General features: G+C 74.2%; 44 protein-coding genes and 1 pseudogene. 20 read left to right on the plus strand and 25 right to left on the minus strand.

Annotated elements, in window-relative coordinates:
* Positions 1-73 precede the first annotated feature (73 nt).
* A complete protein-coding gene (locus tag ABZ805_RS20925; protein ID WP_358442754.1) occupies positions 74-649 on the minus strand; it encodes a M15 family metallopeptidase in 576 nt (191 codons plus the stop codon).
* Between the two features lie 85 nt (positions 650-734).
* On the opposite strand from ABZ805_RS20925, the gene ABZ805_RS20930 reads away from it, so the two are divergent.
* Both ABZ805_RS20930 and ABZ805_RS20935 read left to right on the plus strand, forming a co-directional pair.
* Positions 735-1,412: a response regulator transcription factor gene (locus tag ABZ805_RS20930; protein ID WP_358442757.1), complete on the plus strand. Its 678-nt coding sequence runs from the start codon at positions 735-737 to the stop codon at positions 1,410-1,412.
* A gap of 10 nt (positions 1,413-1,422) precedes the next feature.
* Positions 1,423-2,478: a HAMP domain-containing sensor histidine kinase gene (locus ABZ805_RS20935; RefSeq protein WP_358442760.1), complete on the plus strand. Its 1,056-nt coding sequence runs from the start codon at positions 1,423-1,425 to the stop codon at positions 2,476-2,478.
* A gap of 212 nt (positions 2,479-2,690) precedes the next feature.
* Here the strand turns inward: ABZ805_RS20935 and ABZ805_RS20940 are convergent, their stop codons facing one another.
* From ABZ805_RS20940 to ABZ805_RS20960, 5 genes are all read right to left on the minus strand, one after another.
* On the minus strand, positions 2,691-3,560 hold the full coding sequence (locus ABZ805_RS20940) for a sucrase ferredoxin (protein ID WP_358442762.1): 870 nt from the start codon (positions 3,558-3,560) through the stop codon (positions 2,691-2,693).
* Positions 3,557-4,813 (minus strand): cupin domain-containing protein, encoded by a 1,257-nt coding sequence (locus tag ABZ805_RS20945; protein WP_358442765.1) that lies wholly within the window; start codon positions 4,811-4,813, stop codon positions 3,557-3,559. Before ABZ805_RS20945 ends, ABZ805_RS20940 begins: the two co-directional genes overlap by 4 nt.
* The gene (locus ABZ805_RS20950; RefSeq protein WP_358442768.1) at positions 4,803-5,096 is read right to left on the minus strand and encodes a hypothetical protein; all 294 of its coding nucleotides are present in this window, start codon (positions 5,094-5,096) and stop codon (positions 4,803-4,805) included. Before ABZ805_RS20950 ends, ABZ805_RS20945 begins: the two co-directional genes overlap by 11 nt.
* 86 nt (positions 5,097-5,182) lie before the next feature.
* Positions 5,183-5,860: a GNAT family N-acetyltransferase gene (locus tag ABZ805_RS20955; RefSeq protein ID WP_358442771.1), complete on the minus strand. Its 678-nt coding sequence runs from the start codon at positions 5,858-5,860 to the stop codon at positions 5,183-5,185.
* Positions 5,861-5,889: 29 nt separating this feature from the next.
* Positions 5,890-6,591, minus strand: a complete 702-nt coding sequence (locus tag ABZ805_RS20960) for an FCD domain-containing protein (RefSeq protein ID WP_358442774.1) — start codon at positions 6,589-6,591, stop codon at positions 5,890-5,892.
* A gap of 153 nt (positions 6,592-6,744) precedes the next feature.
* Between ABZ805_RS20960 and ABZ805_RS20965 the strand changes: the two genes are divergently transcribed.
* The 5 genes from ABZ805_RS20965 (at position 6,745) to ABZ805_RS20985 (ending at position 12,049) form a co-directional block, all read left to right on the plus strand.
* Positions 6,745-7,167 (plus strand): VOC family protein, encoded by a 423-nt coding sequence (locus ABZ805_RS20965; protein ID WP_358442776.1) that lies wholly within the window; start codon positions 6,745-6,747, stop codon positions 7,165-7,167.
* A gap of 81 nt (positions 7,168-7,248) precedes the next feature.
* The gene (locus tag ABZ805_RS20970) at positions 7,249-8,634 is read left to right on the plus strand and encodes a gluconate:H+ symporter (RefSeq protein WP_358442779.1); all 1,386 of its coding nucleotides are present in this window, start codon (positions 7,249-7,251) and stop codon (positions 8,632-8,634) included.
* 34 nt (positions 8,635-8,668) lie between these two features.
* Positions 8,669-9,766: an isocitrate/isopropylmalate dehydrogenase family protein gene (locus ABZ805_RS20975; protein WP_358442782.1), complete on the plus strand. Its 1,098-nt coding sequence runs from the start codon at positions 8,669-8,671 to the stop codon at positions 9,764-9,766.
* 1 nt (position 9,767) lies between these two features.
* Complete coding sequence (locus ABZ805_RS20980) at positions 9,768-11,222, plus strand: four-carbon acid sugar kinase family protein (RefSeq protein WP_358442785.1); 1,455 nt, start codon at positions 9,768-9,770, stop codon at positions 11,220-11,222.
* Positions 11,216-12,049 carry a class II fructose-bisphosphate aldolase gene (locus ABZ805_RS20985; RefSeq protein ID WP_358442788.1) on the plus strand — a complete coding sequence of 278 codons (834 nt, stop codon included), beginning with the start codon at positions 11,216-11,218 and terminating at the stop codon, positions 12,047-12,049. Before ABZ805_RS20980 ends, ABZ805_RS20985 begins: the two co-directional genes overlap by 7 nt.
* 51 nt (positions 12,050-12,100) lie before the next feature.
* On the opposite strand, the gene ABZ805_RS20990 is transcribed toward ABZ805_RS20985, so the two are convergent.
* Positions 12,101-13,147, minus strand: coding sequence for an Lrp/AsnC family transcriptional regulator (locus ABZ805_RS20990; RefSeq protein ID WP_358442790.1), 1,047 nt, complete (start codon positions 13,145-13,147; stop codon positions 12,101-12,103).
* Positions 13,148-13,214: 67 nt separating this feature from the next.
* Between ABZ805_RS20990 and ABZ805_RS20995 the strand changes: the two genes are divergently transcribed.
* Both ABZ805_RS20995 and ABZ805_RS21000 read left to right on the plus strand, forming a co-directional pair.
* Positions 13,215-13,925: an SDR family NAD(P)-dependent oxidoreductase gene (locus ABZ805_RS20995; protein WP_358442793.1), complete on the plus strand. Its 711-nt coding sequence runs from the start codon at positions 13,215-13,217 to the stop codon at positions 13,923-13,925.
* Positions 13,922-14,962 (plus strand): amidohydrolase family protein, encoded by a 1,041-nt coding sequence (locus ABZ805_RS21000; protein ID WP_358442796.1) that lies wholly within the window; start codon positions 13,922-13,924, stop codon positions 14,960-14,962. Before ABZ805_RS20995 ends, ABZ805_RS21000 begins: the two co-directional genes overlap by 4 nt.
* Positions 14,963-15,611: 649 nt before the next feature.
* On the opposite strand, the gene ABZ805_RS21005 is transcribed toward ABZ805_RS21000, so the two are convergent.
* A complete protein-coding gene (locus ABZ805_RS21005; protein WP_358442799.1) occupies positions 15,612-16,346 on the minus strand; it encodes a helix-turn-helix domain-containing protein in 735 nt (244 codons plus the stop codon).
* 86 nt (positions 16,347-16,432) lie between these two features.
* On the opposite strand from ABZ805_RS21005, the gene ABZ805_RS21010 reads away from it, so the two are divergent.
* Complete coding sequence (locus ABZ805_RS21010; protein WP_358442802.1) at positions 16,433-17,875, plus strand: CoA transferase; 1,443 nt, start codon at positions 16,433-16,435, stop codon at positions 17,873-17,875.
* Positions 17,876-17,884: 9 nt separating this feature from the next.
* Here the strand turns inward: ABZ805_RS21010 and ABZ805_RS21015 are convergent, their stop codons facing one another.
* On the minus strand, positions 17,885-18,568 hold the full coding sequence (locus ABZ805_RS21015) for a TetR/AcrR family transcriptional regulator (protein ID WP_358442804.1): 684 nt from the start codon (positions 18,566-18,568) through the stop codon (positions 17,885-17,887).
* Between the two features lie 80 nt (positions 18,569-18,648).
* Here ABZ805_RS21015 and ABZ805_RS21020 point away from each other — a divergent pair, with 80 nt between their 5' ends.
* Together ABZ805_RS21020 and ABZ805_RS21025 are read left to right on the plus strand one after the other, a co-directional pair.
* Positions 18,649-19,779 (plus strand): NAD(P)/FAD-dependent oxidoreductase, encoded by a 1,131-nt coding sequence (locus ABZ805_RS21020; RefSeq protein ID WP_358442807.1) that lies wholly within the window; start codon positions 18,649-18,651, stop codon positions 19,777-19,779.
* A 57-nt stretch (positions 19,780-19,836) separates the two neighbouring features.
* Positions 19,837-20,421, plus strand: a complete 585-nt coding sequence (locus tag ABZ805_RS21025) for a TetR family transcriptional regulator (RefSeq protein ID WP_358442809.1) — start codon at positions 19,837-19,839, stop codon at positions 20,419-20,421.
* 272 nt (positions 20,422-20,693) lie between these two features.
* Here ABZ805_RS21025 and ABZ805_RS21030 read toward each other — a convergent pair whose 3' ends face one another.
* Positions 20,694-21,455 (minus strand): IclR family transcriptional regulator, encoded by a 762-nt coding sequence (locus ABZ805_RS21030; protein WP_358442812.1) that lies wholly within the window; start codon positions 21,453-21,455, stop codon positions 20,694-20,696.
* Positions 21,456-21,641: 186 nt separating this feature from the next.
* Here ABZ805_RS21030 and ABZ805_RS21035 point away from each other — a divergent pair, with 186 nt between their 5' ends.
* A complete protein-coding gene (locus ABZ805_RS21035; protein ID WP_358442815.1) occupies positions 21,642-22,904 on the plus strand; it encodes a lyase family protein in 1,263 nt (420 codons plus the stop codon).
* Positions 22,905-23,027: 123 nt separating this feature from the next.
* Positions 23,028-24,194: pseudogene (locus ABZ805_RS21040) on the plus strand (MFS transporter); the annotation flags it as partial.
* A 7-nt stretch (positions 24,195-24,201) separates the two neighbouring features.
* On the opposite strand, the gene ABZ805_RS21045 reads toward ABZ805_RS21040, so the two are convergent.
* Entirely contained in the window at positions 24,202-25,101 is a 900-nt protein-coding gene (locus ABZ805_RS21045) for an alpha/beta hydrolase (protein ID WP_358442818.1), read from the minus strand.
* A gap of 247 nt (positions 25,102-25,348) precedes the next feature.
* On the opposite strand from ABZ805_RS21045, the gene ABZ805_RS21050 reads away from it, so the two are divergent.
* Positions 25,349-26,263: a VTT domain-containing protein gene (locus ABZ805_RS21050; RefSeq protein ID WP_358442821.1), complete on the plus strand. Its 915-nt coding sequence runs from the start codon at positions 25,349-25,351 to the stop codon at positions 26,261-26,263.
* 289 nt (positions 26,264-26,552) lie between these two features.
* Here the strand turns inward: ABZ805_RS21050 and ABZ805_RS21055 are convergent, their stop codons facing one another.
* Positions 26,553-27,305 (minus strand): HAD family acid phosphatase, encoded by a 753-nt coding sequence (locus ABZ805_RS21055; RefSeq protein ID WP_358442824.1) that lies wholly within the window; start codon positions 27,303-27,305, stop codon positions 26,553-26,555.
* 360 nt (positions 27,306-27,665) lie between these two features.
* On the opposite strand from ABZ805_RS21055, the gene ABZ805_RS21060 reads away from it, so the two are divergent.
* The gene (locus ABZ805_RS21060) at positions 27,666-27,896 is read left to right on the plus strand and encodes a hypothetical protein (protein WP_358442827.1); all 231 of its coding nucleotides are present in this window, start codon (positions 27,666-27,668) and stop codon (positions 27,894-27,896) included.
* Positions 27,897-27,966: 70 nt separating this feature from the next.
* Here the strand turns inward: ABZ805_RS21060 and ABZ805_RS21065 are convergent, their stop codons facing one another.
* The 8 genes from ABZ805_RS21065 to ABZ805_RS21100 all read right to left on the minus strand — a co-directional run bounded on the left by ABZ805_RS21065 (position 27,967) and on the right by ABZ805_RS21100 (position 36,500).
* Complete coding sequence (locus ABZ805_RS21065) at positions 27,967-29,094, minus strand: M20 family metallopeptidase (RefSeq protein ID WP_358442830.1); 1,128 nt, start codon at positions 29,092-29,094, stop codon at positions 27,967-27,969.
* Positions 29,094-29,762, minus strand: coding sequence for a DUF1028 domain-containing protein (locus ABZ805_RS21070; protein ID WP_358442832.1), 669 nt, complete (start codon positions 29,760-29,762; stop codon positions 29,094-29,096). The genes ABZ805_RS21065 and ABZ805_RS21070 overlap by 1 nt, the downstream gene beginning before the upstream one ends.
* Positions 29,759-30,205 carry a RidA family protein gene (locus ABZ805_RS21075; RefSeq protein ID WP_358442834.1) on the minus strand — a complete coding sequence of 149 codons (447 nt, stop codon included), beginning with the start codon at positions 30,203-30,205 and terminating at the stop codon, positions 29,759-29,761. The genes ABZ805_RS21070 and ABZ805_RS21075 overlap by 4 nt, the downstream gene beginning before the upstream one ends.
* The gene (locus ABZ805_RS21080) at positions 30,205-31,485 is read right to left on the minus strand and encodes an NAD(P)/FAD-dependent oxidoreductase (RefSeq protein ID WP_358442837.1); all 1,281 of its coding nucleotides are present in this window, start codon (positions 31,483-31,485) and stop codon (positions 30,205-30,207) included. Before ABZ805_RS21080 ends, ABZ805_RS21075 begins: the two co-directional genes overlap by 1 nt.
* Before the next feature lie 111 nt (positions 31,486-31,596).
* Complete coding sequence (locus ABZ805_RS21085) at positions 31,597-32,955, minus strand: MFS transporter (RefSeq protein ID WP_358442840.1); 1,359 nt, start codon at positions 32,953-32,955, stop codon at positions 31,597-31,599.
* Between the two features lie 177 nt (positions 32,956-33,132).
* Positions 33,133-34,041 carry a LysR family transcriptional regulator gene (locus ABZ805_RS21090; RefSeq protein WP_358442843.1) on the minus strand — a complete coding sequence of 303 codons (909 nt, stop codon included), beginning with the start codon at positions 34,039-34,041 and terminating at the stop codon, positions 33,133-33,135.
* Positions 34,042-34,292: 251 nt separating this feature from the next.
* Positions 34,293-36,089 carry a Na+/H+ antiporter NhaA gene (gene nhaA, locus ABZ805_RS21095; protein ID WP_358442845.1) on the minus strand — a complete coding sequence of 599 codons (1,797 nt, stop codon included), beginning with the start codon at positions 36,087-36,089 and terminating at the stop codon, positions 34,293-34,295.
* Positions 36,090-36,230: 141 nt separating this feature from the next.
* Positions 36,231-36,500 carry a helix-turn-helix transcriptional regulator gene (locus tag ABZ805_RS21100; RefSeq protein ID WP_358442848.1) on the minus strand — a complete coding sequence of 90 codons (270 nt, stop codon included), beginning with the start codon at positions 36,498-36,500 and terminating at the stop codon, positions 36,231-36,233.
* An 85-nt stretch (positions 36,501-36,585) separates the two neighbouring features.
* On the opposite strand from ABZ805_RS21100, the gene map reads away from it, so the two are divergent.
* Positions 36,586-37,371 carry a type I methionyl aminopeptidase gene (map, locus tag ABZ805_RS21105; protein WP_358442851.1) on the plus strand — a complete coding sequence of 262 codons (786 nt, stop codon included), beginning with the start codon at positions 36,586-36,588 and terminating at the stop codon, positions 37,369-37,371.
* A gap of 34 nt (positions 37,372-37,405) precedes the next feature.
* On the opposite strand, the gene ABZ805_RS21110 is transcribed toward map, so the two are convergent.
* On the minus strand, positions 37,406-38,590 hold the full coding sequence (locus ABZ805_RS21110) for a YbfB/YjiJ family MFS transporter (RefSeq protein ID WP_358442853.1): 1,185 nt from the start codon (positions 38,588-38,590) through the stop codon (positions 37,406-37,408).
* A 59-nt stretch (positions 38,591-38,649) separates the two neighbouring features.
* Here ABZ805_RS21110 and ABZ805_RS21115 point away from each other — a divergent pair, with 59 nt between their 5' ends.
* Positions 38,650-39,543, plus strand: a complete 894-nt coding sequence (locus tag ABZ805_RS21115; RefSeq protein WP_358442855.1) for a LysR family transcriptional regulator — start codon at positions 38,650-38,652, stop codon at positions 39,541-39,543.
* A 205-nt stretch (positions 39,544-39,748) separates the two neighbouring features.
* On the opposite strand, the gene ABZ805_RS21120 is transcribed toward ABZ805_RS21115, so the two are convergent.
* The 3 genes from ABZ805_RS21120 to ABZ805_RS21130 form a co-directional block, all read right to left on the minus strand.
* Complete coding sequence (locus ABZ805_RS21120; protein ID WP_358442858.1) at positions 39,749-40,756, minus strand: 1-aminocyclopropane-1-carboxylate deaminase; 1,008 nt, start codon at positions 40,754-40,756, stop codon at positions 39,749-39,751.
* Positions 40,757-40,932: 176 nt separating this feature from the next.
* On the minus strand, positions 40,933-41,493 hold the full coding sequence (locus tag ABZ805_RS21125; RefSeq protein ID WP_358442861.1) for a GNAT family protein: 561 nt from the start codon (positions 41,491-41,493) through the stop codon (positions 40,933-40,935).
* 232 nt (positions 41,494-41,725) lie between these two features.
* Complete coding sequence (locus ABZ805_RS21130) at positions 41,726-42,604, minus strand: alpha/beta hydrolase (protein ID WP_358442863.1); 879 nt, start codon at positions 42,602-42,604, stop codon at positions 41,726-41,728.
* Positions 42,605-42,700: 96 nt separating this feature from the next.
* On the opposite strand from ABZ805_RS21130, the gene ABZ805_RS21135 reads away from it, so the two are divergent.
* Positions 42,701-43,207 carry a CGNR zinc finger domain-containing protein gene (locus ABZ805_RS21135; RefSeq protein ID WP_358442866.1) on the plus strand — a complete coding sequence of 169 codons (507 nt, stop codon included), beginning with the start codon at positions 42,701-42,703 and terminating at the stop codon, positions 43,205-43,207.
* Between the two features lie 3 nt (positions 43,208-43,210).
* Here the strand turns inward: ABZ805_RS21135 and ABZ805_RS21140 are convergent, their stop codons facing one another.
* Positions 43,211-44,638: an MFS transporter gene (locus ABZ805_RS21140; RefSeq protein WP_358442869.1), complete on the minus strand. Its 1,428-nt coding sequence runs from the start codon at positions 44,636-44,638 to the stop codon at positions 43,211-43,213.
* Between the two features lie 751 nt (positions 44,639-45,389).
* Between ABZ805_RS21140 and ABZ805_RS21145 the strand changes: the two genes are divergently transcribed.
* Complete coding sequence (locus ABZ805_RS21145) at positions 45,390-46,865, plus strand: aldehyde dehydrogenase (NADP(+)) (protein WP_358442871.1); 1,476 nt, start codon at positions 45,390-45,392, stop codon at positions 46,863-46,865.
* The last annotated feature ends 11 nt before the right edge of the window (positions 46,866-46,876 follow it).

The raw sequence follows: 46,876 nt of genomic DNA on the forward strand, positions 1-46,876 counted from the left end.
GTCGCCGAGGCGATCACCGAGGTGCTGGCGGAGGCGGCGCGCTCCCCGCTCGGCCCGCTGCTCGCGGCGGCCGTCACGGCTGGGTGCGCGGGTCCTCGGTGGGGTCGGCGTAGGGCTGCGGGCAGCCTTCGCTCGTCGCCAGCGGGCGGAGTTCGAAGTGCCACGGCTCGTTCGCGTAGATCTGGCAGAGCCCGTGCTCGTCGCCGTGCCGGATCAACCAGTCGGCCGCGTCGTACGGCCCGATGTCCACCGCGTCCCCCGACACGTGCGCGGAGGACTCGGCGGTGGCGACCCAGCGGGCCGCCTCCTGCCGGGAACCGTGGGCGGTGATGGCCTCGCTCAGCAGCCGGTCCTGGTAGGCGGGGGACCGCCAGCCGCTGGTGACGTGGAACGGCAGCCCGTCGGCGGCGGCTTCGGCCGCTGCGGCGCGCAGCGCGTCCCGCAGGTCCTCGTCGAGCTTCGCGATCGCGGGCTCGGCGTCGTCGAACACCGACACCTCCCGGTCGTCGGCGATCGCACCGTCCGCGGCGGTGTATTCGCCGCGCAGCGCGGGGGAGGCGGCGACGGCCGCCGCGGTGCCGAGGACGCCGAGCAGCGCGACGGCGGAGACGGCGGTGATCCGGTTCCGGAACTGCGGTGTCGTGGTCATGCCTCCAGCGAAGACCTCGCGCTGTTGCCGCCGCGTATCCGTTTTCGCATACGCCCGCGATATGCCGGCCGAATAGGATCACCGCATGCGAGTGCTGATCGTCGAGGACGAGCGCTACCTGGCCGAGGCGATCCGGGACGGCCTGCGCTTGGAAGCGATCGCCGCCGACGTCGCCGGGGACGGCGACACCGCGCTGGAGCTGCTGCAGGTCAACTCCTACGACCTGGCGGTGCTCGACCGGGACGTCCCCGGCCCGTCCGGGGACGACGTGGCGCGGTGGATCGTCGACTCCGGCAGCGGGGTGCCGATCCTGATGCTCACGGCCGCGGATCGGTTGCACGACAAGGAATCCGGCTTCGAGCTCGGCGCCGACGACTACCTGACGAAACCGTTCGCGCTGCGCGAGCTGGTGCTGCGGCTGCGCGCGCTGGACCGCAGGCGGGTGCGGTCCCGGCCACCGGTGCGGGAGATCGCCGGGCTGCGGCTGGACCCGTTCCGGCGCGAGGTGTTCCGCGACGGCAGGCACGTCGCGCTCACCCGCAAGCAGTTCGCGGTGCTGGAGGTCCTCGTCGCCGCGGAGGGCGGCGTGGTCAGTGCGGAGGAACTGCTGGAGCGGGCGTGGGACGAGAACGCCGACCCGTTCACCAACGCGGTCCGCATCACCGTTTCCGCGCTGCGCAAACGACTCGGCGAACCGTGGCTGATCGCGACCGTCCCCGGGGTGGGCTACCGGATCGAGGCCGTGGCGGACGACCGTGGCTAGGCGCCCCGGGATGAGCGCCCGGCTCAAGTTGGCCCTGAGCTACGCCGGGTTCCTCGTGGTCGCGAACGCCCTGCTGCTCACCGTGGTGTGGGCGTTCCTGCTGCGGTACGTGCCGGAGCAGGTGAACACGGCCGGGGGTTTCGTGCCGGGGCGCGGGGACCTGGTGCGCGCGTTCGTCCCGAAGGCGGTGCTGGTGCTGCTGGCGGTGCTGGTGCTCGGGCTGGTCGGCGGCTGGTTCCTCGCCGGGCGGATGCTCGCGCCGCTGCACCGGATCGGCGCGGCGGCGCGGCTGGCGGCGGACGGGTCGCTGGCACACCGCATCGAACTGCCGGGCCCGCGGGACGAGTTCCGGGACCTCGCCGACGTCTTCGACACCATGCTGGCGCAGCTCGAAGCGCACACCGCGGAGCAGCGGCGGTTCGCCGCGAACGCCTCGCACGAGCTGCGCACCCCGCTGGCGATCTCGCGGACGCTGCTCGAAGTGGCGCGCCACGACCCGGAACCCGATGTGGACGCCCTCGTCACCCGGCTGCAGCAGGTCAACGGGCGCGCGGTGGAGCTGACCGAGGCGCTGCTGCTGCTCGGCCGCGCCGACCGGGGGTCGTTCACCCGCGAACCCGTCGACCTGTCGCTGCTGGTGGACGAGGCGGTCGAAACCCTGCTGCCGCTGGCCGAACGGCGCGGCGTCGAACTCGACGCGGGCGGGGACGCGGCGTGGGCGTCCGGTTCGGCGGCGCTGCTGCTGCGGATGGTGACGAACCTGGTGCAGAACGCGATCGTGCACAACCTGCCCGCGGGCGGGGTGGTGCGGGTGCGCACCGAAGCACGGCCGGAATCCGCGGTGCTGCTCGTCGAGAACACCGGGCCGGTGCTCGCGCCGGAGATGGTGGCGACGGTGACCGAGCCGTTCCAGCGCGGTGCGGAACGGGTGCGCGACGACGAGCACGCGGGCGTCGGGCTCGGCTTGGCGATCGTGCGCAGCGTCGTGCACGCGCACGGCGGCACCCTCGACCTGGAACCCCGCCCGGACGGAGGTCTCCGCGTCATCGCTGAACTTCCCGGGTGATCGCGGCCCGACCCCGCCACTCTTCAGCGGCGAAGCCGCTGAGTAGCCGACCACTCCAGCAACCGGCACCGCCGCGGGTTCTCAGCGCTTTCCTCGCGAGGACGGCGTTTTCTCCTGTGGCGGAGCCACCGGTGAAAACGATCCCGCAGCGAGGACAGCGCTGAGGTTCCGCCACCCCACCCTTCGCACGACGCCCCCCGGCGGGACCGGCATCACTCGTGGAGTTCCAGGAGGTCGAAGAGGCGCATCCGCCCCGGGGCGGTCGCCGCGCAGGTGAGGGGGCGGCCGGTGGGGACCCAGCGTTCGCGGAGCCGGACCGCGATGGCCGGGTCGGCGAGCGACACCCGCCAGCCGCCGTCGCCGTCGGGTTCGACGCCGACCGGGCGCAGCGCGTCCACGCCGGTGGCCCCGGTGGCGGCCCGCGCGTGGTGCTGCGCGGCCTGCACGGCGGGCGGCAGCGACGTGCGGCCGCGTACCCAGCGCGGGTCCAGCTCCCCGGCCGCGTAGTCGCGCACCACCCCGACCGCGTCCGGGCCGGGCAGGCCGCCGAGCGCGAAACCGTGCGGGAGCAGCACCACCGCGGGCGCGAACCGGCAGCCGCCGAGGTGGGTGCACTCCCAGGTGCTCCCCGGCGCGGACGCCGCGAGCGCCGCGGCCACCGGCCGGCCGCGCACCGCGCAGCAGGTGTCGTGCCTGCCGTGCGCGCACACCAGCGTGAGCGGTCCCGCCACGGGTTCGCCGGGCGCGTGCACGGCGGCGGGCAGCTCGGCGTCGGTGGTGAACTCGCCGCCCCGGACGGATTCCCGGCCCGGCCGGGAATCCACCCGGAACCAGCGGTGCCCGCGCCGCGGTCTCCGGCCCGGCCTGCGCACCAGCAGCACCCGCGCGCCGACCGCACCGGCCCAGGTGGTGAGCGCGTCCACGACGGCCGGGTCGATCCCGGACCCGGCGGGCGCGTGCCGCCCCCACGGCCCGGGGTGCTCGACGAGGAACCACTGCTGCGCGGGCGGGGCCGACCCCTCCAGCGGATCGCCCGCCGCTTCGGCGACGAAGGAGCAGCGCGGCCAGGGATGCCCGGTCACGTCAGGGCCGCGGGGACGAGCACGCCCTCCCGCAGCAGCCTGCGGACCAGCACCACCTGGTCGGATTCGTCCAGTCCGGGGAGTTCGCCGACCCGGAACGCGCCGCCGCCGAGCAGCGCGCGCAGCGCGTCGGCGGTGACCGAGGGCAGCGCGAGCCGCCGGTCCGGCAGTTCCAGCACCACCTCGTCGGCGCCGTCGACGATCTCGTGCCGCAGCCCGCCGCGCCGCCGCACCACGTCCCCGGCGGCCAGCCCGGCGGCGAACTCGGCGGTGGCGACCGGCCGCACCGGCTCGGGGCGCCCGCCGTTCCAGACCTTGCCGCGGACGCGGCGCGCGACGTCGTCGGCGGACACGTCCCGCAGCGCGCGGGTGAGCGCGTCGCGCACCGCGTCGAGGTGCGGGGCGAGCTCGCCGGGATCGGCGGCGTCGATGCCCAGCGGCAGCGAAGCGCGCAGCTCCGGGTCCCGCGCGCACAGCGCGGTCAGCGCCTCCACCAGCGCGAACCGGGTGAGCACGTGCACCCCGATCGTCAGGTGCGCGGACACGTCCCCCAGCGCGGTCGCCGCGTGCAGCCAGCCGCGCGGCAGGTACATCGCGTCGCCCGGTTCCAGCACCGCGTCGATGTCCGGTGCGTCGTCGCGGGCGCGGGCGGCGACGGCGCTGGCGTGCCCGTTCCACGGCTGGTCGCGCAGCGGGTCCGGGTGCACCGGCGCGTGCACCGTCCAGTGCTTGCGACCGGCGAGCTGCAGCACGAACACGTCGTGCACGTCGTAGTGCGCGGCGAACCCGCGGGAGGACGGCGGCGTCACGTACGCGTTGGCCTGCACCGGGTGCCCGAGTTCCGCGGCGAGCGCGGTGGTGAGGTCGACGACCCCGGACCAGGTGCGGTGCAACGCTTGCAGCACCACCGTGGCGCCCTCGGCGAACAGCGCGGCGACCCGGTCGTCGCGCACCTGGTCGCCGATCTCCGCGCCCACGCCGCCGGGCCCGGTGAACGAGCCGGAGTCGACGACCTCGCCCTGCTGGGCGAGGCGCAGGAACGGGGTGCGCAGCCCGCGCCGCGACAGCAGTTCGTCGACGCCGTCGAGGTCGAGCACGTCGCGGAACGAGTCCGGGTCGGCGCCGCGCCGCAGCAGCGGTTCGCGGCCCCAGTGCCGCCGGGCGAACGCGGCCACGTCCGGCCCGACGACGCGGGAGAGCGCCGCCGCGGGTGCGGCGGCGTCCTCCACGGGGCTGCTGACCTCAGCGGGCACCGCTGTCGGCTCCGCCGTCGGCGCCCCCGTCGTGCTGCCCGGGCGTGCCGCGGCCCGCCCCCGAATCGGCGGGTCCTTCGGCGGAACCGTCGGCGCCGCCGTCGTGCTGGCCCGGGGTGCCCCGCCCGGCACCGGAGTCGGCGGGTCCTTCGGCGCCCCCGTCGGCTCCGCCGTCCGCGCCGCCGTCGTGCTGGCCGGGCGTGCCGCGCCCGGCGCCCGAATCGGCCGGTCCTTCCGGTCCGCCGCTGCTCGAACTCCTGATGTCATCGTCGTCGAGAGCCACCTGAGCCTCCTCGGTCGTGCGCGGTCACCGCCAGTGCCCCTCCCGCTTACCCGGCGCGGGCGCGAAGTATGCGGTGCCGTCGCGGATCAGGGGACGCGGTGGCCGCGGAAGGTCACCGGCCTGCGGGTCCGGAAGCCGAGCCGCTCGTAGAGCGCGAGCGCCGCGGTGTTGCTGTCGGTGACGTGCAGGAAGGGCCGTTCGCCGCGCGCCCCGATGCGCCCGGTCAGCGCGCCGACCAGCCGGGCCGCGTGCCCGCGCCCGCGTGCTTCGGGAGCGGTGCACACGGCGCTGAGCTCCGTCCAGCCCGGCGGCCGGAGCCGTTCGCCCGCCATCGCGACCAGCACCCCGCCCTCGCGGACGCCCAGGTAGGTGCCGAGCTCGCGGGTGCGCGGCCAGAACGGCCCCGGCTCGGTGCGCGCGACCAGGTCGAGCATCGCGGGCACGTCCGCGGCGCCCAGCTCGACGATCTCGGGGCCGGGTTCGGCGCGCGGTGGCGTGGCCGGGCCGACCAGCTGCCGGGCTTCGAGCGCGAACACCGGTTCCCAGCCGGGCGGCGGCTCCGCTTCGGAGCTGAACATGTCGGCGAGCGCCCCGGAACCGAGCAGCCGCGCCAGGTCGTCCCACGCGGCGGGCCCGGGTTCGGTGAGCGCCGCGAACGTCGTCACCTCCGGCAGGTACGTCGCGGCCGCCCCGCACCACCGAGCCAGGTGCGCGTGCCGCCCGCCCAGCGAGGCCAGCACCGGCTCGTCCAGCACGTCATCCACCGCTCGCACCTCCCTCGTCGTCCTCCGGCTCAGCGCTGTTCCGCGGTGTGCCAGTAGCCGAACACGGCGCTCAGGTGGCTCGCCATGGCGGCGCGCGCCGCGTCGGCGTCGTGGGCGGTGATGGCGTCGACGATGGCCTGGTGCGAGTCGCAGGCCTCCCGGTGGGCGGCGCGCAGGACGAGGTTGTGCTCGCGCACCCGGATCAGCCCGCCGCGCAGCGAGGACAGCAGCAGGCTGAAGATCTCGTTGCCCGCCATGACGCTGACCAGCCGGTGGAACTCGAAGTCGGCGGCGACGGCGCGGGCCACGTCCTCGCCGCTGGCGCGCAGCTCGTCGTTGGCGGCGCTGAGCAGGCGGGCGGTCTCCGCGTCGCCGCGTTCGGCGGCGGCGCCCGCGGCGTGCACCTCGATGACCTCGCGGACCTCGTGGATGGAGCGGTAGTCGAGGTCGTTGTCCCGCAGGTACAGGAACAGCGTTTCCTGCGCGCGTTCCGGCGCGACCGCGGTGACGCGCAGCCCGCTGCCGCCGCGGGAGGCGATCAGGCCGCGGCCGGTCAGGTTGCTCATGGCCTCGCGCAGCGCGGTGCGGGAGACGCCGTACTCGGCGGCGAGGTCGCGTTCGGCGGGCAGCCGGTCGCCGGGCCGCAGCCGGCCGTCCAGGATGCGCCGCAGCAGCCCCGCCACCACCTCGTCCGAGCGGCGGATCTCGCCGGGTGCGGTGTCCTCGGCCACTGGTCGTGCTCCTTCCCGCGGATGTCGCGTGCTCGCCGATCCTAGAGATCGACGGGGGTATGGACATCGGGCACACCGGCTTGCTACAAAGCGGTCATACCAATTGGTCGACCAAGGAGGTTCCGGTGTTCGCCACCGCGCACGAGGCCACCCGTGGCTGAGCCGCCCACCCCCGCGGGTCCGATCGATCACGTCGCCCTGATCACCGGCGACGCCGACCGCACCGCCCGCTGGTACGTCGAGCACCTCGGCCTGCGCGTCGTCCACGACGAGTTCGTGGCCGCGGTCGGGGTCCGGCTCGTCTGGCTCTACCCGCAGGGCTGCGCGCCCGGAGGCACCGCCGCCGGGCTGCAGCTGCTCGAACCGCACCGCCCCGGACCGCCGCTGACCCACCTGCGGGAACGCGGCGAAGGACTGCACCACGTCTGCTTCGCCGTCGCCGACCTCGGCGCGGCGCTGCGCTCGGCGGGGCAGCCGGCGGAGGACGAGTTCACCGGGGGATACGGGCTGCCGTGCGCCTTCCTCGCCGAATCCGCGGGCGGGGAACTCGTCGAACTCGTCCAACGGCCGGCCTGACCCGCACGACCTTTCGCAACGTCGCAAAGGAATGGACAGCAGCATGGAACCGGACAACGCGCGCTCCCGCGCAGGTGCGCCGTGATCGGCGCGCAGGCCGCGGCGGCGGCACCGCTCACCGGGCACGACATCCGCCTCATGGTCGTGCTGCTCGGCGGCATCGTCTTCGTCGCGGTCGCCGTCAGCGCGCTCAAACTGCACCCGGTGCTGGCGCTGCTCAGCGGTGGGGTGCTGGTGGGCCTGGCCGCCGGGCTCGGCGTCACCGGCACCGTCGAAGGGCTCACCACCGGCATCGGCAAGACCCTCGGCGAGACGGGCGTGCTGATCGCGCTCGGCGCCATGTTCGGCGCGGTGCTGTCCGAATCCGGCGCCGCCGCGCGCATCGTGCAGACCCTGACCGGCGGGGTGGGCGTGCGGCGGCTGCCGTGGGTGGTGCTCGCCGCGTCCGTCCTCATCGGACTCCCGATGTTCTTCGAAGTCGGGTTCGTGACGCTGATCCCGGTGGTGCTGCTGCTCGCCCGGCGCACCGGCATCGAGCTCACGCTGCTCGCGTTCCCGCTGCTGGCCGGGCTGGACGCGGCGCAGTGCCTGCTGCCGCCGCACCCCGGCCCGGTCGGCGCGGCCGGGGCGCTCGGGTCGAGCATCGGACTGGTGCTGGTGCTCGGGCTGGTCGTCGCCGCACCCGCGGTGCTGCTCACCGGGCCGTGGCTCGGGCGGTTGATGCGGCGCTGGGTGCAGGCGCGCCCGCCCGCCGGACTGGAGCGGTTGTTCGCCGCCGACGGCGCCGACGTGCCGCGCCCGCCGGGACGCGCCCGCAGCTTCGCGGTGATCCTGCTGCCGGTGGTGCTCATGCTCGGCAAGGCCGCCACCGACCTGTTCTGGACCGACGGCACCGGGGCGCTGCACGCCGTGGTCGAGCTCGCCGGGGAACCCGCGGTCGCCCTGCTGATCTCGGTGCTGGTCGCGATCGTCGTGCTGGGTGGGCTGTCCGGCACCCCGCGCGAGGTGCGCGAGCGGTGGGTCGGCTCGTCGCTGGCGCCGATCGCCGGGATCACGTTCATCGTCGGCGCGGCGGGCGGGTTCAGCCGCGTCATCGTCGATTCCGGCACCGCGGACGCGGTGCTGGACCTGGCCGCCGGGGCCGGGGTGCCGACGCTGCTGCTGACCTTCGGGATCGCCGCGATCCTCGTCGCCGCGCTGGGTTCCGCCACGGTGGCGGGCGTGACGGCGGCGACGCTGGTGGCGCCGAGCGTCGGCGCGCTCGACCCGGTGCACCTCGCGCTGCTGGTGCTGGCCGCGGGTGCGGGATCCTCGTTCCTGCTGCACGTCAACAGCGCCGGTTTCTGGCTCAGCAAGGAGTACTTCGGCCTGACCGTCGGCCAGAACCTGCGGGTGTGGACGCTGAGCCACACCGTGCTGTCGGTGACCTCGATGGCCGGGGTGAGCCTGCTGTGGGTCCTGCTGTGAAGCACCGAATTCGCTGCTACCGAAGGGGAATCGCATGACCACCTACCGGATCGCCGTGCTCGGCGGCGACGGGATCGGACCCGAGACCACCGCCGAGGCGCTCAAGGTCGCCGAGGCCGCCGCCGAACTCGGCGGGCTGGGGCTGGACTTCGAGGAGCTCGACGCGAGCGCCGCGCGCTGGCAGCGCACCGGGGTCGTTATGCCCGACGAGCAGTACGCGGCCTGCGCCGCCGCGGACGCCATCTACATGGGCGCCATCGGCCTGCCCGAGGCGCGCCACCCGGACGGCCGCGAGGTCAACGGCGACGTCATCTTCCGGCTGCGCTTCGGCCTCGACCTGTACGCCGGCATCCGCCCGGTGCACTCGATCCCGGCGCTGCCGCAGCCGTTGACCCGCGGTGACGGCATCGACTACGTGGTGGTGCGGGAGAACGTCGAAGGCCTCTACGCCTCCCGCGAAGGCGGGACGAACGTGCGCGGCGAGGTCGCCACCGACACCATCGTGATCACCCGGCGGGGCACCCAGAAGGTGGTGCGCCAGGCCTTCGAGCTCGCCCGCTCCCGGCACGCCGCGAACCCGGCGCGCCCGGCGAAGGTGACCTGCGTGGACAAGGCGAACGTGCTGTCCAGCTACGCGTTCTTCCGCGAGGTCTTCGACTCGGTCGCCGACGGGTACCCGGACGTGCAGCGCGATTACGCCTACGTGGACGCGATGACGGCCTACCAGGTGCAGCGCCCGCAGTCGCTGGACGTGCTGGTCGCCGAGAACATGTTCGGCGACATCATCTCCGACCTCGCCGCCGCCACCGTCGGCGGTCTCGGGCTCTCCGGCAGCGGGGACGTCGGCGACGAGCACGGCCTGTTCCAGTCCTCGCACGGTTCCGCGCCGGACATCGCCGGGCAGGGGATCGCGAACCCGGTCGCCGCGGTGCTCTCGGCCGGGCTGATGCTCGACTGGCTGGGGCGCCGCCGCGAGGACCAGGGCGCCGTGCGGGCCGGTGCGCTGATCGAACGCGCCGTGGACGCGGCGCTGCAGAACCCGGCCGGGCGCACCCCCGACCTCGGCGGCACGGCCTCCACCGCGCAGGTCGGGGACGCGATCGTGCGGGAGCTGACGGGGTTGGAGTCCTGAAATGGCGATCTCGCAGGATCGGTTGCTCGCCGACGCCCCCGAACCGCGGGACGTCCCGGCCGCCGAGCTGACCGCGGCCGTCGCGGCCGGCCGCCGGGTGGTGGTGCTCGACGACGACCCGACCGGCACGCAGAGCATCCGGGACCTGCCGGTGCTCACCGGCTGGACCCGCGAGGACCTGGAGTGGGCGTTCGCGCAGGACACCCCGGGCTTCTTCGTGCTCACCAACACGCGCAGCCTCGCCCCGCCGGACGCGGCCCGGACCAACCGGGAGATCGCGCGCGCCGCCCTCGACGTCGCCCGGGAGCTCGGCGTCGACTGCGCCTTCGCCAGTCGCGGGGATTCGACGCTGCGCGGGCACTTCCCGCTGGAGACCGACGTCCTCGCCGCCGAGAGCGCGGCCGCCGGGGCGGACGTGGACGGTGTGCTGCTGGTGCCCGCCCTGATCGAACCCGGGCGGATCACGGTGGACGCGGTGCACTGGATGCGCACCGCGGACGGGATGGTGCCGGTCGGCGAGACGGAGTTCGCCCGCGACCGCACCTTCGGCTACCGCAGCTCCGACCTGCGGGACTGGGTCGAGGAGAAGACCGGCGGCCGGGTCCCGCGGGACTCGGTGGTGACCGTGCCGCTGGCCGAGCTGCGCACCGGCGGCCCGGAGGCCGTCGCCCGGATCCTCGGCGGCAGCACCGGGGGCCTGCCGGTCGTCGCCGACGCCGCCGCCGACGAGGACCTGCGGGTGCTCGTCGCCGGGCTGCTGCGCGCCGAAGCGGACGGCAAGCGGTTCGTCTACCGCACCGGGCCGTCGTTCGTGCGGGCGCGCACCGGCCAGCGCGCGCACCCGCCCGCGGACCCGGCGGACCTGCGCGCCACCGAGCCGGGCCCGGACGATCCGCGGGAGCGGTCGAGCCGCGGGCTGGTGGTCGTCGGTTCGCACGTCGGCCTCACCACTCGCCAGCTCGCCGCGCTGCACGCCGACGGCCGCACCACCGAGGCCGAGCTCGACGTCGCCCGGGTGCTCGACCCGGTGGCCTGCGCCGAGCACATCGCGCAGCTGACGGCCCGCGTCGTCGCGCTGCTGCGCGCCGGGGCCGCCGAGGACGTCGTGCTGCGCACCAGCCGCGAGCTGGTCGGCGGGCGCGATGCCGAGCACAGCCTGGAGATCGCCCGCACCGTCAGCGCCGCCCTGGTCGCGGTGGTGCGGTCGGTTCTTGCCGAGGTCCGGCCCGCGTTCGTGCTGGCGAAGGGCGGCATCACCTCCTCGGACGTGGCCACCGGTGGTCTCGGCATCCGCCGGGCGTGGTCCCGCGGCACGCTGTTGCCCGGCACCGCCTCGATCTGGGAACCGGTGTCCGGCCCGGCGACCGGCGTGCCCTACGGCGTGTTCGCCGGGAACGTCGGCGACGAGCACGGGCTGCGCGACGCGGTTCGCAGGCTCCGGGAAGCCGCGTGCTGAGCCGCGGGACCGGTGCGCTGCGCGCCGCCGCCGACGGCGGGTGGGCGCTCGGCGCGTTCGCCACCTACAACCTGGAGCAGGTGCAGGCCGTGGTGCGAGCGGGGGAGCGGACCGGGTCGCCGGTGCTGCTGCTGGCGGGAGCGAGCCACTTCCGGCACGCGGGCCGGTTGCTGGCGACCGTCGCGCTGACGGCCGCCGCGGACACCGGCGCGGAGGTCGGCGTCCACCTCGACCACGGGCGGGACCTGGCCGAACTGCGCTGGTGCGCCGAACTCGGCTACTCCTCGCTGATGTACGACGGTTCGCACGACCCGTACGAGGACAACGTGGCGGCGACCGCCGAAGCCGTCCGCATCGCCCACGACCACGGCGCCTGGCTGGAAGGGGAGCTGGGTGCGCTCGCCGGGGACGAGGACGTCTCCACCGGCGCGCGGTCCGCGGCGATGACCTCGCCGGAGCAGGCCGCGGACTTCGTCGGCCGCACCGGGGTGGACGCGCTGGCGGTCGCCGTCGGCAACGTGCACGGGTTCTCCCCGGACGCGCGGCTGGACCTGGACCGGCTGCGCGCCATCCGGTCCGCGGTGCCGGTGCCGCTGGTGCTGCACGGCGCGAGCGGGCTGCCCGCCGAGCAGATCCGGGGCGCCATCGACGCCGGCGTCGCGAAGATCAACGTGAACGCGGAGCTGCGCCGCGCCCACCTGGAAGCCGTCGCCGCGGCGTTGCCCGCGGCACTGCCCGGATCGGACGCGGTCGCCGTCTGGCGGGCCGGTCGGGACGCGGTGGAGGAACGGGCGGTGGCCGCGATCCGCTCCTTCGGGCCGCGGTGACCGGAACTCGCCGGGCGGGCGGGTGATCGGCCGTCGACGGCCGACACCCGTTCAGCCGCGCGGGGCTCCCGGGACGGCGAGCCGGTCGCCGTCGACGAGCGTGCCCGCCTGCTTGACGTGCCGGAGGAACGGCGAGACCTCCAGGTCCTGCACGCCCGGCAGCGCGCCGATGCGGTCGGTGGTGAACTCGAAGAGGTCGTCGAAGGTCCGGCAGTGCGCCACCGCGTGCAGGTTGTGCGGCCCGGACACGGCCGCGGCGAACCCGACCTCCGGTTCCCGCGCCAGCGCCCGCCCCACGTCCCTGACCGCCGACGGGTGCACCCGCAGCCACAGGTTCGCCCGCGCGTGCAGGCCCAGCGCGGCCGCCGCGATCTCCACGTCGACGTGCACGACCCGCCGCTCCACCAGCGCGTGCAGCCGGCGGGCCGCGCGTCCCGGGGTGAGGTCCGCGGCCGCCGCCAGCTCCACGAAACCGGCCCGGCCGTCCGCCGCCAGCGCGGCCAGCAGCCGTTCGTCCGAAGTGGACAACTCGACCGGATCCGCCGCACCGGCGCGGGTTTCCGCGAACGGGTTCCCCGTGGAGCCGAGCGCCGCCTCCTCCCGCCCGGTCAGCACCCCGCGCAGCGCCGCCCAGTAGTGCCCGCGGCCGCCGACGAACTGCCGCAGCATCGCCGCCGGGCGGATGTCGAGCACCGCCGCCGTGCTCGGGAGCCGGCGGCCCAGCAGGTCCTCGCGCTGTTCCCGGGTCCGGGACCGCACCGCGCAGGTCACCTCGGCACCGGCGGCGCCCAGCGCCACCCAGCTCACGTCGTCCCGCTTCGCGAGCGCCTCGGCGATCGCCGCCGCGCTGCCCGGGCGGCAGCGCAACCGCACCAGCCACCGGGTCTGCCCCAGCGCACCCGGATCGACGATGCCCGCCACGCGCAGCACGCCCTCGCTGCGCAGCCGGTGGTAGCGGCGGCGCACCGCCCCCTCCGAGGCGCCGAGCGCCGCCGCGATCGACGCGAACGAGGCGCGCGGGCCGATCTGCAGCGCGCGCAGCAGACGCACGTCTTCGGGGCTCATGTCGGCGGATTCGCTCACCACGGGTGCCGTCATGAGCGGAATCCTACGAATCCGGCCGTGGCGCGTGCCTGCGGGCCGAGCCGGGCGCAGGCTCGGCGGCATGGATTCACCACGAGACGGAGGACCGACCGCGCTCATCGCAGGCGCCTCCCGCGGCCTCGGATGCGCGCTGGCCGCCGAACTGCTCGACCGGGGGTGGCACGTCATCGGCACCGTCCGGGACACCACCGCCCGCACCCCGCTGCACGAACTCGCCGAGCGCTCCGACGGGCGGGTGCGGGTGGAACGGCTCGACGTCACCGAACCCGAGCGGCTGCCCGACCTGCACGACCGGCTCGCCGGGACCCGGCTCGACGTGCTGTTCGTCAACGCGGGCACCACCGACGACGGGCGCACCCCGATCGGCCGGGTCCGCACCGCCGACTTCGTCGACGTGATGGTGACGAACGCGCTCGGCCCCGCCCGGGTGCTCGACGCGCTCGCCGACCTCGTCGCCCCGGACGGGCTCGTCGGTGCGATGTCCTCCGGGCAGGGCAGCATCGCGAACGCCACCACCGGATCCCGCGAGCTGTACCGGGGCAGCAAGGCCGCCCTGAACATGTTCGTGCGCGGTCTCGCCGCCAGGGACCCGGCATCGCGGCGGGCGTTCCTGCTGCTCGCGCCCGGCTGGATCAGCACCGCGCTCGGCGGGCCCGACGCGCCCTACACCGTCGAGGAGAGCGCGCCGCTGCTGGTGGACGTGCTCCTGTCCAGATTGGGCGAACCGGGTATCGCCTACCTGGACCGCTTCGGGAAGACCGTGCCGTGGTGACCGGCGGGGGAACCGTGATCGCGGTCGAGGAGCACTGGGACCTGCCCGCCGCGACCGCCGCGCTGCGGGCGCGGCCCGCGGGCCTGCGCGACGACGCGCTGGCGCTGAGCGAGCACGGCGACCTCGCGGCGCGCCTGGAAGACCTCGGCGAGGCGCGGATCGCGGACATGGACGCGCGGGGCATCGACGTGCAGGTGCTGTCCCCGGCGAACCCGCCCGGCACCGGCGCGCTGCCCGCGGCGGCGGCCGTTCCGCTGTGCCGCGACGCGAACGACGTCGCCGCCGACGCGGTGCGCAGGCATCCCACCCGGTTCCGCGCCTTCGCGACGCTGCCCGTGGTCGCCCCCGCGGCCGCCGCCGCGGAACTGCGTCGCGCCGCGGGATCGGGTCTCGTCGGCGCGGTGGTGCACGGCCGTGCCGGGGACGTGCCGCTCGACGACCCGCGGCACGACGAGCTGTTCGCCACCGCCGAAGAACTGGGGCTGCCGCTGTTCCTGCACCCCGGGCCGCCCCCGCGCGACGTGCGCGCAGTCGCGTGCGCCGGGCTCGGGGACGCCGTCGGGCTCGGCCTGGCCACCTACGGGTGGGGTTGGCACGTGGACGCGGGGACCGCGGCGCTGCGGCTGGTGCTGCGCGGCACCTTCGACCGGTTCCCCGGGCTGCGGATCGTGCTCGGGCACTGGGGCGAGCTGCTGCCGTTCTGGCTCAGCCGCGCCGATGCGCTGTCCGCCGCGGCCGGACTGCCGCGACCGGTCTCCGAGTACGTCCGGGAGCACTTCCACCTCACCTGCTCCGGGATGCTCGAACCCGTGCTGCTGCGGCACGCCCTCGAAGTGACCACAGTGGACAAACTAGTGTTCTCCACCGACTACCCGTTCCAGCGGCCCACCGCCGCGCAGCTCGGGCTCTTCTTCGACGAGTTCACCGACGAGGAGGACCGGCACCGGTTCTGCGCGGGCAACGCGGCGGCGCTCCTCGGCCTCGGCGAGCTCGTCCAGCGGAACGCCTCGAAGGTGAGGGCCGTGACGGCGCCGTAGGCGAGGTGCGGGACCAGGTCCATCGCCCAGCTCTGCGCGGTCCACTCGCGCGGGTCGGTCACGCCGAGCACCGCCATCGGCGCGGTGCTGCCCGCGTTCGCCGCGAGGCCCGCGGCGACCGCCATCAGCGGCAGCGGCGCGCGCGGCCAGATCGCCCGAGCCCAGCCGTAGGCGGCGCCCACCCCCAGTCCGGCGCCGATGCCGAGCAGCGCGCCGATCCCGGAGCGGCGATTGCGCACCGCCGACTCACCGCCGGGCAACGCGCCCAGGTGGTGCTCGGCCTCCTGCACCGTCCGCTCCGGGCTGCTGCTGCTCGGCCGGGCGCGCACCGCCATGTCCAGGTAGGTCGTCGTGTTCAACGCGGTCGTCCCGGCCGCTCCGGCCAACGCGCCGCGAACCAGCTGGTGCACCACCGGAACCTCCTGCCGTGGCCGTGAATTCGTGCCGGCGGGGCGTTCCCGCCGCGGTATCGACCTCTGCGGCGGGCCCGCCCGCAGTGGAACCGCCGTCCGCGCGAGGACGACCACCCGGCCCCGCGGCGGTGCCGATGCCCCGCGCGGGTCAACTGTTCCGGTGCTGACGAGTACGGAGCCGCAGGCGCGACCGCCACCTCCCGACTGCCCGTGGCGGGGCATCGGCAAACGGTCGGTCAGAGCGCGGCGGCGACCCGGGCGGCGGCGCGTTCCAGGGCGAGCTGCGCGGACGGGGCGGGCGCGCCGGGCGTGCGCGGGCGGGGACCGAACAGCACGAGCGCCGCGGTCACCTGCCGGTCCTCGACCACCGGCACCGCGATCGCGCGGATCGACGGATCGGCCAGGCCGTCGCTGCGGGCCAGCCGGGCGCGCTCGATCGCCGGGCGTTCCCGCTCGAACGCGGCCACCGCCTCCGGGTCGTCCGCGGCCACCGCGCGCAGCACCGACGCGCGCTCGGCGTCCCCGGCGAACGCCAGCAGCAGCCGTCCGGCCGCGGTGCGCAGCGCGGGGCGCGGCCGGTGCTCGTCGGCGACGGCCTGCAGCCGCGCGGGCGCGCGCGGACCGGCGTGGTCCAGGTAGAGCACCTCGCCGCCCACCAGCACCGCCGATGCCACCGGGGCGCGAGCGAGGCGGCTCAGCTCCTCCAGCCGGTCGTGCTCGACGGGCGACGGTGGCCCCGACCCGGCGAGCAGCCCCAGCACCTGCAACCGCCTGCCCAGCACGTGGCCGCGGCCGACCAGACGCAGGTAGCCGCGGGCGCGCAGCTCGCGCAGCACGTCGGCCGCGGTGCTGCGGGGCAGGCCGAGGGACCGGGAGATCTCGGTGAGCGTCGGCGGCTCGGTCGAGCGCGCGACCAGGTCCAGGACCCGGTCCACGCGCTCCACGCCGCGGTGCGCATGGGCGTCCGGCACGCGGCCGAGGGTATCCGGATATCCGCAGCCGCTTCGGATATCCGCAGTCCACCGTCGCGTCGGCCCGCGGACCGCATCCTCGGACCATGACCTGGATGCAGCCCACCGCCATCGCGGACGACCTGGCGCGGACCTTGGCGGGCGGCGAGCCGCGCACCGCCTCCACCACCTCGATCACCGGCTCCGACCCGATCGGCCCCTCGGTGCACCGGCTCGCCGATTCCGCCGCGGCCGCGATCGTGGCGTTCGGGCGAGAGGTGGCCGCCGCCGACGAAGACCGCGGCGCGCCGCCGCAGCAGGTCACCACGACCGCGGCCGGCGCGTTCGACCAGCTGCGCGCGCCGTTCCTGGCGACCGTCAACGGGGTGCGGCCGCACCTGCTCAGCGACGACCCGGGACTGCTCGGGCTGAACGACTTCTACCCGGCGCGGAACGGCTGGACGTTCCTGCTCTCCACCTACCCGCACCTGCGCGAGGCGGTGTGCGCGGTGCTGGACTGCCCGCCGACCGCGGCCGCGATCACCGCCGCGACCCGGCGGTGGAGCGCGCTCGAACTGGAGGGAGCCGTCGTCCGCGCGGGCGGGGTCGCGGCCGCCGTCCGCACCGAGCAGGAGTGGCGCGCCCACCCGGTCGGCGCGCACCTGGCGGGTCGGCCCGTGGTGGAGGTGACCCGCATCGCCGACGCCGAGCCGCGCCCGCTGCCGCCGCGCCGGGACACCGCGGACTGGTCCCCGCTGGCCGGGCTGCGGGTGCTGGACGACACCCACGTGATCGCCGGGCCGGTCGCCGCGCGGCTGCTGGCCACGTTCGGCGCGGAGGTGCTGCACACCTCCCGGCCGGACCGGGGCGACTCGATCGGGATGCTGGCGCTCACCGGCGGCGGGAAGCGCAACGCGTACCTGGACCTGCGCGATCCCGGCCAGGCCGCCGCGTTCGACGCGCTGGCCGGCGAATCGGACGTGTTCGTCTCGGCCTACCGGGGACTGGAGCGCCGCGGTTTCGGTGCGGCGGAGCTCGCCGAACGGCATCCGGGGATCGTCGCCACCGAGGTGCACTGCTGGGGCCCGGACGGGCCGTGGGCCGCGCGCGGCGGGTTCGACCAGCTGGCGTGCGCCGCCACCGGTTTCGCGCTGGACGAGGGCGCGGTCCGGGACCTCGCCGCCGGGCGGGGCCCGAGCGGTGCGCCCGCGCTGCCGCCGACGCACCTGCTCAACGACTACCTCGCCGCCTACCTGGCGGCGGCGGGCATCGTGGCCGCGGTGCGCCGCCGGGCCGTCGAGGGCGGTTCGTGGCGGGTGCGGGTGAACCTCGCCCGGGTGTGCACCTGGGTGCGGGAGCTGGGCCGGTTCGACGCCGCGGACGTCGCCGTGCTGCCGCTGCCGGAGCCCGCGATCGGGCTGAGCACCCGCACCGGGCCGCTGGGCACCTCGGTGGAGCCCGCGAGCCCGCTCGGCTTCTCCGCGCACCCGACGCCGCAGGCCGGTCCCGCGACGCTGCTCGGCACCGCGGCGCCCGCCTTCACGGCCTGATCGTCCGGGTCACCGACCGGCGGTGATGCCGGTGAGCACGAAGTCCAGGCCGTCGAGGAACTGCCGCCGGTCGTCGTGGCCGCGCAGCTGGTCGGCGACCGCCCGCGCGAACGGGAAGTCGTCCGGGTCCAGCGCCTCCCAGGAGCTCGACACCGAGTCGAGGAACTCGTCCCGGTCCACCTCGTGGTCGGCGGCCACCGCGTTCGCCGCGTTCTGCCCGGCCGCGCCGAGCACGTAGTGCACCAGTGCCGAGGTCGCGGTGAACCAGCCGGATTCGGGGACGCCGAGCGCGCGCACCCGCCTGCCGAAGCTGTCGTAGATCCGCGGGGTGACGGCTCCGCGCGGATTCCGGGAGAGCTCCGCGGTCAGCTGCGCGGCGAGCCACGGGTGCTCGTCGATCGCGTCGAACAGCCCGAGCGAGACCTCCCGCACCTGCTCCCGTGGCGTGGCCGCGGTGGTGCCGGTGGCGAGAGCGGTGGTGACGACCGCCTCGGTGGCGGCGGCGAGCAGCGCGTCCTTGTTCGGCACGTGCCAGTAGATCGCGCCGGGCCCGGTGGCGAGGCGCTCGGTCAGGGCCTTGAACGTCAGCCCGCGCTCACCGGCGGAGTCCAGCAGCGTGACGGCGGTCTCGACGATGCGTTCCCTGGTGAGCCCGTCGGTGCGCCGCTGCGACCGCTGTTCCCGTGTGGCCATGCCGCCATCTTGACACATCTAGAATGTCGTTCCATATTGGAATGGCATTCCAGGTCGTTCGAGAGCCCGGAGGAACCGCCATGTGCCACCCCGTCACGATCATCGGAGCAGGACTCGGCGGCCTCGTGCTCGCCCGCGTGCTGCACGTCCACGACATCCCCGCCGTCGTCTGCGAAGCCGAACCGTCCCCGGACTCGCGGCCGCAGGGCGGCATGCTCGACATCCACGAGCACAACGGCCAGCCCGCGCTCGCCGCCGCCGGACTGCTCGACCGGTTCCGGGAGCTCGTGCTGCCCGGGCGCCAGGCCATGCGGCTGCTCGCCCAGGACGGCGCGGTGCTGCTCGACGAACCCGACGACGGCACCGGGGGGCGGCCCGAAGTGCAGCGCGGCGAACTGCGGCGGCTGCTGCTCGACTCGCTCCCGGCGGGCACCGTCCGCTGGGGGAGCAAGGTCACCGCCACCCGCGCCCTCGGCGACGGCCGCCACGAGGTCGAGTTCGCCGACGGCGGCGGCCTGACCACCGACCTGCTGGTCGGCGCGGACGGCGCCTGGTCGAAGGTGCGGCCGCTGCTGTCCGGCGCCGAACCCCGCTACACCGGCCGGTCCTTCGTCGAGACCTACCTCTACGACGCCGACACCCGGCACCCGGCGGCCGCCAAGGCCGTCGGCGGCGGAGCGATGCTGGCGCTCGCGCCCGGCAAGGGCGTCCAAGCCCACCGGGAGAAGGGCGACACCTTGCACACCTACGTGGCGCTGGAGCACCCGCGCGACTGGTTCGCCGCCATCGACTTCACCGACGCCGACGCGGCCGCGGCGCGCATCGCCGCCGAATTCCCCGGCTGGGCGCCGGAACTCACCGCGCTCATCACCGAATCCGACACCGCGCCCGTGCTGCGGCCGCTGCACGAACTGCCGATCGGGCACCGGTGGGAGCGGGTGCCCGGCGTGACGCTGCTCGGCGACGCCGCGCACCTCGCCGCCCCGAACGGGGAGGGCGCGAACCTGGCGATGCTCGACGGGGCCGAACTCGGCGCGGCCCTCGCCGCGCACCCCGGCGACGTCGAGACCGCGCTCGCCGAGCACGAGCGGGCCATGTTCGCCCGCGGCGCCGAAGCGGCCGCCGACGGAGCCGAGGCCTACCGGCTCATGTTCGGCCCCGACGCGCCGCACGCCATGGTCGCCTTCTTCGCCGCAGCAGGGCAGGAATGACCGCACCGTCCTAACCGGACGGTCGGGTGAGCGGGACCGGCCGGTAACCTTCGCGGCGTGGTGACCAAGCGGGACCCGGACCGCGAACCGACGCCGACCGAGCGGGTCCGGCGCGAGCAGCTGATCGACGTGACGATCGACCTCATCGCGGCGAACGGCCACCAGGGCACCTCCCTGGCCGGCATCGCAGCGGCCGCCGGGATCACCAAAGCCGCCGTGCTGTACCACTTCACCGCCAAGGACGCCCTGGTGCGAGCCGCGCACGAGACCGTGCTCGCCGCCCTCGACCGCGAGGTCGCCGCTGCCGTGGACGCTGCGGGCGCGGCCGACGGACCGGCCGCCTACGTCCGCGCCACCCTCGGCCACCTGCGGGACCACCCGCGGCACGCGCGGCTGGTCGTCGAAGCGGACGGCATCGGCGGCGCCGAACGCACCCCGCGCGAACGCTGGACCCCGCTCGCGGACATCGCCGCCGCGGCCGCCCGCGCCCGCGGCACCACTGTCGACGCCCGCACCGCCGCCATCGCGCTCGGCGGTGCCATCGACGCCATCCTCACCGAACGCCTGCACGCCCCCGACTACGACACCACCGAAGCGGCAGAGCAACTAGCAGGAATGATCCGAGCAGTCTTGGACTGCTGAGAAGGCTTGTCCTGCTCGTTTTGGCGGGGGAGTGGGTGGCGGAACCTCAGCTGCTTCCTCGCTGCGGGATCGTTTTCACCGGTGGCTCCGCCACAGGAGAAAACGCTGTCCTCGCGAGGAAACAGCTGAGAACCCGCGGCGGTGCGAGTTGCTTTGGTGGTCGCTGCTCAGCGGCTGCGCCGCTGACAGGAAAAGGACACTGCCCGCTGCACGCGGTGCCAAGTGTCCGTTTACCGTCGGTTTCTTTCGGTCCCGCCTGCTCGCTGCCGGGGTCAAGGGCGGTAGGGGCGGGACAGGGCGGTTTCGATCGCCGTGGCCGCGGTGCGGAGGCGGTGCACCGAGTCCTGGATCCGGCCGACGAGCCGCGAGGTGGGGCCGGAGATGTTGACGGCCGCGACCAGCGCTCCCGAGTGGTCCCGCACCGGAACGCCCACCGAGGTGAGGCCGATCTCGACCTCCTCGCCGGCCACCGCGTACCCGCTCTCGCGTTCGGCCCGCAGCCGCTCCAGGAGTTCCGGGAGATCGCGGGGCGCGGCGGTGCCGGAGATCGGCGTCCGCAGGTCCTGCTCGGTGAGCGCGTCGACGAGGTCGTCGTCGGAGTCGAACAGCAGCGCCCGCCCGGAAGCGGTGCAGTGCATCGGGGAACTCCGCCCCACCCAGCCACCGGCGCGCAGCGACTGGTTCGACTCCTCGCGCAGCACGGTGAACGACCGGTTGCCGCGCTGCACGGACAGCAGCGCCACCTCGCCGGTGCGCGCGACGATGCCGCGCAGCGCGGGCCGGGCGGCGCGCAGCAGCGCGGCGTCCCCGGCGCTGGAGGCGAGCACCAGCAGCGTCCAGCCCAACCGGTAGCGCCTCGTCTGCGGATCCTGCTCGACGAGCCCGCCGCGCTCCAGCGATTTCAGCATCCGGGAGACCTGGCTGCGTTCCCGTCCGACGGCGCGTGCGAGATCGCTCACGCCGTGGTCGTTCCCGGCCCCGCCCGCGCCGAAGGCGAGCAGCAGGGCAGCGACGCGTTCCGCTCCGGTGTCCATCCCCGGAGTCTGCCACCTGTTGTCGCAGCGACAACACCGTGACCGCGGTTCTCGGCGAAGTACCAGTACAGCTGCTCGCAGTCGTTGTCGGGACAGCAACATCGATGGACCGTTCGGGTGGCCGGGCTTAGCGTGACCGCGCTGCGAGCGACCAGTTCGCCCTCGACGAGGAGAGTGAGACGGCCGATGACCGCCGACGCGGGAACCACCACCACCGGGGACCGGCTCTACGGGCCCCAGACCGAGCTGGGAGTGCGCAACTTCCCGCCGCTCGGCCGCACCTTCGGCGACCTGGCGCCGTTCGTGCGCCACTACGCGCGGGTCAAGCTCGCCGCCGCCCGCGCCAACCTCGCCGCGGGCGTGCTCGACGAGGCCCGGTGCGCGGCCATCGGCACCGCCTGCCAGGAGATCATCGCGGGGGGGCACGCCGACCAGTTCCCGACCCCGCTGGTGCACGGCGGCGGCGGGACCACCGCGAACATGAACGCCAACGAGGTGATCGCGGCCAGGGCGAGCGCGATCGCCGGGCTGCCGGTGCACCCGAACGACCACGTCAACGCCTCGCAGTCCACCAACGACACCTATCCGACGGCGATGGCGCTGACCATCCTGGAACTGGTCGCGGAACCCGTCGCGGCGCTGCGCGAACTCGCCGCCGCGTTCCGGTGCAAGGCCGCCGAGTTCGACGAGACCCCGCACCTCGGCCGCACCTGCTTGCAGGACGCGGTGCGCCTCACCGCCGGGGACAGCCACCGCGCCCACGCGGCCGCCGTCGACCGCGTCGCGACCGGGCTGGAGAACTCCGCCGCGGGCCTGCACGCCGTGCCGATCGGGGCCACCGCGGTCGGCACCGGCATCGGCGCCCCCGACGGGTTCGGCGAGCGGTGCGCCGCGGAACTCGCCGAGCTCACCGGACGCCCGATCACCGCCGCCGCGGACCGCTTCGACGCGCTCGCGCACTTCGACCCGTACGCCGAGATCGCCGCGGCCGGGACCCGCGCGGCCCTCACCACCGCGAAGATCGCCGCCGACATCCGGCTGCTGTCCTCCGGCCCGCGCGGCGGGTTCGGCGACCTCACCATCCCGGCCGTGCAGGCCGGATCGTCGATCATGCCCGCCAAGGTCAACCCGGTGGTCTCCGAATACGTGATGCAGCTCAGCTACCGGGTGCGCGGCCACGGGCACGCGGTCGAATGCGCCGTCGCCGCGGGGGAACTGGAGCTCAACGTGATGGAGCCGGTGGTGCTCGACGCGCTCACCGGCACCTTCGACGACCTCACCGCCGCCGCCACCACCTTCGCCCGCCGCTGCGTCGACGGTCTGGCCTGGGACGGCCCGCACCGGGAGCGGAACCTGACCGGCGCGCTGGACCGCTGGGTCGAGCTGTCCGCCGCCGAAGGCTACGAGACCGCCACCGGTCGGCTCCGCGACGGCGGAGGTGACGCATGAGCACCACCACCTGCGCCTACGAAGACGCGCCGCTGACCCGCTTCCACCTCCGGGTGGCCGTGTCCGGCACCGGCGGGCAGTTCAGCGACGGGTTCATCCTCGGCATCATCGGGATCGTCATCGCCGCCGCCGGGGGAGTCGCTCGGACTCACCGCCCTGTGGAAGGGGCTGCTGGGCGCGGCGACGCTGGTCGGCCTGTTCGCCGGCGCCGTCCTCGTCGGCCCGATCGCCGACCGCATCGGGCGGCGCGGGATCTTCGCCTGGAACATGCCGGTGTTCGCGGTGCTGTCGCTGGTGCAGTTCTTCGTGCAGACGCCCGGCCAGCTGCTGGTGCTGCGGTTGCTGCTGGGGATCGTGCTGGGCGCCGACTACGTGGTCAGCAAGTCGCTGGTGACCGAGCACGCGCCGGTGCGGTACCGCGGCAGGCTGATGAGCCTGCTCGCCGTCGCCTGGGCCGCCGGGTACGTGTTCGCCTACCTGGCCGGATTCCTGCTCACCGGGCTCGGCCCGGACGCCTGGCGCTCCATGCTGGTGGTCAGCGCCGTGCCCGCGCTGCTCGTGGCCGGGTTCCGGTTCGGGATCCCCGAATCACCGCTGTGGCTGGTCCGGCACGGGCGGGAAGCCGCGGCCGCGGCCGCCGTGCGCCGCCACCTCGGCCCGGACGTGCTGCCGCCGACCGCCCCGCCGAGCACCGGCCGCCGCGGCCTGCGCGCCCTGTTCGGCCCGGCCCACCGGCGGCGCACCACCGTCGGCGCCGTGTTCTACGTGTGCCAGGTCGTGCCGTTCTTCGCCCTCGGCACCTTCTCGCCGCAGGTGATGGCCGCGTTCGGCGTCACCGGGGAACTCGGCGCGGGCGCGCTGTACAACGGGTTCCTGCTCGTCGGAGCCGTCGTCGGGCTCGCCCTCATCGACCGGATCTCGCGGCGGCTGTTCCTGATCGGGTCGTTCGTGCTCGGCGGCGTGCTGCTGGCCGGGTTGACGCTGTTCTCCGGTGGGCCGGCCACCTCGGTAGTGCTGTTCACCGCGTTCGCGTTCGTGCTGGCCGCCGCGGTGAACCTGGAGTTCGTGTACCCGCCGGAGCTGTTCCCGACCGATCTGCGCGCGTCCGGGGTGGGGCTCGCCGTCGCCGCCAGCCGGATCGGCTCCGCGGCGAGCACGTTCCTGCTGCCGCTGGTCGCCGACGCCTACGGCATGGACGTGGCGCTCGGCGGCTGCGTCGTGGTCCTGTTCCTCGGTGCCGCGATCTGCTGGCTGTGGGCCCCGGAGACCAGCACCGAGGTCCTCGACTGACGCCGGATCAGCGCGCCAGGACGTCGCGGACCGCGCGCGCCGCGGCGTCCGGCCGGGACCAGACGAGACCGGAGTGGCCGACGTCGTCCAGGCGGCGGAGCTCGGCGCGGGGGAGCGCGGCGGTGAAGTCGGCGTAGAGCTCGTGCTTGGCGCGGGCCGCTTCGGCGGCGGAGGCGCGGGCCTCCGGCGGGGACAGCTCGTCGGCGAACGCGTCGGACCCCATCGCCGAGACCAGCACCAGCGGCAGATCCGGATCGGGACCGGCTTCCCGGACCTCCCGGAACAACTCGGGCAGGTTCATCGATTCGCGCAACGACCGGAGGTGCGCGGCCGGGCCGAACCCCCGGGCCAGCAGCGGTTCCCGGACCTCGGTAGGCCAGTCGGCGAGCGCCCGGCCGACCGCGGCCCGGTACGCGTCCCGCATCGCGGTCAGCCGGTCGGCGGGCAGCTCGACGTCGGTGGTCCACGCCCGGAGCCGTTGCGCGGCCTCGGTGGGCAGGCGCTGCACGATCTCCTCGTGCGTCGGGTCGAGCAGCACCAGCCCGGCGACCTCGTCCGGGAACCGCTTCGCGTACAGCCGCGCGTACAGCCCGCCCAGCGAGTGCCCGACCAGCACGCGCGGCCCCGGCACGTCCGCCGCCCGCAGCAGCGCGCGCAGGTCGTCGGTGACGCGGGTGCCGCTGCGCGGCAGCTCCACCGGATCGCTCCAGCCGAGGCCGAGGCGGTCCACCAGCACGCTGGTCGTGCACTCGGCGACCTGCTCGTGCAGGCGCAGTCCGTGCAGCCCGGACATCCCGCCACCGGCCAGGAACACCGCGGGCGGGCCGCCGCTACCGGAGCGGTGCAGCAGCATCTCCCCGGCCGGGACCGGATAGCGCGCCCCCAGCGGGGCCGGTGCCTCGTCCACGTCCGAACCTCCCGTAGTCCGCTGCCGATGCTGCCAGGCGGCACCGCGCACCCCCGGCTCGGGGTGATCGCGGACACACCTCGGGCCAGGAGGCTTTCCCTGCCGCTGCGGCATGGTTGGACACTGCTCTCCGACGAGGCGCGCTGGTCGGTTCGCCGATTCGCGACGGACCCGGGAGCCACCCGGGGCCGCACGGCAGACGACCTCCTCTTCTCGTCGAGGGGGCAAGCCATCCAGAGGGAGAGACATGACGGGCATCGACCACGAGGGCGCGCAGCCCGGGCCGAACGGGGACCCGACCACCGCGACCGGCACCACCGCCACGACCGGCACCACCGCCACGACCGCCGAGACCGGCACGACCGGCACGACCGCCGAGATCGGCACGATCGCGGAGGACCGGGTCGACGCGCCCGCCGCGAAGAAGCGGTTCCGCTGGCGCAGCAAGGACTACACGCCGGAAGAGCTCGCCGAAGCCCAGCAGCAGTGGCGCGACGCGATGCCGTGGGAGCACCCGATGTCCCGCGGCGACAAGTTCCTCGTGTTCGCCACCTTCGGCGTCGTGCTGCTGATGATGGCCTCGATGCCGTTCCGCCCGTTCCTGCTGGCCTCGCACCCGCTGGGGTTGAGCGCGGTCACCGGCAGCCTCTCCGCGATCGGCGCGGGCGCCGCGTTCGCCCGCATCGGTGAGCTGGACCTGTGGCTGGTCGTCGCGGCGGGCGTGTTCGGCATGGTCAAGTTCGACTGGTTGTTCTGGCTCGCCGGGCGCCGCTGGGGCGAGAAGATCATCCAGATGTGGGCGCCGGGCGAGTTCGGCAAGCGGTTCGTGGCCCGCGTCCGGTCCTGGCCGAGCTGGGCGATGCCGCTGGTCATCATCGCCGCGGCGCTGCCCGGCATCCCCGCGCCCGCGGTGTTCGCGGTCGCCGGCGTCAGCGGGATGGGCCTCGTCCGGTTCCTGATCTTCGACGCGATCGGTGCCGGGCTGATGGCGGGCCTCGTCGCCGGGCTCGGCTACGGAATCGGGCAGCACGCCGTGGACTTCGTGCTGATGATCGACGACTACGCGCTCTACCTCACGCTGGCCCTGGTCGTCTGGGTCTCGGTCCAGGCCGGGCGCAAGGCGAGCAAGGAGCAGAAGGAGAAGAAGCGCCAGGCCGCTTGAGTCGGGGCCTTCCGCTGCTCACTGCCCGTCTCGCTGCTTCTGCCGGGTAGCACTGGGATAGCGGAACCTCGGCGGTTCCCTCGCTGCGGGATCGGTTTCTCGTGCACCGGGCACGTGCACGGCGAAATCCCCGTCCTCGCGAGGGAACCGCTGAGAATCCGCGGGCGATCCGGATGCCCGGGTGGTCGGCAGCTCTGCGGCTCCGCCGCCGACGAGCGATCGACGAAGCCCGCCGGGCGAGTTCGAGGGCGCCGACTCGCCCCCGGGCAACAGGAATCCGAGCTGCTGATCAGGGCAGGTAGTACATCGGGTTCGGGAGTTTGACGGGCTTTTCGGCGTGGCCGCCCTGCAGGTCGCTGTCCTGGTCGCCGAGGTTCAGCACGATCGTGTTGCCGAGCGATTCGATGTGCGCGCGGGTGGCGGACTTGTACTCCACGGTGCTGCAGTCCAGCCCGCACGGCAGGTGGTCGGGCGCCTCGGTGGTCGGCTTGAAGAACGCTCCGGCGGGTTCCGGGAACCCCTCGTCGGCGAGGTTGCGCAGCGAGGCCTTCTCCAGGTCGTCGCCGCGCCCGGTGAGGAAGTAGACCCGCACGCCGTGCGCCGCGGCCCAGTCGGCGAGCTCCCGGGTCTGCCGGATCGGTTCGAACTCGGCGTCGTCGATGGCCTCGCGCTGCTTCTCCTCGTCGAAGCCGAAGTCGTTGTCGGCCTCCCACCCGTAGGTCAGTTCCGAGGTGTCGTCGATGTCGAGCACGATCGCCGGGTTCGGCACGCCCTCGGCGAGCCGCTGCCGCAGGTGGGCCTCGGCGTCGGCGACGGCCGCGTCGAGCTGCCGGTCCCAGGCGCTGCCTTCGGTGGCGTGGTGCTTCCCGTCGGCGTCCACCCGGTCGCCGTAGTAGTCCTGCACGGCGAGCTTCGCCCGCCCGAGGTTGGCCGGTTCGACGCCGGACGAGTCCGCGGCGAGGGCGGTGACGCCGCCGGCGAGGGTGGCGCCGATCGCGGCGGCGGCACCGAGCTTGGCGAGTCCGGTCAGGCGGTGGACCATCGTGTCGCTCCCTGGAGATCGCGGTCGAGATGCGCGGAACCTAGCAGCACGGCGCCGCCGGACGCGGGACATGACGCGTTCCCGACGGCGGGTCGCCCCCGACGAGCTGCGGATTTCCCACCGCACGGGAGGGGTTTCCCTCGACTGCTCGCTTTCGGCGGCGGTCTCGCGGAGATCCGCTCCCCGCGTGCGGTCGACTGGTGGTGCGGAGGTCGCCCCGGTGGACGAACCGGGGCTCCGCGCGGCCGATCAGGTCGCGCGACCGGGGGGCGACGACACCGCCGCACCCCGTCCGCATTCCGCGCAGGCAGCCGGATCCCGGCCGCCGCGCCGTCATGCCCACCAACGGAAGGAACACGAGTGAAGAAGCTCGCGACCGGTGCCGCGCTCGGCCTCGGACTGCTGCTGGCCACCGCCGCCCCCGCTGCCGCGGAGGGCTACGTCTACACCGGCAAGTGGTACAACACGGCCGCCGCCTGCGAGAAGGCCTGGGCGGACGCGCACGGCGGGGGCGGCGGCACCGCACTCCCGCACCAGTGCCGGCACAACGCCGGTGCGAACGTGTACGAGCTGTGGGCCTACCAGCTCTGATCCGGCGGTCCGCGTGACGCGGGCCCGGTGACCGTCCCGTTCGGCCGCGCGGCCGAACGGGACGCCCGGTTCAACTCCCGGCCACGTCCAGCGCCGTCCAGGCCAGCGCGGTGGCCGCGTCCAGCAGCGCCCGCTCCGCGTCGCCGCCGACGCAGTGCGCGGCGAACTCGGGCTGGTGGTTCAGCGCGGGCAGCGAACCGATCCCGACGTACGGGTGGATCGCCGGGACCACCTGCGACACGTTGCCCATGTCGGTGGATGCGCGGTTCATCCGCCGCGCCACCGGATCCGGGTCGCTGCCACGGCCGAGGCGCTCGGCGTTGCGCGCGTACGCGTCCAGGGCGGGGCGGCAGGTGCGGAACTCCGCGTAGGGCTTGCTCTCCGGCACGATCTCCAGCGCGGCGCCGGTGGCGTGCGCGCCCGCTTCGAAGCAGCGCCGCACCTTCTCCTCGGTGTCGGCGAGTTCGGCGAGGCTCTCCGCCCGCACGTACCAGCGGCCCTCGGTGCGCGCCGGGATCGCGTTCGGCGCCTCGCCGCCGTTGGTCAGGACGCCGTGCACCCGCACCGTGTGCGGCAGCTGCTGGCGCAGCAGGCCGATCGCGACCTGGGCGACGGTGAACGCGTCGGCGGCGTTGACGCCCTGCTCCGGGTAGGCCGCCGCGTGCGCGGACTTCCCCTGGTAGGACACGTGCGAGTGGGAGACCGCGAACGGTTCCGCCGCCACGACGTCCACCGGCGCGGGGTGCGCCATCATCGCCAGGTCCAGCCCGGCGAACGCGCCGCGCTCCAGCATCTCGATCTTGCCGCCGCCGCCTTCTTCGGCGGGCGTGCCGTACACCTCGATGGTCAGCCCGGCCGAATCCGCCAGCGGGGCCAGCGCCCGCGCCGCCCCGACGGTGATCGCGGCGATCAGGTTGTGCCCGCAGGCGTGGCCGAGCCCGGGCAGCGCGTCGTACTCGGCGCACAGGCCGAGCCGGAACGGGCCGCTGCCGAACGTCGCCAGGAACGCGGTCTCCAGCCCGAGGTAGCCCGGTGTGACGTCGAATCCGGCTTCGGACAGGGATTCGGCGACCCAGCGCGCCGACCGGTGCTCCTGCCACGCCGTCTCCGGGTGGGCGTGCAGCTGCTCGGAGAGCCGGATCAGCCGGTCGGCGTCCGCGGCGACCCGGCCCGCGGCCGCCTGCTTCGCGCCGGTCATCACTCGTCCCCCGGCACGCCGTAGGACGGCGCGGCCGTCGGGTCGAGCGCGCGGGTCACGTAGTCGTCGCGCTGCGGCAGCCAGATCTCCAGCAGGGCGCGGAGATCCGCGATCGGCGTGTCGCTCCAGTCGATGCGCAGGTCGGTCTCGCGCCACGACACCTCGCGGACCACCGACAGCCCCGCCGAGCGCACCGGACCGGCCTCGCCGCCGGCGGCCAGGCCCGCTTCGAGCGCGGTCAGCAGCCGCTGCTCCAGCTCGCCGGTGGCACCGGTGAACGACTCGGCCACGGCGTCCACGACCTCGGGCGCCGCCAGCATGTTCCCGGCCGCCACCACGCCCGGTTCGACGCGGTGCCGGTGCACGCCCAGCGACGCGGCCCCGGAGTGCGCGGCACCGCCACCACCCGGTTCCAGCACGGTGAGCTGCCGGTGCTCGACCGACTCGCGCCCGCGCACCACCGAGTCCAGCGCGGCCTGCGCCCCGGCCCCGGACTCCAGCGCGTCCAGCAGCGCCGGGCCCAGCCGCGGATCGGTCACGTTCTGCGAAGAAGCGCCGCCCACTCCGGCGCGCAGGTGGATGCAGCGGGCCGCGACGGCGGGGCTGGAGGAGGTCACGGCGATCCCGACCGCGCCGCGGCCGTCGGTGCCGAGCACGGAGAACGTCATCGCGCACCTCCCGGGAGCACGGCGATCGCGTCGATCTCGACGAGCCATTCCGGCCGGGCCAGCGCGGAGACCACGACCCCGGTGGAGATGGGGTGCACGCCGCGGGTCCAGCGCCCGACGGTGCGGTACACCGCTTCCCGGTAGCGCGGGTCGACCAGGTAGATCGTCAGCTTCACCAGGTGCTCCATCCGGGCCCCGGCCTCGTCGAGGAGCATCGCGATGTTGGCCATCGCCTGCTCGGCCTGTGCGGCGGCGTCGCCGATGCCGACGGACTCGCTGGTGTCCAGGTCCTGCCCGATCTGCCCGCGCACGTACACGGTGTCCCCGGCGACGACGGCCTGGCACAGGTCGTTGTCCAGGTCCTGCTCCGGGTAGGTGTCCCGGGTGTTGAACGGCCTGATCCGGGTGTGGCCACCCGCGACGATCGGCGGATTCGTGGTCATCATCGGCTCCTTCGGCTGTCGTGGTCGGCGGTGAGCGCGGCGGCGTGCTGCGCGAGGTAGCCGCGCTGGGTGGCGATGTGGTCGGCGACGTAGCGGGCGTCGTGCCACACGCCCCAGATGAAGCTCGACCCGCGCCGCGACAGCCACGGCAGGCCGAGGAAGTAGATGCCGGGTTCCGCGGACACGCCGCGCCGCTGGTCGGGCCGCCCGTGCTCGTCGAACGCGTCGACCTGCAGCCAGTCGTGATCGGCGGCGAACCCGGTGGCCCACACGACGGAGCCGACCTCGGAGAGGTCCAGCTCGCGGCGCGGGTCCGTGGCGGCGGCGGGCAGCGGCCCGAGCACGTGCGCCTCGGGTTCCGGGGGCAGGTCGAGCCCGTTGCGCTCGACGTGCTCGTCGGCGGCGCGCAGCAGCGCGAGGTGCTGGGCGTCGCCGTGCTCGATGTTCGCGGCCAGGTCCGGCGCGAAGCGCACGGCACCGTCCACGTAGGACTCGGTCCGGCCGACGAGTTCGATGCCGGTGCGGGCCAGCGCCCGGAAGTCCACGGTGTGCCCGCCCCGCGCGCCGCTGACCGCGATGGTCACGTGCGCCGCGCCCTGCGGCGGCGTGTCCGCGTCCCACAGCCCGAGCACGCCCAGCCACCAGCAGAAGTCCCGGCCCCGGTAGCGGCGCGGCGGCCGGTCGTGCGGACCGGCGGACAGCAGCACGCGGCGCCCGGACCGGCGCAGCTCGTCGGCGATCTGGACGCCCGAGGAACCGGACCCCACCACGAGCACGGCGCCCGCCGGCAGCTGCTCCGGGTTGCGGTAGCCGCTGGAGTGCAGCTGCACCGGCCCGGCGTCGGCGGGGATCACGGGCGGGATCACCGGCCGCTGGAACGGGCCGGTCGCGGACACCACGAACCGGGCGTCGATCGAACCGTCCGAGGTCTCGACCCGGAATCCGGGCCCACCGGCGTTCTTGCGCACCGAGGTCACCTCGACCCCGCACCGCACCGGTGCGCCGATCTTCGCGGCGTAGTCGGCGAAGTAGTCGGCCACCTGGTCCTTGGTGGCGAACTCGTCCGGACCGATCCCGGCGAACTCCATGCCGGGGAACCGGTCGTGCCACGCGGGTCCGTTGGCGACCAGCGAGTCCCACCGCTCGGTGCGCCACCGCTCAGCGATGCGGTGCCGTTCCAGCACGACGTGCGGCACGCCGTGCTCGCCGAGGTGCTCGCTCATCGCCACGCCCGCTTGGCCGGCGCCGACGACCACCACCTCGGTCCGTTCCCTCGACATTGCGACCTCCTTCGACCGGCAGTCGCGAGTTCTTCCCGCTGCCACGGGGAAATCCTCGAAGACGCCGTGAGTTCTGTCCAACAGATGTTGCAGCTGCGCCGGATCGGTTCGTCAGATGCGGGCGGGTTCGGCGTCCGGATCGGCGGCGGGGGAGAGGTCCTCGGCGCGCAGCAGCGCGGTCCCGGCGGTCTCCCGCAACGTCAGGGCGGCGACCAGCCCGCCCACCGCGAAGATCATCATGTACGGCCCCGGCACCAGCGTGCTGCCGGTCGCGGAGATGAGCACCGTCAGCACGTACGGCACCGTCCCGGCGAACAGCGCGGCGGTGACGTTGTAGCCGATGGACAGGCCGCTCTGCCGGGTGCGCGTCGGGAAGATCTCCGCGGACCACACCGCGTAGGTGCCGAGGATCGCCGCGAGGCACGCGCCCAGCAGCAGCCCCGCGATCCACGTCCCGACGATCCCGGTCCGCATCAGCAGGAACGCGGGCGTGGCCACCACGAGCAGCCCGCCGGTCGCCCCGATGAACACCGGTTTGCGCCCCACCCGGTCCGAGAGCCCGCCGAACAGCGGCACCAGCACCAGCCCCAGCAGCGAGATCGCGGTGGACAGCAGCCCGGCGCTGCCCGCCGAGTGCCCGAGGTGATCGGTCTCGTAGGTGACCAGGTAGGTCAGCACCACGTAGAACGGCACGTGCATCGCCGTCATCAGCCCGGCCGCCTGCAGCAGTTCGCGGCGGTGGGTGCGCAGCAGTTCGCGGGCGGGGCTGCGCGGCACGGTGTCGGCGGCCTCCAGCGCCCGGTACTCCGGGGTGTCCTCGATCTTGTTCCGGATGATGAAGCCGATGATGCCCAGCGGTGCGGAGACGAGGAACGGGATGCGCCAGCCCCACTCGGTGAGCTGCGCCGCGTCCAAGCCGACCGACAGCAGCAGGAACGCGAACGAACCGGCGAGGAATCCCAGCAGCGAACCGACTTCCAGCCAGCTGACCCCGAACCCGCGGCGGCGGCGCGGCGCGGTCTCGGCGAGGAAGCTGGCCGCGCTGCCGAACTCGCCACCGGCGGCGAAGCCCTGCACCAGGCGCAGCGCCACCAGCAGCACCGGCGCGGCGATCCCGATCGACGCGTACCCGGGCAGCAGGCCGATCGCCAGCGTCGCCCCGGACATCAGGAAGATCACCAGCGACAGCGTCCGCTTCCGCCCGATCCGGTCGCCCAGCGGACCGAACACGGCGGCGCCGAGCGGGCGGATCCCGAAGGACACCGCGAACACGCCGAACACGGCCAGCAGCCCGGTGGTGCTGTTCTCCGCGGGGAAGAACACGGTCGCGACGGTGTCGGCGAGGTAGGCGTAGGCGGCCCAGTCGAACCAGTGCACGAACACGCCGACGGCGCCTGCGGCGACGCTGCGGCGCAGTCCGGCGGGGCTCGGGGCGTCCGGAGCGGCGGGGCTGTGGTGCGAGGTCGCCATGCGCGCCTCCAGGCGTCGGGGTGGGGGAGCCGCGCTGGTCGGGCGGCGCGGTGCGGACCAGACTGACGCCGGGGGCGAGGATTCGTCCAATAGATGTTTTCGCTGCGCGTGAGCTGAAGAACTGATGACCTCGGGGGGATTCCGGCGCCGTTGCGGGCGCGTTTCCGGCCGCGGTCGCTAGCGCGCGTCCCGCAACAGGTCCATGACGGCGCGGGCGCGCGCGGTCTGCCGCACGCCGTCGACCGAGGTGATCGTCACTTCCAGCGGCGGGCGCTCGCCGAGCAGGTCGAGCGCGACGACCTCGCCGCCGCCGTAGGTCTGCGCGGTCCGCGGCCGCTGGTTGAGGATCGAGTACCCGAGGCCCTGCGCGACGAGGGAGCGCACCGTCTCGTAGCTCCGGCTCCGGTACCGCACGTCCGGCGCGGTCCCCGAGGACGCCACCACTTCGCGGAAGTAGTCGCGGCTGTAGGGCAGGTCCAGCAGCACCATCGGATCGGCCGCCAGCTCCGCGAGGTCCACCGCCTCCCGGTCGGCGAGCCGGTGCCCGGCCGGGACGATCACGTGCGCCGGCGCCAGGTCGATCGTCTCCCGCCGCAGGTCGGCATCGGTGGGCGTGCCCAGCCCGTAGGTGAGCGCGAAGTCGATGCGCCCGGTGCGCAGCGCCTGGTGCAGGTGTTCGGCCTCGTCCTCCACCACGGTCAGCTCGACGTCCGGGCAGTGCCGGTCGCAGGCGGCGAACAGGGCGGGCAGGTAGTACGGCGCGAGCGTCACGAAGCAACCGATCGCCACCGGCCCGGTGAGGGCCCCGCCGCTGCCGCGGGCTTCCGCCTCGACGTCGCGGGCGCGGGTCAGCAGGTCGCGGGCCTGCTGCAGCAGCCGTTCCCCGGCGGAGGTGAGGGTGAGGCCGCGCGCCCGGTGCCGGATGAACAGCTGCAGCCGCAGCTCGTGCTCCAGGTTGGCGACCGCGGAGGAGACCGCCGACTGCGCGATGCGCAGCTCGTCGGCGGCGGCGGTCATCGAGCCGTGCTCGGCCGCGGTGACGAAGTAGCGCAGCTGCACGAGCGTGAACCCGACGGGCGTGGTCATACCGGGCCTTCCTTTGCCTTCGAACTCTTGCTGCGTGGTGCTGGGGTGGCGGAACCTCAGCTGCTTCCTCGCTGCGGGATCGTTTTCACCGGTGGCTCCGCCACAGGCGAAAACGCTGTCCTCGCGAGGAACCAGCTGAGAACCCGCGGGTGGTCTCGTTGCTCTGGTGGTCGTCAGCTCAGCGGCTTCGCCGCTGACAGGAAGACGGCTTGATTCGTCGGGCGGGTCGGCTCGCGACCTCCTCGGTCGGGTCACCGGGCGAGCCGGGCGGTGCGGGTGATGTTCCACGAGTTGGCGGGTCCTTCGAGCCTGCGCCCGTCGACGTAGAACACGGCCTGGTCCGGCAGCGAGGCGGTGTCGGCGTCGAGGTTGTCGTCCTCGATGCGGCCCAGGTGGGCGTAGGTGCGCACGTCGCGGACGAACCGCTCCACGTCCAGGCCGAGGTGGCGCGCGAGTCCGCGCAGCAACCGGGCGTCCGGTTCGTCGCGCTGCTCGGAGATCGCGTCGTGCATCTCCCAGAACCGGTCCTGCGCGCCCGCGGCCTCGATCGCCAGCGCCCGCACGAAGTCCGGCTGCGCGGTGACGTGGTGCCGGAACACCAGCCGGAACTCGTCGCCGAGCAGGTGCCGCACCTCGTTCTCCACCTCGAAGGTGCGGGTCCGGTAGCGGTGGTCCAGCGCCGCGTAGACGACGACCGTGGTCCGCGCGCCGACCGGGCCTCGGATGTGGTCGCGTTCGGGGTCGACCTCCCGTTGCAGGGTGCGCCCGGCCGGCGCGGGCAGCGGCCGCAGCCGGTTGCCCGCGGCGAACACCGCCCAGGACAGCCCCAGCGCGAGCGCGGACGCGAGCAGCACGCCGACCCGCGCCTGGTCCCGCAGCGCCGGGTCGGACAGCGCCAGGTCCACCACCAGCAGCGAGATCGTGAAGCCCATCCCGGACAGCGCGCCGACCCCGGCCAGCCGCGGCACGTCCAGGCCCGGCGCGCGGGTGCTCGTCACCAGCCGCCGCACCAGCGTGGAGGTGCCCGCGATGCCGAGGAACTTCCCGAGCACCAGCCCGGCGACCACGCCCCAGGTCAGCCGCGAGCTCAGGGCCGCCGACAGCGCCTCCCCGGACAGCGGGACGCCCGCGTTGGACAGCGCGAACAGCGGCACGACGAGGAAGTTGACGTAGCTCTGCAGCAGGTCGGTGAGCCGCTGGTTCATCGGCACCGACCGGTCGATGCTCCACCGCGCGAGCCGGGCCACCCGGGCCGCCGGGGCCTGCCGGAACTGGTGCACCACCCTGGAGGCGGTGTCCACGTCCTCCAGCCGCGTCGGGTAGACGGGCATCAGCAGCGCGATCAGCACCCCGGCGAGCGTCGGGTGCACCCCGGACAGGTGCACCGCCAGCCACACTCCGGCCCCGACGACCAGGTACGGCATCACCCGCCAGATCCGGGAGCGCTGCAACAGCCAGATCAGCACCAGCCCGGCGGCGGCCACCGCGAGCCAGCCGGGGGAGAGGTCGTCGGTGTAGAACAGCGCGATCACGCCCAGCGCGCCGATGTCGTCCACGACGGCGAGCGTGAGCAGGAAGACCCGCAGCCGCGGCGCCTTCCGCGGGCCGACCAGCGCGAGCATGCCCAGCGCGAACGCGGTGTCGGTGGAGATCACCACGCCCCACGCGTGCGCGGCCGCCGACCCGGCGTTGAGCCAGAGGAACAGCACCACCGGCACGACCAGCCCGCCGAGCGCCGCGCACACCGGCAGCACCGCCCGCCTGCGGTCGCGCAGCTCGCCGAGGGTGAACTCGCGCCGCACGTCCAGCCCGACGGAGAAGAAGAACACCGCCATCACGGCGTCGTCCACCCAGTCCGATGCGGACATCGACAGGCCCAGCCCGCCGATCCGCACCTCGGCCTCGGTGGACCAGAAGTCGTCGTAGCCGCTGCCGAGGTTCGCCCACACCAGGGCGACGAGGGTGGCGGCGGCGAGCGCGGCAGCGGCCAGCGGCTCGCTGTCCAGGGCCCGCAGCAGCGCGCGCCGCTGCCGGTAGAAGCGCGGCATCGTCAACGTGCACCGTCCCGGTGGTTCCCCTCCGCACCGGTGCGCCCGGCGCCGTCGCGGGCAGCATAAGGCGGTGGCGCGGGTGGTGGCCCGATGTCCGCACCGGCCCGGCTCTTCCGGAGGGGGTGGGAGAGCGCCGGGCTAGCCGGCGGCTTCCAGGGGCTGGTCGGTGCCGCGCCAGGTGGCGGCCAGTTCCTCCACCGGCAGGGCGAGGGCCTCGCCGAGGCAGATGATCGTCCCGAAGCCGGGGGAGGGCAGCCGCCCGGTCTCGATCTTGCGCAGGGTCTCCGGGGAGATGCCCGCCGCGTGCGCGACCTCCACCGGGTCCCGGTCGGCTCGCGCCTGTCGCAGCAGGGACCCGAGGCGCCTGCCTGCTTCAATCTGCTGGGGTGTGAGCGGTTGGCGGACCATGCACCCAGGATAGGGTTGGTATTACTATACCGTCCAGTGCTAGCGTTCCGGTATAACTATACCGACCACCCGTGATGAGGTACCCGTGATCGAGATCAAGACGCCCGCGGAGATCGAACGCATGCACGTGACCGGCCGCTTCGTGGCCGAAGTGCTCTCCGAGATCGGCCGGATCGCCGACGTGGGCGTCAACCTGATGGACCTGGAGCACCACGCGCGCGCCATGATCGAGAAGCGCGGCGCGGAATCCTGCTACTGGGACTACGCCCCGTCCTTCGGCAAGGGGCCGTTCCGCAACGTGATCTGCCTGGCGGTCAACGACGCGGTGCTGCACGGGAAACCGCACGACTACGTGCTGCGCGACGGCGACGTGCTCACCGCCGACCTCGCCGTCAAGATCGACGGCTGGGCCGCGGACTCCGCGCGCACCGTCATCGTCGGCACGCCCGCCCCGGAGGACCAGCGGATCATCCGGGCCACCGAAGAGGCCCTGGAAGCGGCGATCGAGGCGGCGCGCCCGGGCAACCGCATCGGCGACATCTCGGCGGCGATCTACGCGGTCGCCTGCGACTACGGCTACCCGGTGAACACCGAGTTCGGTGGGCACGGCATCGGCCGCACCATGCACGAGGAACTGCACGTCTCCAACCGCGGCCGGGCCGGGCGCGGGCTGAAGCTGCAGGCCGGGCTGACGCTCGCGCTGGAACCGTGGTTCGCCCGCACCACCGACCAGATCATCTACGACGAGGACGGCTGGACGATCCGCTCCGCCGACGGTTCGCGCACCGCGCACTCCGAGCACACCGTCGCCATCACCGAGGACGGTCCGAAGGTGCTCACCCGCCGCGAAGCGGAACTCGCCGCGGCCTGAGCGTTCCGGCCGAACGGCCCGCGCCGCGGGCCGTTCACCGGGTCGCGACCGCGGGGTGCGGGTAGCGGATGCGGACCGCCGCGGCCGCGACCGCCGCCGCGAGCACGATCGCCCCGGCCAGCAGCAGCACCCGGTCGTACCCGCCGTCCAGCAGCGGGGCGGCCAGCAGCGGCCCGAGGATCTGGCCCGCGCTGTACCCGGCGGTCAGCATCGCCACCGCGCGCGGCACCAGCAGGTCCCGCCCGATGGCGAGCGAGAGGTTGCTGATCCCCATGAACGTGGCGCCGAACAGCACCGCCGACACCAGCGCCGGAACGGCCCCGCCGAGCAGCGCGGGCAACGCGATCCCGACGGCCTGCACCAGCAGCGCGGCGAGCAGCAGCGCAGGTCGGCTCCACCGCAGCGACAGCCGGGCCCACACCGCGCACGAGGGCAGCGCGGCCAGCCCGACCAGCACCCAGGCGCCGCTGCCGAGCGGGCCCGGCGCGGTGTGCTCGATCGCCGCGACCAGGAACGTCCCGGCGATGATGTACCCGACGCCTTCCAGCGCGTATCCGGCCAGCAGCGGCCCGAACCACCGGTGCGCGCGGGCGGGGGCGGGCGCGGTGGCCGCCGCTCCCGGCCGGGCTTCGGGGACCAGCCGCCACGCGAGCGCGGTGAGCACCGCCGCGAGCACCGCGCACGCCCACCACGCCTCCCGCCAGCCGCCCGCCGTGCGCAGCGCCAGCACCAGCAGGCCGGACGCGGCGATCCCGCCGCCGACGCCGCCGAACACCCAGCCCGTCCAGTGCTGCGCGTGCCCGTCCAGCCGGGACAGCGCCGCGCTGACCGCGACCATGAAGATCAGCGCGCTGGCCGCGCCCGCCACCAGCCGCAGCACCGACCAGGCCGCGGCACCGGTCAGCACCGGCATCAGCGCCAGGCTCGCCACCAGCGCGAGCAGCGACCCGCGCAGCACCGCGGTCGAGTGCACCAGCCCGGGCGCGGCGATCCCGACCAGCGCACCGGCGAGGTAACCGACGTAGTTGGCGGTGGCCAGCGAGGCGCCGAGCCCGGCGGACATGCCCGCCTGCGCCTGCATCAGCGGCAGGATCGGGGTGAAGGCGAACCGGCCGACTCCCATCGCCGCGGCCAGCGCCGCTGCCGCGGCCAGGACGACGGGCCGCGGGGAGCCGGTGCGTTCGGAGGTGTCGAGGTTCTCGGAGGTGTCGGGGTTCATGGTGCGCTCGACGCTAAGCGGCCCCGATCTCCTTGTGAAATGCCGATCCGGCTGGTTGCATGCCTGCCGGGCATGGCGCGAGGTGGGAGCGGGGTGCGGTGCGGGTGGACGTGGAGCTGCGGCACCTGCGGGCGTTCGTCGCGGTGGCGCGGCGCGGCTCGTTCTCCCGGGCCGCCGACGACCTGCTGATCACCCAGCCCGCGTTGAGCCGCACCGTCGCGCAGCTGGAGAAGGTGCTCGGGGTGGAGCTGATCGACCGCTCCGCCGGGCAGATCGGGCCGACCGCCGCGGGCCGCGAGTTCCTCGGCCACGCCGAGGAGGTGCTGGCCGCGCTGGGGCGCGGGGTGGCGGCGGTGCGCGCGGGCCGCACGGTCCGGCTCGGCTTCAGCTGGCTGCTGCCCGATCCGTGGGCGCAGCGCGCGATGACCCGCTTCGAGCGGTCCACCGGCGCCTCGGTCCGGCTGGTGCGCTGCGACGATCCGCTGCGGGAGCTCGGCGGGGGAGCGGTGGACGTCGCCGTCGTGCGCGGCGAGCCGCGGGACGCCCCGCCGGGTTCGCGGGCCGTGCACCTCTTCGACGAGGAGCGGGTGGCCGCCTGCGCGGAGCGCGGCGCCCTGCCCAGCGGCGGGCTGGACTGGTCGGAGGTGCCGTCCTGGCCGCTGGTCGTGAACGTCCGCAGTGGCACCACCGGACCGTGGTCCTTCCCGTCCGGGCGCGGGCCGGAACGCGTCGTGGAGACCGAGAACTTCGACGAGTGGCTCGAATCGGTCGCCGCGGACCGCGGCATCGGCGTGGTGCCGGACGTCGCGCGCCGCCGCACCCACCACCCGGCGGTGCGGTTCGTCCCGCTCACCGGAGCGCCGCCGAGCGCGGTGCACCTGGTGCACCCGGGACGCCCGAGCGAGCTGGTGCGCCGGTTCCTCGACGCGGCCACCGCGGTCGCCGGTCCCTGATTCGTCCACTGTGGATTGACCGGGATCTCCTGCCGTGCCGACCGTTCCGCGGGCCGCGATCGGCGACCGGGGCGGCGTCCGCCACCGCCGGATCACCGATCAAGCGGAGTCCGGCCGCCGCCGACCGGGCGGCGTCCGCCACCGCCGCGCGCCGCAGGGGAACGGCCCGTTCCCGGCGGTCGGGTGGGCCGTTCACCCGCGGTGCTCAGGCGAAGGCGCCCGCGTAGGCGTTGAGGGCGGGCTGGCCGCCGAGGTGGGCGTAGAGGACCTGGGAGTCGCGCCCGATCTCCCCGTCCCGCACCAGGTCGATCAGCCCGGCCATGGACTTCCCCTCGTACACCGGGTCGATGATCATGCCTTCGAGGCTGCCGCTGAGCCGGATCGCGTCGAGCGTCGACTGCACCGGGATGCCGTAGCGATCACCCGCCCAGCCCTCGAGCACGGTGATCTCGTCCTCGCGCAGCTCGCGGCCGAGACCGATCAGCTCAGCGGTGTTCCGGGCGATCCGCTCGACCTGCGCGCGGGTCTTGGCCAGGGTGGCGGAGGCGTCGATGCCGATGACGCGGCGCGGCCGGTCCTGCCCGGCGAACCCGGCGATCATGCCCGCGTGGGTGGAACCGGTGACGGTGCAGACGACGATGGTGTCGAAGAAGACCCCGAGCTGCTCCTCCTGCTGCGCGACCTCGTCGGCCCAGCCCGCGAAGCCGAGCCCGCCGAGCCGGTGCTCCGACGCTCCGGCCGGGATGCCGTAGGGGGTGCCGCCCGCGGCCCGCACCTCGTCCATCGCCTCTTCCCAGGACTCGCGGATGCCGATGTCGAATCCGGCGGGGTCCAGCCGCACGTCGGCGCCCATGATCCGGGACAGCAGGATGTTGCCGACCTTGTCGTTGACCGCGTCCGGCCAGTCCACCCACTTCTCCTGCACGAGCCGCGCCTTGAGCCCGAGCTTCGCGGCGACCGCGGCGACCTGGCGGGTGTGGTTGGACTGGTAGCCGCCGATGGACACCAGCGTGTCGGCGCCCGCGGCGAGCGCGTCCGGGACGATGTACTCCAGCTTGCGGGTCTTGTTGCCGCCGTAGGCGAGCCCGGAGTTGCAGTCCTCCCGCTTCGCCCAGATCCGGGCCCCGCCGAGGTGCGCGGTGAGCCGGTCGAGCGGGTGGATCGGGCTGGGCCCGAACAGCAGCGGGTAGCGGGGGAAATCGGCCAGCGGCATGACGTCTCCTAGATCTCGATCGCCCGTGGGCGGTGATCGCCCGCCAGATCGTGCGGGGTGCTCCGGCCGCGCGCCACCCCCGTCTCGCGCACCGGGACCGCAGCGCCCACCCGCGGCGCGCTGACCAGCGCCGATCACCTCCGGACGCGCCGCGGATCACACCGCCGCCGCGCCACTCACCGCAACTCGCCCGGCAGCAGCCCGAACACGGCGGTGTCGCGCCGCCCGTGCCGGAACCGCTGGTGCGAGCGCAGCACCCCTTCGAACGCGAATCCGCACCGTTCGGCCACCCGCCAGGACGCTGAGTTGGTCGGCTCGCAGGTCAGCTCCAAGCGGGCGAGGCCGAGGTCGTGGAAGCTCCACGTCGCCAGCAGGCGAACGGTCCCCGTGGCCGCACCGCGTCCGCGCGAGTCCGCACCGAGCCAGTACCCGATTCGGGCGCGCAGCTGCTCCAGGTCCACGTCGTAGAGCGCAGCGCCCCCGAGGACCGTGCCGAGATCGTGCGGATCGGCCACGGCGAACGCCAGCCTGTCCCCGCTTAACCGCGCCTGCTCGTCCGCGGCCGCCCGGTCCCGCAGGTGCTGCGCGGTGAACGGCTCCGGGTGGGGCCAGGAGTAGCGCAGGCACAGCGGATCGGAGAAGGCGGCGAACCGTTGCGGCACATCGGCTGCGCGCCACGGCCGCAACGTCACGGTGCCGTCGGTGAGCGCGGGGTTCGGGAACTCCAGTACGGCCACCCCCGCACCTTCCCGCGATTCCGCCGCGAGCGCACCGCATTTCCCGGCGCGGCGCTCGCCGCCGAGGGCGAATCCGCTCGGCGGCCGAACCCGTACCGAAGTTCCGGGCGCACGAGGTCGAGAACGGGAGGTATCGCCCGCTCGCGCGGGACGATCGCTGACCGGCGCGGGACATCTCGGGCGTGTCCGGTCGCTCCGTCCTGCGGCCCGGCATCGTTCGTGGTCGAGCTCGTCACCGGCTGTGCTGCGGCAGGTTCCGGGCGAGGAAATCGCGGATGAGGTCGGCGGCGGTGTCGAGGTGGCTTTCGAGGGCGAAGTGGCCCGCGTCGAGCAGGTGTACCTCGGCGTCGGGCAGGTCGTCGGTGAAGGCACGGGCGCCGTCCGGGCCGAAGATCTCGTCGTTCGCGCCCCACACCGCCAGCAGCGGCACCCGGCTCGCCCGGAAGTACTCGTGCACCCGCGGGTAGAGCGCCACGTTGCTCGGGTAGTCGCGGAACAGGCGCAGCTGCACGGCATCGTTGCCGGGGCGCGAGATCAGGGCGTGGTCGTGGGTCCAGGTGTCCGGGCTGACCAGGGTCGGGTCCGGCACGCCGTGCAGGTACTGCCAGCGGATCGCCTCGACGGTGAGGGCACCGCGGACGGCCTGCTCGTTCGCGGGACCGGGATCGGCGGCGTAGTCCCAGATCGGCGCCCAGAACTCGGGGACGAAGCCGGCTTCGTAGGCGTTGCCGTTCTGGCTGATGATCGCGGTGATCCGCTCGGGGTGGCGGAGGGCGAGCCGCCAGCCGACGGGTGCGCCGTAGTCCTGCACGAGGATCGCGCACTCCCGCACCCCCAGCTGGTCCAGCAGCTGCTCGGTGATCGTGGTGAGCGGGTCGAAGCCGTAGTCGAACTCGTCGGCGGGCGGCGCGTCGGACCGGCCGAAGCCGAGGTGGTCGGGCGCGAGCACGTGGTAGCGGTCGGCGAGCGCGGGGATGAGCCCGCGGAACATGTGCGAGCTGGTCGGGTAGCCGTGCAGCAGCAGCACGGTCGGGTGCTCGGGCGAGCCGGCTTCGCGGTAGAAGACCTGGTAGCCGTCGACGGTCGCGGTCCGGTGGTGCACTGCGGGCATCGTAACCTCATCAACTGGGTTCAACTGGTTAGACGCGAACGCTAGGCCGTGTCCTGCTAACCTGTCAACAGGCGACGATGCGGTTAGGTTGGTGTGATGGTCGACGACGTGGAACTGCTGCTGGCGCTGCTCAACAGCAGGCCGGTGCTCGACGGCGCCGAGCGGGACGAACTCGCCACCGACGAGACCGCCCGAGCCTGGGCCGTCGCGCACGGCGGCACCGGCACCGCCGCGGAACTCCGCGCCTTGCGGCAGGTCCGCGACGGGCTCACCGCCGTGGTGCTCGGGCGGCGGCCCGTCGCGGTGCTCGCCGGTGCGCTGGACGGGGTGCACCGGCGGCCGGCGCTCGGCGACGACGGCGTGAGCTGGGAACTCACCGCCGCCGCCGAGGCACTGCTCCCGGCCCGCGCCGTGCTGGGGTGGGCGTGGGTCGCCGAGCACCTGCCGGGCCGGCTGCGGCCCTGCGGCAACGACGAGTGCCGGTTGTTCCTGCTCGACCGCAGCAAGGCCAACAAGGCCCGCTGGTGCTCGATGGCCACCTGCGGCAACCGGATGAAGGCCCGGCGGCACTACGAGCGGACCCGGCAGTCCACATCGGACTGACAGTCACGACCGGGTGGTCGTCGCGTGCTGGTCGACCTTATCGTCGGCCGCGGTCTTCGGCCGGAACACCGTCGTGGAGAGCGCGGCGACCAGCCCGAGGGCCGCGAATCCGGTCAGCACGGCCGGAATCGTCCACGGTTTCGCCGGATCCGCCGTGATCCCCACCAGCCACGGGTGCGTGACGTTCGCGGCCATGCACCCGGTCAGCAGGATCGAGTTCGCCAGCTGGGCGCGATGGGTGGCGGTGCTCAGCCAGGCCAGCGTCGTGGGCAGCACCGGCCCGAGCGCGAACCCCGCCACCGCGTAGCACAGCACCGGCGCCGCGCCCCACGCCGAGAGCGAGAACACCGCGACCGCGATGGCCAGCGAGATGCGGATCAGCGTGGCGGGACCGAGGTTCTTCGCCGCCAGCGGGATGATCACCCGGCCCGCGGTCAGCCCCGCCCAGAACAGCGCGGTGGACCGCGCCGCATCGCCCGGGTCCATCCCGGACCAGGTCAGGTGGGTGCTCGCCCACGCGCCGACCGAGGTCTCCAACCCGTTGTAGAAGATCCCGGCGATGATGAACGGTGCCGAGACCACCAGGACCATCCGGAGCGAGCTCCACCCGGCGCCCTCCGCCGCCGGTACGCGCCGCTCCGCCGCGCAGCACCCGGCCGCCGTCCAGCACAGCACCGTCACCACCGCCATCGCGGTCAGCGTCCACCGGACGTCGACCGGCGCGGTGGCCGCCGTGGCGATCGGGCCGATGATCGCGCCGATGCCGAACGCCGCCTGCAACAGGTTGATCATCAGCACGTTGTGCCGTCCGAACGCGCTCGCGAACGCGGTGTTGAGGTACAGCGCGAGGCCTCCGTAGCCGAGCCCGGCGACGGTGATCGCGGTGACGAACAGCGTCCAGGTCGGTGCCGCCCCCGCACTGCCGAGGCCGGTCGCGAACAGCGCCAGCAGGACGAACACGGTGGGCTTCGGGGGCAGCCGCCGGTCGGCCAGGCCGCACACCAGCGTGGACAGCAGGGCGCCGACGTTGAACGCGACGACCGCGAAGCCGCTGGCGGCGACTCCGATGCCGTAGTGCTCCCGCAGGAACGGCAAGGATGCTCCCAGCGAGGCGACCGCCACTCCGAGAGCCACTATGAGCGTGAAGCCCGCTATGACCGCGCCGGTGCTCGGCCGCCCGGCGGGGGGCTCCTGTCCGGGGCCGCTCATCGTCCGGCGCCGAACGTGTCGTGCGGTCCGAAGACCGCCGGGGGAATTTCGAATTCGTCGATGGGCACCGTCGACCTCCTCCGGGACCGGGGATTCCGCTGCTTTCATTCGCCAACGCGCGCTGCGGAGTTCGGAGGCTAACCCAGGTGAATCAGTGCGCGGGATCGCCCGGCGGAGTGGATCTACTTCGCCGAGCCGCTGAGATCGTCCGGCGTAATTCATGGAATCTCAGCGCGATTCTCATTCGGTGAGTGCGGCTCGCGAAAACTTGTCCTTGCGATGGCAAGGAGTGCTCCGGCTGGAATGTTTGACCAGGTAGTACTGGTTCCTGGCGGTGTTTCGGGGTGTGGTACGGGCGGTGCGCGCGGAGTTGCCGGATTTCGGAGACGGGCTCCTCCGGGATTCGATGAGGAAAGGGTCGATTCGTTGTCCGCGGGACCGTTTCGCGTGTTTCCGCGCGTGAATGAAGCGGTTCTTTCGAGGGGGTGGTCGTTCGCGCGAAAGGTAGTCGACACCGGCTCTGCCGCGCTGGGGATCGGGAAATTCGGGGATGGTGCGGCCGCGCGCGGTCTCGGTGGAGCGGGAGCGGGGTCGGCACTGGTGCCGCCTGGTTCGCGGGTCCACGTCCGAGACGGCTCCACCTGGAGCCGGAACGACGTCCGGATAGCGGTCCAGATGTTCACTTAGGCGGCGGTACGGGGTTCCTCGCGGGCGTCCACGACTCGCAGGTGCGCCGTCGTTGTGCGGTCATGCCAAGGAAAGCGGTGCTCCGGCGGAGTGTTGACACGTCGAGCAGGCGGCCACCAAACTGGCCTGCACGACGACCACAATGTGAACTAATCATCCAATGTGTGCACGCAGTGGTGACTTCCGGCGAGCTGCCGCCGTCCGCCGAGCCCGATCTCGCGTCCCGGACGGCCGCGCGCATCCGCGGCGGCCACCGACGCGCCCCGAACGAGAGGACCACCCTCCAGTGAGCACCACGGACAGCGCGGTCGAGCAGGACCTCGACCGCACGCTCGCGGCCGCCGCCGCCGCGGCCCCCGAATGGGCGCGACGCACCCCCGCCGAGCGCGCGGACGCGCTCACCGCCGTCGCCGACGCGCTCGACGCCGCGAGCCCGGCGCTGGTGCCCATCGCGATCGCGGAGACCGGCTTGGCGGAAGGTCGGCTCACCGGCGAGGTCACCCGCACCACGGTGCAGCTGCGGATGTTCGCCGACCTGCTGCGCGACGGCTCCTACCTGCGGGTCCAGGTCGACGAACCGGACCCGGACTTCGTGCTCGGGGCCCGCCCGGACCTGCGGCGGGTGCTGCTGCCGATCGGGCCGGTGCTGGTGTTCGCGGCGAGCAACTTCCCGTTCGCGTTCTCGGTCGCCGGCGGGGACACCGCGTCCGCGCTCGCAGCGGGCTGCCCGGTGGTGCTCAAGGCGCACCCCGGCCACCCGGAGACCTCGCTGCGCACCGCGGAGATCGTGCGCGCCGCCCTCGACGCGGCGGGAGCACCGGACGGCACCTTCGCGATGATCACCGGAGTCGCGGACGGCAGGCGCGCGCTGGAGGACCCGCGGATCGAGGCGGCCGCGTTCACCGGTTCGGTCGCGGGCGGCCGCGCGCTGTTCGACGTCGCCGCGGCCAGGCCGAAACCCATCCCGTTCTTCGGCGAGCTCGGCAGCATCAACCCCGTCGTCGTCACCGAGGAAGCCGAGCGGGAGCGCGGCGCGGACATCGCCACCGGCTTCACCGGCTCGTTCACGCTCGGCGCGGGCCAGTTCTGCACCAAGCCGGGAATCCTGCTGGTGCCGGCGGGTTCGGCGCTGCCCGCCCGCATCGCGGAGCTGGCCGCGGAGGTTCCGGCGGCGCGGGTCCTCACCGGCAAGATCGCCGACGGCTACCGGCAGCGGCTCGACGAGGTGACCGCGCTCGACGGCGTCGAGGTGCTGCTGCGCGGCGACGAGCAGCGCACCGAGTCCGGGGTCCCCGCGTTCGCGCCCTCGCTGCTGCACGCCGGTGCCGCGTCGAACCTGCTCGACCGGGACGCGGTACTGCTGGAGGAGACGTTCGGGCCGACCGCCGTGATCGCCGAGTACGCCTCGGACGAGGAGCTGCGGCAGGTGCTCGCCGCGATCGACGGGAGCCTCACCGCCACCGTCCAGACCTCCGGCGACCCCGGACCCGCCGAACGGGACCCGCTGCTGCCGATCGTCGAGCTCGTCGCCGCACGCGCCGGGCGCGTCGTGTTCGACCAGTGGCCGACCGGGGTGGCGGTGACGGCCGCGCAGCAGCACGGCGGCCCGTACCCGGCGACGACCGCGCCCGCGCACACCTCGGTGGGCACCGCGGCGATCGACCGGTTCCTGCGCCCGGTCGCCTTCCAGAACGCCCCCGATTCCCTGCTGCCACCGCTGTTGCAGGCCGCGAACCCGCTCGGAGTCCCGCGCGCGGGCTGATCGGAACGACC

This window comes from Saccharopolyspora sp. NPDC047091 (assembly GCF_040643635.1).
Classification (GTDB): domain Bacteria; phylum Actinomycetota; class Actinomycetes; order Mycobacteriales; family Pseudonocardiaceae; genus Saccharopolyspora_C.

Coding starts and splice junctions, on each gene's coding strand:
- ABZ805_RS20935 (WP_358442760.1), top strand. CDS start 1,423: ATGAGCGCCCGGCTCAAGTTGGCCCTGAGCTACGCCGGGTTCCTCGTG.
- ABZ805_RS21130 (WP_358442863.1), bottom strand. CDS start 42,604: ATGCCCGCAGTGCACCACCGGACCGCGACCGTCGACGGCTACCAGGTC.
- ABZ805_RS21115 (WP_358442855.1), top strand. CDS start 38,650: ATGCCTGCCGGGCATGGCGCGAGGTGGGAGCGGGGTGCGGTGCGGGTG.
- ABZ805_RS21075 (WP_358442834.1), bottom strand. CDS start 30,205: ATGACCACGAATCCGCCGATCGTCGCGGGTGGCCACACCCGGATCAGG.
- nhaA (WP_358442845.1), bottom strand. CDS start 36,089: ATGCCGCGCTTCTACCGGCAGCGGCGCGCGCTGCTGCGGGCCCTGGAC.
- ABZ805_RS21030 (WP_358442812.1), bottom strand. CDS start 21,455: ATGGACACCGGAGCGGAACGCGTCGCTGCCCTGCTGCTCGCCTTCGGC.
- ABZ805_RS21050 (WP_358442821.1), top strand. CDS start 25,349: ATGACGGGCATCGACCACGAGGGCGCGCAGCCCGGGCCGAACGGGGAC.
- ABZ805_RS21015 (WP_358442804.1), bottom strand. CDS start 18,568: ATGGCCACACGGGAACAGCGGTCGCAGCGGCGCACCGACGGGCTCACC.
- ABZ805_RS21110 (WP_358442853.1), bottom strand. CDS start 38,590: ATGAACCCCGACACCTCCGAGAACCTCGACACCTCCGAACGCACCGGC.
- ABZ805_RS20995 (WP_358442793.1), top strand. CDS start 13,215: ATGGATTCACCACGAGACGGAGGACCGACCGCGCTCATCGCAGGCGCC.
- ABZ805_RS20925 (WP_358442754.1), bottom strand. CDS start 649: ATGACCACGACACCGCAGTTCCGGAACCGGATCACCGCCGTCTCCGCC.
- ABZ805_RS21120 (WP_358442858.1), bottom strand. CDS start 40,756: ATGCCGCTGGCCGATTTCCCCCGCTACCCGCTGCTGTTCGGGCCCAGC.
- ABZ805_RS21080 (WP_358442837.1), bottom strand. CDS start 31,485: ATGTCGAGGGAACGGACCGAGGTGGTGGTCGTCGGCGCCGGCCAAGCG.
- ABZ805_RS21135 (WP_358442866.1), top strand. CDS start 42,701: ATGGTCGACGACGTGGAACTGCTGCTGGCGCTGCTCAACAGCAGGCCG.
- ABZ805_RS21065 (WP_358442830.1), bottom strand. CDS start 29,094: ATGACCGGCGCGAAGCAGGCGGCCGCGGGCCGGGTCGCCGCGGACGCC.
- ABZ805_RS20990 (WP_358442790.1), bottom strand. CDS start 13,147: ATGACGGCACCCGTGGTGAGCGAATCCGCCGACATGAGCCCCGAAGAC.
- ABZ805_RS21020 (WP_358442807.1), top strand. CDS start 18,649: ATGTGCCACCCCGTCACGATCATCGGAGCAGGACTCGGCGGCCTCGTG.
- ABZ805_RS20930 (WP_358442757.1), top strand. CDS start 735: ATGCGAGTGCTGATCGTCGAGGACGAGCGCTACCTGGCCGAGGCGATC.
- ABZ805_RS21090 (WP_358442843.1), bottom strand. CDS start 34,041: ATGACCACGCCCGTCGGGTTCACGCTCGTGCAGCTGCGCTACTTCGTC.
- ABZ805_RS21085 (WP_358442840.1), bottom strand. CDS start 32,955: ATGGCGACCTCGCACCACAGCCCCGCCGCTCCGGACGCCCCGAGCCCC.
- ABZ805_RS21100 (WP_358442848.1), bottom strand. CDS start 36,500: ATGGTCCGCCAACCGCTCACACCCCAGCAGATTGAAGCAGGCAGGCGC.
- ABZ805_RS21055 (WP_358442824.1), bottom strand. CDS start 27,305: ATGGTCCACCGCCTGACCGGACTCGCCAAGCTCGGTGCCGCCGCCGCG.
- ABZ805_RS21070 (WP_358442832.1), bottom strand. CDS start 29,762: ATGACGTTCTCCGTGCTCGGCACCGACGGCCGCGGCGCGGTCGGGATC.
- ABZ805_RS20975 (WP_358442782.1), top strand. CDS start 8,669: ATGACCACCTACCGGATCGCCGTGCTCGGCGGCGACGGGATCGGACCC.
- ABZ805_RS21010 (WP_358442802.1), top strand. CDS start 16,433: ATGACCTGGATGCAGCCCACCGCCATCGCGGACGACCTGGCGCGGACC.
- ABZ805_RS21035 (WP_358442815.1), top strand. CDS start 21,642: ATGACCGCCGACGCGGGAACCACCACCACCGGGGACCGGCTCTACGGG.
- ABZ805_RS20980 (WP_358442785.1), top strand. CDS start 9,768: ATGGCGATCTCGCAGGATCGGTTGCTCGCCGACGCCCCCGAACCGCGG.
- ABZ805_RS21140 (WP_358442869.1), bottom strand. CDS start 44,638: ATGAATTACGCCGGACGATCTCAGCGGCTCGGCGAAGTAGATCCACTC.